This window comes from Nonomuraea turcica (genome assembly GCF_030718205.1).
In the GTDB taxonomy this organism is placed as follows: domain Bacteria; phylum Actinomycetota; class Actinomycetes; order Streptosporangiales; family Streptosporangiaceae; genus Nonomuraea.
Genome location: NZ_JAUZQF010000013.1, coordinates 171423 through 229093, shown reverse-complemented (window position 1 = coordinate 229093; position 57671 = coordinate 171423). Strand labels below are relative to the sequence as shown.

Sequence of the window (57671 nt, the reverse complement as noted above, 5' to 3'; positions counted from 1 at the left end):
CCCCAACATCTTCATAGCGGCGGGAAAACTGAGGAAAATCACGAATCCGGCGCAGAGCAGGAGCTGGGCCACGAGCATCGACTGCGAGCGCTCGCCTGCCCGGCCCTCGATCTCCGCCAGCTCGCGGCGGCGCAGGGTGGCGGCCCTGGCCGTGAGCGAGGCGCGTACTTTGGCGCCGTCATCGGCCACCAGGCCGAGCGCGGCGGACAGGTCGCGCAGCTCGTCGACGTTGATCTCCTCGCCGAGCTGGCCGAGCGCCTGCCATGGGGTGATGCCGACGATCCTCGCGCCGCTCAGCGCGTCGCGGATGCGGCCCATCGCCCAGTTGGGGCGCTCGCCGCTGACCGAGACGGCCATCATGAGCGCCTCGGGCACGCCGCGGCCGCCGGCCAGGTTCATGGAGACCAGGTCGAGGAACGCGCCCACGGCGTGGCGGAAGTCGCGTCTCTTGGCCGCCGCCTCCTTCCTGATCTGCAGATCGGGCAGGAAGAAGAACACGATCGCCACGAGCACGGACGACCAGAACGGGATGGCGAGCGAGGTCCCCCACCCCATGAGCACCAGCCAGCCGAGCAGCAGCGGGAACGCCAGCAGGCCGCTGGCGGCCAGCAGCGCCTTGGTCGCGAGGAACGCCTCGAACGACCGCCCCAGCAGCGCCAGGTCCGATTTGACCGATCTCGCCTCCCAGCCGCGGGCCCCGTAGAGGCGGGCCAGCCGCACGCCGAGGCCGCGGCGGAACGCGCTGACCTCCTCGTCCGGCAGCACGAGCTGGATGCGGGGGGCGTCCGCGTCCTCGCGTACGGCATCGAGCGCGAGCAGCCGCGCCACCAGGCCGGGGCGGGCCGGGAAAAGGGCCCGCAAGAACACGAACAGGCCGAGTCCCAGTACGGCGCCCGCCAGCGCGCCCTCAACCATGGCCGCCCCCTCCCATCAGCAGCCGCGTCGGCTTGTCGAACCTGGCCAGCCGCCTCATCCAGGCGAACCCGGCCCCGAACAGCCCGGCCACGATCACGAGCACGGCCTGCCCGAGCAAGCCCTGGTATTCGGCGACGTAGGAGGGGTTGAACACCACCAGGATCCCGGCGAAGCCCAGCGCGGTGATCACGACGATCTGGACACTGCGCCTGGTGGCGCGGCGTTCGGCCTCGACGCGGCGGCGCATGTCGAGCTCCTCGCGGGCCGAGACGGCCAGCGCCCCGAGCACGTCGCGCAGGCCGGGGCCGCGGAGCTTGGAGTTGAGGATGAGCGCGGCCACCACCAGGTCGGCCGAGGGGTCGTCGAGCTCGTCGGCGAAGAGGGCGAGCGCCTCCGGCAGCGCCATCCTGGTGTGCAGCCGGTCGACCATGGCCCGCAGGTGGGGCCTGAGCGTGGGCGCGGCGGCCCTGATGGACGACGGGATGGCCTGTTCGAGCCCGGCCGCGCCGGCGATCGTGTCACGCAGCGACTCGGTCCAGGCGGCCAACCCTTCGAGGCGGCGCATCGCGGTGCGTTCCTCGGCCGCGCCGCCCGACAGCCCGCGCCAGGCGAACACGAGCAGCACCGTGCCCGCCGCCATGACCGGCCAGCGGGTGATCACCAGGACGATGGTGGCGGCCACGGCGGCGATCGCGGCGCGCGTGGTCAGCATCTTGACCAGGTGCCGCTTGGGCTGCGACGGGCGGGGGCGCAGGCCGTACAGGGAGAGGACGAACAGGAACAGGCCGCCGCCGGCCACGGCGCCGGCCAGCAGAGCGAGCGGGTCGAACGTGAGCGCCATCCGTCACCACCCCCCCGGCGTGTAGCCGTGCGCCATGAGCTCGTCCAGGCAGGAGACCGGCGCGTGCGGGACGGCGGCGCCGTCGGGTCCCGGGATGAACACCTCGCTCGACAGGACGCGGCCGTCGCAGCCGTTGACCTCGCGGATGCTGGAGACGTAGCGGCGCAGCGTGCCGCCGCGGTGGTAGTCGTTGCGCTTCTCGATGAAGATCACGAAGTCGATGGCGCCCGCGATGAGCATGTGGGTGGCGTCGATGGGCAGGCGCTCGCTGGCCTGCAGGGCGTAGGTGGCGATGCGGTTGAAGACCTCCATGCTGGAGTTGGCGTGGATGGTCGACAGGGAGCCGTCGTTGCCCTGGGTCATGGCGTTGAGCATGGTGACGATCTCGTCGCCGAGGACCTCGCCGACGATGACGCGGCTGGGGTTCATCCGGAGCGAGCGCCTGACCAGCTCGGCCATGGAGATCTCGCCCTGACCCTCGGAGTTGGGCAGGCGCTGCTCGAAGGCGACGACGTTGGGATGGAGCTCGGGGAACTGGTCGAGGCCTAGCTCGAGGGCGCGTTCGACGGTGATGAGGCGCTCGCTGGGCGGGATCTCGTTGGCCAGGGCCCGCAGCAGGGTGGTCTTGCCGGCGTTGGTCGAGCCGGCGATCATGAGGTTCTTGCGGGCGGCGACGGCTGCGCTCAAGAACCTCCCCACGTCCTGACTTATCGTGCCGTTGCCGACTAGATCAGACATGAAGACCTTGCCCAGGCGGGCGCGGCGGATCGAGACCGCGGGCCGTACCGTGACGTCCATGACCGCGCTCAGCCTGGAGCCGTCGGGAAGGCGCAGGTCGAGCTGCGGGTTCGCGGTGTCGAACGGCCTGCTCGACAGGCCCGAGTACGCCGCCAGGATCTGGATCAGCTCGATCAGCTCGTCGTCGGATTCGGCGACCGGGTCCTGCGTGAGCTCCTGGCCGTCGGCATAGCTGACGAAGACTCTGTCGCAGCCGTTGATGTCGATGTTCTCGACCTCGGGGTCGTCGAGCAGCGGCTGCAGGCGGCCCACGCCGAACAGCGCGGCATGGATGCCGGCCGCGAGCGCCTCCTCTTCTTCCACCGTGGGAGGCGTGCGGCCGAGGCCGATCTCACTGCGCGCGTGCTCCTCGAGGACCTGGGAGATCAGCGCCCTGGCGAACTGGCGCTCGTCCTCCCCGGTCATCGCGGGCAGGCCGTTGGCCTGGTCGAGCCTGCGCTGGTGGGCCAGGCGGTCGCCGACCTCCTGGCGGAACCGCTTGACCAGCGAGTGATCGATCATCGGTGGTTCACCAGCCTCGTCGCCAGGTCGCGGGCCGTTCGGATGAGGAGCGAGCGGTCCAGGCGGCCGCCCCACTGGCCGCGCAGAAGCTCGGCGCCCTTGGGGTCGTAGGCGAGGCCGTAGACGAACTGCACGCTGGGGCCGACGATCCTGCGGACGTCCTCGATCGAGGCGCGGTAGGCACGCGGGTCGGCGATCACCACCACGCCGTGGGCCTTGCTGACCTGGAGGCGTTCGCGCAGGTGGGCGACATGATCGAGGCTCGCCCTGGTGAGCAGCACGACCTGCTCGGCCTCGGCCAGCAGATCGCCGAGCTGCGGGTGCGCGCCGAGGCGGCCGCAGTCGGCGATCACGTCGGCGTTCGGGATCGCGGCGAGCGACCTGCCCAGCGGGCCCCACAGCCAGGTGAGGCCGGCGGCCTGCTCGCCGTGGGTGAGCCCGGCCAGCACGTCAAGACCACCGATGATCTTCTGCGTGTGCTGATGGATCTGGGCGGGCTCCAGGCCGCGCCTTGCGGTCGCGCCCAGCGTGAGCAGGCCCTTGCCCGGGTTGAGCACGCCGCCGTCGGCGGCGGGCAGCCGGTAGGCGAGATCGCCGCCCGCCGGGTCACACTCGGCCAGCAGCACCGGCCGCGGCCACACCGCGGCCAGAGCCGTCGCGGCCGTCGTCACCCCCGGCGCGCCCTTGTCGGCGGCCAGCACGATCAGTCCCACGTCAGCGTGCCCCCGGCAGCTCGGCCACCGCGATCTCACCGCTGGAGGCGAACGCCGCTATTTCCGGCGCGCCCGCCGAATCCACGACCACCGTGATCTGGCCGGAATTTCCAGATCTGGACTTGTCACCGGCGGCGAAGACGAGCGCACTGGAGGCCAGGACGCGCGTTTGTCCCTGGCTCGAGCGGCTCGGGACGTATATCACCTGTACGCGGTCGCCCTGTTGGATACCGGCGGGCATTTGTCCTGGCTTGAGCGCCAATCCGACCGTGGCCTTTCCCTCGCCGAGCTCGGTGCTGGCCCGGACGCCCATCTGGTTCGTCAGCAGGGTTCCGGGCAGGATCGTGACGGCCGCGAAGCTGTTGACCACCTGCTGGCGCTGCGACCAGCTGACGAAGTCGACGCCCGTGTCGGCGATCTTCACTTCTTCGAGCGCCTCAGGCGGGAACTTCTGACCTGCGCCGATCTGCTGGGTGACCCTGATGGCGGAGACGCGGTTACCGCTGTTGAGCACGAGCAGGGTCGTGGCCAGCGCGCCGCCGAGGATGAGCAGGACGGCGAGCGCGGCCAGGGCCGGCTTGCGTTCGCGGGGTGGCACGGGGAGCTTGCGCGAGGCCGGGCCGGACAACCCCGCCGCCGCGTTGACGGCAGGCTTTTCACTGGTCCTCATGGGTGGGGGGCTCCCAAGGTGATTTGCGGAATCCACGCCATTATGTGGGGCTTGTTCGGATGGCGGGGGCCGAATGCGAGGACCAATGCTTGTTTCGCAGGTAGCGGGATGTCAATGGGAAATAATCAATGCTTATTGTTTCTATCGCGTTGACGGATGGGGATTTTTCCGGCTAGTCCCGCGCGTTTGCCACTTGAGTCACATGGGGCACACGATTACCGGTTCTACGGATTTATACCTACCAATGGGCCCTGCACCGCCCGCGCCCAGCCATGCCATTGATGTCAACCGACCGGCCTCAGCCCCGCTTCGGGCGCTACCTTGGCGGCCGAAGTCGAGCGAGGAGACGGCACCATGCGGATCATGCTCACCGTGCTCGGCGGGCAGGGCGACCGTGACGTCGTGATCGACGGCGACGACAGCACCACAGTGGCCAGGGTGAGTGAAGCGCTCAGCGACGCCGGGCCACTGGCGACGGTCGTCCGGCTGCCCAGAGCCCGAGCGCCCTACGGCATGTCCGCCGGTCGTGGGCTTCCACCCGACGACGGGCTCCACGTGCCTCGCCCGCGCGGGCCCGAACGGGCCGGCACGCCAGGCATGCCGGGCGGGCAGGAGCCGGTCATGTGGCGTGACGGCCGCCCCCTCGACCCCCGAGCCCGCGCCACCTCCGTGCTGCGGGACGGCGACAAGGTCACGCTGGATTCCCGCCTGGCCCGGGCCACGGTCATCGAGGAGCCGGGTGGGGTGGCCGAGGTGCGGGTCGTGGGCGGGCCGGCGGCTGGGGCGGTGCACCGGCTGGGGCTGGGCACCTACATCATCGGCTCCGATCCGATGTGCGCGATCGCCGCCGCCGATCCGGCACTCGCGCCGGAGGCGGTGACCGTACGGGTGACGCCGGACGCGATCACCGCCGAGCGCACGTGGCAGCAGCCGGGCCAGGCGCCCAAACTCAAGCTCAAGGGCCGCTGGGCCGGCGAGGTCGCGGAGCTGACGGCGCGGGTCGCCGAGCGGGAGGCCGCCGAGTTCGCGGCCGGCTACGAAGAGGTGCCCCAGATCGACGGCCGGCCGCTCACCGAACCCGTCCAATGGGTCGATCAGGCGGTGCTGACCTGCGGATCCTCGGTCTTCGTGCTGACGTCGATCGAGCCCAAGGACGCGCACCTGGCGCCCAGGAGCGAGGGCGGCGTGTCCTACAACCGCCCGCCCAGGCTCCGGCGTCCTGAGCCCGAGCGCACGTTCGTCCGGCCGAAGGAGCCGAGCAGGAACGAGGGCCTGCGCCTGCAACTGCTGGCCGCGTTCCTGCCTGCCGCGCTGGGGGTGACGCTGGCGTTCGCGCTCAAGCAGCCTTACTACCTGCTCATCGCGCTGATGACGCCGATCATGATGGTCGGCCAGTGGTGGAGCGACCGCCGTCACGGCAAGAAGCAGCACAAGAAGGCGATCAAGGAGTGGAAAGAGCGGCTCCAGGCGTACGACGAGGCGGTCGAGCAGGCCAGGGTGGCCGACGAGGCCGCCCGCAGGGCGGACGCTCCGGATCCGGCCCAGGTGCTGCTCACGGCCACGGGGCCGCGCAGGCGGCTGTGGGAGCGCAGGATCCACGACTCCGACGCGCTCAGGCTGCGGATCGGGCTCGCCGACCTGCCCGCCAATCTGGAGCTGTCGGAGGAGCAGGGCGGGCCCATCGATCCGCCGATCTGCCGTTCCGTGCCCGTGGCGCTGCCGATGCGGCGGCTGGGCGTGGCCGGCGTCACCGGCCCGCGCGCCGTCGCGGCCAGCCTGGCGAGCTGGCTGATCGCCCAGGCCGCGACCCTCCACAGCCCGCGCGATCTGGCCATCGTGGTGGTGTCGGCGCATCCCGACGCGGAGCGCCGCTGGGGCTGGATGCGCTGGCTGCCGCACTGCGCGCCACGTGCAGGCGAGGAGTGTGTTGCGCTGTTCGGCACCGACCCCGAGTCGGCGGCGCGCCGCGTCTCCGAGCTCGCCGCCCTCATCGACGAGCGCCAGAACACCGCGATCCCCGAGCTCGGCAAGATCCCCAGCGGGTGGGACGACCTCGGCGGCCCAGAGAAGCCCACGTTCTCCTCCTATGACGTACGCCCCTACGACGTGCTGGTGATCCTCGACGGAGCACAGGTGCTGCGCGGCCTGCCCAACATGCCGCAGGTGCTGCGCCAGGGACCCCGTTCCGGGGTTTACACGCTCGCCATCGACGATGACCAGCGCCTGCTGCCCGAGGAGTGCCAGACGGTGGCCGCGTGCGGCGGCGACGGCCTCGTACACCTGCGGGGCGGCGGGCTCGACGTCATCGGCCCGGTGCTGGGCGACTTCGTGTCGGCCGCCTGGTCCGACCGCCTGTCCAGGTCCCTGGCTCCGATCCGCGACGTCAGCAGGGACGACCCCGCGGGCAACCTGCCCGGAGCGGTCCGGCTGCTCGATCTGATGGGCATGCCCGACCCATCCGGCAAAGAGCTGGCCGCCCGATGGCGCGACCGTGGCACCACCAGCGCGCTGATCGGCGTCGGGCCCGAGGGACCGTTCTCGGTGGATCTCAAGCTCGACGGCCCGCACGGCCTGATCGCCGGCACCACGGGCGCGGGCAAGTCCGAGCTGTTGCAGACGCTGATCTGCGCGCTGGCGGTGGCCAACCGGCCCGACCAGCTGACGTTCGTGCTGATCGACTACAAGGGCGGGGCCGCGTTCAAGGAGTGTGTACGCCTGCCGCACACGGTCGGCATGGTCAGCGACCTCGACGGCCATCTGACGCAACGGGCGCTCGACTCGCTGGCGGCGGAGATCCGCCGCAGGGAGCGCCTGCTGCTGAAGGCCGGGGCCAAGGACATCGACGACTACGCGGGCGCGGTCCCGCTGCCGCGCCTGGTGCTGATCATCGACGAGTTCGCCGCTCTGGTCGCCGAGTTGCCCGACTTCGTCACCGGTCTCGTGGACATCGCCCGCAGAGGTCGCTCGCTGGGCATCCACCTGATCCTGGCCACGCAGCGACCCGCGGGCGTGGTGACGGCCGACATCCAGGCCAACACGTCTCTGCGGATCGCGCTTCGCGTGACCGAGCCTGCCGAGTCGGCCGACGTCATCGACCTGCCCGACGCGGCCCACATCTCCAAATCCACACCGGGCCGCTGCTACGTGCGTTCGGGTGTGGGCGCGGCGACCGCCGTGCAGACGGCCAGGGTCGGGGGCCGCAGCCCGGCGAGACCTCCGGGATCACCGCAGGACGTCGTCGGATCATCGCCGGGCGCCCACACCGCGGCGACCGGCAACATCCGGGTGCTCGAGGTGAGCTGGCGCTCCCTGGGCAAACCGCTCCCGCCTCCGCCTGAGCCGGAGGAGGAATCGACGGTCACGGACCTCACGTTGGTGGCCGACGCCCTCATCGAGGCCGCCCAGCTGACCGGCGTCCCGGCCCAGCCCAGCCCGTGGCTGGACCCCCTCCCCACCCATTTCGTCCTGGACCTCCCCACCCCCCTCCACGCCTCCTCGGACGGGTCAGGGTCCGCCACGCCCCTCAACGCTTCGGGTATGCCCTTCCGCGGCAACCCGATCCAGGCGCGGGTGAAAGGCTTCAGCCAGCCGGCGCTGGGACCGGACGGAGCTTCGGCATCGAGCCCAGCGGCCGCGCCCCTGCCGCAGCCGGAATCCGACCCGTTGGTGGAGGTCACGCCGCTGCCCTTCGGTCTGACGGATCGTCCGTGGGCGCAGGACCGGCTGCCTCTCGCGCTGGACCTGGCCCACGGTGGGCACCTGCTCATCGCGGGCTCCGCACGCAGCGGGAGGTCGACGGCGTTGCGGACGATCGCGGGATCGATAGCGGCCCATGCCTCCCCCGGCGACGTGCACCTTCATGCGGTCGACTGCGGCTCGGGTGCGCTGCTGCCCCTGGTGGCGATGCCGCACTGCGGGGCGGTGGTGACCCGTGACCAGCTCGACCGGGTGGAACGCCTGCTCACCCGGCTCAGGGTCGAAATAGGCCGCCGTCAGCAGCTGCTGGCCGAGGCCGGGCACGCGTCGCTGGCCGAATACCGCCAGGCGGGCCATCGGCTTCCCTGGCTGGTGTTCATGCTCGACCGGTGGGAAGGCTTCGTGGCCGCGTTCGAGAGCTACGACTACGGCCGCCTCATCGAGTCGTTGCTCCAGCTGCTGCGCGAAGGGGCGGCTGTGGGGTTCAGGGCGGTGATCACCAGTGACCGGTCGGGGCTGCTCGGCCAGGTGTCCACGGTGTTCGACGACCGCTTGATCCTGCGCCTGTCCGACTCCTCCGACTTCGGCCTGGCCGGGTTCCCGCTCAAGGGCCTGCCTGCCTCCATGCCCCCGGGCCGCGCCCTGTCCATGGGCGATCACGGCATCGTCGAGCATCACATCGCCCTGCTCTCCTCCGATCCCGCCGGCCCCGCGCAGGTGGCGGCCCTTCAGACCGTGGCCCGCGCCGCCGCCGGGCCGGCTCAAGCGCAGCCGCCGGCGGCCGGTCCACATGGCTGGCGTTGGCACGGGGAGCCGCCCTTGCGGGTGGACGCCCTGCCGATGCGCATCACCGCCGGCCAGTCGCTCGCACTGGACCCGGCCTTCAGTCCTCCGTCGCCGCTCTGGGCGCTGGTGGGTGCGGGCGGCGACGCGCTCGCGCCGCTCGGGCTCGACCTGCTGGCTCACGGGCCCGGCGCCGTGATCGCCGGCCCCGCGCGTTCCGGCCGTTCGTCGACGCTGCTGTCGGCGGCCCATTCGCTGCTCGCCCAGGGCACGCCCGTCATCGTCGTCGCGCCGAGACGCAGCCCCTTGAGAGAGCTGGCCGGAGCGCACGCCGTGCTGGACGCCAACGCCACGAACCTGGCCGAGCTCGTCGCGGACCTGCACCACTATGTCGTGCTGGTCGACGACGCCGAGCTGATCAACGCGGACGGTCCGCTGGGAACGGCGCTGGAGGAGGTGCTCAAGACGGGGAGAGACGGCGATCACGCGCTGCTGATCGCCGGCACGACGGGGGATCTGGCCGTCGCCTACCGCGGGTTCGTGGCGGAGACCCGCAAGGCCCGTACGGGTGTGCTCCTGGCGGTCCAAGGGCAGACCGACGGCGACCTCTTCACGATTCGGCTGCCCCGTGGGGCAACCGGAGGCCCGCCGGGGCGAGGGATCCTCGTGACGACCGGCGTCATCACCCCCATCCAAGCGGCTCTCCCCGACCACGAATGACGGCCACGGCCGCCCGCACGGTCCGGAGGAGGTGACGTCCATGCGGCGGGCCTTTGGTGGGGCGTGGGGTGAACGTACTGTTTATGAATAGTTCGCGAAGATCTAGACGCGTTGATGATCCAAATGGCACCCTTCCCTCCATGCGGATCAAGACCCTTTTAGCCGGCCTATGCGGCGTTGCCGCGCTTTCCCTTGGTGGCGTGAACGCGGCGAGCGCCTCGGCGGTATCGGCCGGACCCATGTTCCAGCTCCCGTTCCCCTGTGGAGAGACCTGGGTCGGCAGTAGCAAGAGCCCAGCGCACACCGCTGGTTACGAGGTCGACTTCAATGGGAGCGCCGGCGACGGCAACGGCGACCTGGGCAGGACTGTCGTGGCGGCGGCCGCGGGCACGGTGGTGATGTCGGAGTTCCGGACCGCGGACGGCTTCGGCAAAGTCATCAAGATCCGGCATTCCGACGGCTCCGTCACGCTGTACGCCCACCTGAACGACTTGCTGGTCAGCAAGGGCGCGACGGTCCGGCAGGGCCAGAAGATCGGCACCGTGGGCAAGACGTCGAAGAAGTACAAGATGCTCGCCCACCTCCACTACGAGCAGCGCACGTCCTCGGGGACGATCGTCCCCGCCACGTTCAACGGCGTCAGGTTCCGCTACCCGAACCAGACGCTGACCTCGAAGAACTGCGGGAGCGGCCAGGCCACCACGCCGCCGCCCGCCACGGGCGGCACGAAGAACCCGTACTCGGCCACGCAGGTCTGCGGCTCGGGCTTCAAGCAGATCGACTCGGCCGCTCTCGGCACTCAGGGGCGGGTGGTGCTGCTCTACTCGGCCTCCAGCGGCCAGAACTGCGTCGTCACCCTGCGGAACAACGTCTCCGGCAAGGTCGCCATGCGGGCGTATCTGGAGCTCAAAGACCAGCCGAGGAAGACGGGCGCGGGCAGCTTCCAGTACTACGCGGGTCCGATCCGGGCCAAGGCCGCCCGTATCTGCATCAAGTGGGGCGGCGCCATCGGCTCCGTCAGGTACGACAGTCCCTTGGAGCACTGCGGCTAACGGTTGTCGCGGCGAGGCGCCTCTGGCCCCGCGATCCGGCGATCGCGGGGCCAGAGGTGGATATGGTGCTTTAGGGACGTTTGGGAAAGCTGGGCGTTTATGCTGATGCGCGGGCTGTGACGCGCGGGAGGGGCTGTGCAGACCAAGAAGGACCTCTATCAGGCCCACCGCTTGATGCAGCAGCGGCTCGGGATGGCGCTCCTGCAGGCCGAGCCGGACGTGCCCGAGTCTCCTATGCGGCGGCAGAACGTGGCCACGTTCGGCGGGATCCTGGTCGGAGTCCTGGTGATGGCGGTGTTCGGAATCTGGGGCCTGGTGAAGCCGGGCAACGCCACCAAGCTGACCGACCCGGGGCAACTGCTCGTCGAGGAGGAGAGCGGGGCCAAGTTCGTCTACAGCCAGCAGCGGCAGCGGCTGTTGCCGGTGGCCAACTACGTGTCCGCGCGGCTGGTCCTGGACGGCGGGGAGATCATGACGCGGAGCGTGACCGCCGCGTCCCTGGCGGGATTCACCCGTGGGCCGCTCATCGGGATCTCCGGCGCGCCCGACTCGCTGCCCGTCAAGGAGAAGCTGGTCAAGGCCCCTTGGTCGGTGTGCGTGGCGGACGGGCCCGACAACGCGGGCGGGCGCAGGCCGTACACGACGCTGGTCGGGGGGACTGACGTCGGCGGGAAGCCGGTGGGCACGAGCGCGATGGTGGTCTCCGACGGGCAGCAGAACTGGGTCATCTGGGGAGATCGGCGCATGCGCGTGGGCGAGCCGGGCGTGCGCGCGCTCAACGCCCAGCCCAGGAAGGTGCCCACCGCCTGGCTGACCGCGCTGCCGGCCGGCCACGACTTCAAGGGCCCCGACGTGGCGAACCGGGGCAAGAAGGTACGCACCGGCGGCCAGGCCACCGCGGCGATAGTCGGGCAGGTCTTCACGGTGCCGGCCCTGCCGGGCACCGCCGCGCGCTGGTACGTCCTGCTCGACGACGGCCTCGCCCCCATCACCGCCGTCCAGGCCAGGCTGCTGCTTGAGGATCCGGCCAGCAAGAAGGCGTACGGCAACCGCCCGGTGCAGCCCATCCAGATCGACGCCGCGTCGGCCAACGCGGCACCGTCACGCCAGAACGTCATGGACACCACCCTGCCGACGGCCATGCCGAACGTGATCACCGTGCCGGGCTCGGTGCCGCTCTGCTCGGTGTACGCGAACACGATGGCGGGCTCGGTCGCGGCGAAGGTGACGGTCGGCAGCAGGATCGCCATACCGTCGCCGGCAAACGCGGGCGTCCAGAACCGCTTCGACCAGGTCCTGCTCCCTCCGGGGAGCGCCGTGGTGGCCGGAGTGCTGCCCGGCGAGGGCCAGCTCGGCGCGGTGGCCGGCACGCTGTCGCTGATCAGCGACCAGGGTGTGCGCTATCCGGTGCCGTCGGCGGACGTGCTCACCAAGCTCGGGTATGACGCCGCCGACATCGCTCCGGTGCCGGCGAGCATCATGCACTCCATCCCGCAGGGGCCGGCGCTCGACCCGGCGGCCGCCATGGTGCCGCTGACGGTAGCCGGCAGGTGAGGCCCTGATCAGGCGCCGTCGGCCACGATGAGATCGAAGCTCCCGGGCAGGGGGATGATCTCGGCGAACCGGAAGTCGGCCGCCCGCAGCACGGTGGTGTACTCCTTGCGCGTGCGCTCCATCCCGCCGTCGAACAGGGCGAGCATCCTGATGTCCATGTCTTTGCCAGGATGCGGGGCATCGTCGTCCGGCAGCACCATTTCCAGCACGAACAGCGTCCCGCCTGGGCTCATCGCGGACCGGACGTTGCGGAGGATCCGTACGGCGTCCTCGTCCGACCAGTTGTGCAGGACGTTGGCCAGCAGGTAAGCATCGGCGCCCGGCGGGACACCGTCGAAGAAGTCTCCCGCCACGAGCCGGCATCGGTCCGCCACGCCGCGCTCGCCCAGGGCGTGGGCGGCGCCCGGTACGACATGGTCGAGGTCGAAGAGCACACCCTTGAGCCGCGGGTGCCCGGCCAACACCGCGGCCAGCAGATGCCCTCTCCCGCCTCCGACATCAACAAGGGTGTGGAATCTGGAGAAGTCATAACTCTGGGCTATCGTCCCGATGCACGGCCGCGTACGCACGATCATGTACTCGTCGAAGAGCGTTCTGAGCGCTGGATCGCGGTCGAGGTAGTCATAGAAGCTCCCGTACCGCTCGGCGAACGCGCTCCTGCCGGTCCGCACCGTCCGGGTCAGAGCGCCTATCGCGTACCAGAGCCCCTCCTGAGCGATCAACCGCACGACGGGACGCAGCGACCCGGGTGCTCCGGAGTGGAGAGTCATTCCGTGCTCGGTGAGCTCGTAGCCGTCGGGAGTGGAGTGCACGATTCCCATGCTCGCCACCTCACGCAAGGCGCGGCGCAACGAGGGCGCGTCCGCCCCGCACAGGTCAGCCAGTTCGTCTGCGCTGCGAGGGCCGTCCACGAGATGATCGGCGCAGCCGAGCTCGGCCACGGCCGCCAGCGCCGCGAAGCGCGAGAGAGCGTAGATCGCCTCCCACACTGGTTCCCCTGATGCGGACATCGGATCCCCTGCCCATCACCGTCCGATGCACCTTCTCTACCCAGCGTGAGCGCGGGGAAGCGGGAGCGCCGGCGAACCAGGTGACGGCTACCAGCCCATCTCCGGCATGAGCGATGGCTGCTCCAGGTCGAACTCGCTCTTCGGGTTGTCCACGATGTCCACCGAGGAGGGATCGTAGATGGCGCTCGCCTCCATCAGGTTTGGCTTGCTCGCCGACACCGCCTGCAGGCCCGGCAGGTCCTGGGCGAACTGGTTGTAGGCGATGCCCGCGACCCCCAGGATGCCTGTGGCCTTCAGCACGAGCTTCCAGTGGCTCTTGAACACCGTGGACACCGCATTGTGCAGCCCCAGCACCGCGCGCATCGCCGACGCCTCGCCCGGCGCCGCGCCCGCCACGGACATCCGGCACACGTTGACGAACACCGCCAGCTCCACCAGGAAGGCCCCGACGATGATGCAGACGGACATCAGCACGTGATACCCCTGTGCCGTGCATCTGAGGGTGTTCCCGCAACCGATCCTGTTCTCGTCGAGCGTGGCGAGGTGCCCGTCGAGGACGTCGACCTTGTCCTTGAACGACTGGTAAGCCCGGCCCTCCCAATTCTCGCCCTGACCGATCTCCCTGGTCAGCCGCTGCAGCTCGCTGCGGAGGAAGGCGATGTCGCTGCCGGCGGGCGCCGCCATCGGCGGGCGCCACTCCTGCTGCTCGCCGCCCGTGATGAGCGGCGACGCCGAGGCGGATGAGATGTTCACGGAGTGGGGGTTGAGCCACTGGTCGGCCCCCTGGTCCTGCGCGAACGGGTCGGCGACCATCAACGTCATGAGCCCAACGAGGGGCCAGGCGTACGGCATGACCATGGCTGCCGCGGTCGCGAACCCCACAGCGGTGACGAAGCCGTCGAAATCATTCTCGTAATTCGCCATCTGGCTGCCCTATGCCTCTTCCTTGCCGAGCACCGCCGGCGCGTAGTCCTCGTCCGTTCCCCAGACGCCCTCGTCCTCGGCGAGGTGCGGGCCGCGCTCGCGGTCCTTGTCCCCGTTGTTCGCCCCCATCCCGCCCATGCCGGGAGGGGGGTACATCGGCGGTATCCCCGTGTTGAGCGCGCGGGCGATGCTCCCCGGCGCCGCGCTACCTGGCGGCATCGCCCCTCCCGCCACCGGGCCGCCCTCCGGATAGCCCGTGCGGGGCATGGAGGCACGCGGGTCGAACGCCGGGGAGTCCGGCGTGCGGATCGACGGGGGGGTGGTGGAGGTGGGCAGGTTGGGGTTCGCCGAGGCCAGGTCGGTGTTCGGCTTGCTGACGCCGCTCAGGTCGGGGGTCTTCGCGCCCGGAGTGTTGAGGTCAGGGGTGTTGACGCCGGGGGTGTTGAGGCCCGGAGTGTTGACGCCCGGGGTGTTGAGATCGGGCCGCTGGATATCGCCGGGGTCCGGAGTGGTCAGGTCCGGCTGCTTGGTGTCTCCCGGATCGGGGGTGGTCAGGTCCGGCTGCTTGATGTCGCCCGGGTCCGGCTGAGGGATAGTCGGCGGGCGGCCGGTCCCCAGGTCACTCGGATCGACGCCGGGCCCGCCCAGGGGGGTCTTCGGCATCTTGCCCGTCGGGAGGCCACCCGGTCCTCCGGGGCCAGTGCCCGGCCCTTTGCCCGCCTCCTCGGCCGCCTCGGTGTTGTCGGCGGCCGTGTTGAGCGCTTTCTTCCAGGAGTCGAGCACGTCCTTGGCCTGCTTCAGCGCATCGGCCGCGCCGTCCCGCACCGAGCGGTGCGCCACGTTCAGGCCGCCGCCGATCGCGCCGAAAGCCATGACATGGATGTCGATGGCCCTGGTCTTGTCGCTCATCTCCGTCAGGTCCTGGCCGTAACCGCCCACGTTCGTGCCCAGCGTCCTGACGCTGGAGCGGCGCATCTTGAACTTCGGGTCGATGGACCGCGGATCGAGACCGGCGCCGAGATTACCGGCTCCGAGGTTGCCGTAGGCGCCGGCGAAGGGATCGCCGCTGGACGAGGATGAGTTGGACATGCGCCCCCCTTGTCACGTACGCCACATACGCTACGCCAGCTCACATTACGGACGCACCCGAATCAGAGCCCCTGTTCTGGCGATACACCCACGATCTGCCCCAAGGATATGGAAAATTAACTGGATCACGTGCGACGCTAGCGACAGATGTTCACTAATGTGACCAATCAGGACGACACTTCGCTGTCGGCCTGAGTCAGCCGACCAGCAAGGGGAGGGAGACCCTGTGGGGACCCAACCGCAGGCGCAAGTAAGCGAATCCGATCTCAAGTCCGCGATCATGCTCATCGAGGACGCCGCCGAGAGACTACGTGGCATCCAGAGGAACCTCGACACCGCGGGTGTGACGCTCAAGGCCCACTGGGTGGGCCAGTCGGAGGCCGCGTTCGACGCCGTGCACAAGAAGTGGCACGAGCGGATGGACGTCGTGCTGGGCAGCCTGGCGCGCCTGGCGCAGAACATCGGGACGAGCAACACCAACTACGCCGCGTTCAACCAGGAGCGGACCGAGGCGATCAACCAGATCGCCGCGATGATCAACGCCGCGCCGCAGTCCCGGATCTAACGAGCAGCACAGGAGGCCGCGATGCCCGCGGAAGACATCTTCGATATCACCAAGGTCAACTTCGCCGGTCTCGGCGAGGGTGAGGACGCCTTCGCCAGGGCGTTCAACGACATGGTCACCACTCTGGACACCCTGGAGCGGGACCTGCTGGCCAAGAGCGCGATCTGGCAGGGCGAGGCCAAGACCGTCTTCGACGAGGTCCGCGCGCTCTGGAAGAGCGAGGCCAACGACATGTCGCAGTTCATCGACCTGATGAAGCAGAACATCAACATCACGAACATGAACATGCAGCAGGTCGAGAGGATCAACGCGCAGATCTTCGACGGCAGGTAGGACAGACGAGGCGAGACCGCCGGAGCCCTGACAGCGAAGGGGGAGCATGGGCACCGATCGTGGGGTGGACCTCAGCAGGCGAGCCATCCAGACCGCCAGGAACGACCTGGCGGAGGCGCTCGCGCTCCTGAGCCCTGACAGGGAGAACGGCGGCACCGCCACCCCCGTGCTCAGACCGGAGGGCGTGGCGACCGAGCTGTCCAACGACTTCTCGGCCATCGGCTTCACGTGGCCGGCCGCCATGGACTTCCACAGGAGCGCGGGCAACGGCATCAGGGCCGTGACCACGTCGTACAACAGCATCGTCCTGCAGGTGCAGACCCTCCTCGAGCTGTTCGACCAGGCGTTGCGCAACTACGACGGCGTCGAAGTGGGCAGCGAGGACCGATCCGGTCAGGTGCGGGTCTGATGGCTCAGGAATCACATGAGATCAGGGTGCCGATCAACACCGAGGAGGTCGAGGACGCGAACCTCGAGATCCTGCGGGAAGATCTGGCCAACAACAAGCCCGAGCTGTTGCGCAACGCGGCCTCTGAGCTCCTCACGGCCAAACGCCGCCTCGACAACCTGGTGGGAGTGATCGACCGGCATCTGAGGGAGCTGGACCAGCACTGGACCGTGGGCGAGGACGCCAGGACGGTCAAGGCCGGGCTCCGCAGGTTGCGGGAGTCCGCCGCGGACGTGTCCACCACGATCAGCGAGCAGCCCCTCGATCCGGACGCCAACCAGCCCCAGGCCAACCCGACCGGCGTCGCTCCCGCCCTCCTCCTGCAGGCCCACACGTTGTCGGCGTTCAGCGGCAAGAACGTGCCGGAGTCCGCGGACTCGGACGTCAACTTCCTCGAAGGCGCCTTCCAGGGCGGCGTGGCCGGCACCATCGGAGGCGGACTCATCGGGGGCCCGCCGGGAATGGTGATCGGCGCCGTCGTCGGCACGCTGGCCGGAGGCGTCACCGCCCTGTTCACCGACGGCCCCTTCGCCAACATCATCGGCGATTCCAAAGAGGAGCAGGACAGGAAGGCAGCCAAGGAGCACATCCGGCTGCTCACCGAGGCGACCGAGCAGAACAACCGGGCGTTCCCGGCCAGTCTCCAGACCGACATCCCGCAGTTCGATCCCCTCGCCCCGAAGATCCCGGAGATCCCGTTCAACGGCGGCAACGGGTTCGACGGCACGGTGCCGACCGGCCTCAACCAGTCCATCGCCTCCCCGAACGCCGACCTGGACGGCCTGGGCCAGCCGAACCAGGACGGCCTGCGGGATCCGAACCTGCACCAGATCCCCGGCCTCGGCACCACCGACCCGGGCAGCAGGTTTCCCGACGGCCCCGGCATGGGCACGATCCCGGACCCGAGCACGGACCTGAGCGGCACAGGCATGCCCGAAGGCCCGAACCTCGACACATCCTCGGCGAACACGCCCGACGCCCCCAACACCGACGTGAACGCCCCGCGGACCTCGCTGGCGGGCCTGCCCGACCCGTCGACGTCCCTGCCCAACCCTGCCGCCCCGTCCGCCGCCAACCTGCCGAACCCGCAGAACACCAGCGGCATCGGCAGCCCGTACGGCGGTGGCGGCACCGGCCTGGGCAACGGAATGGCGAGCGCCGCGAACGCGGCCGCCGCCATGCGCGGCATGGGCAACAGGTCCCCGATGATTCCGATGATCCCGCCGGCAGGCCGAGGCGGCCAGCAGGAGAGTCAGGAGTCGACCCGGACCACCTGGCTTCTCGAGGACGAGGACTATTTCATGAGCGACGAGGCGACCACGAATCCCTACCTCCGTGGCGATGCGAAGGGCAAGGCATGAGCCGCCCCGCGGATGGCGGCACCCCGCCGCCAGAGCTGGAGCTGCCCACCGACTTCCCCGGACTCGGCGAGGACGACGGCAGCGGTCCCTTCATCGACCACCATGAGGTCAGGAACGTCATCAAGGCCCTGCGCACGAGCCTCGGAGCGCTGCGCGGCGAAACGGTGCCGAACATGAGCGCCACCTGGACCGGGCCCGGCACCGTCAACCAGGTGTCCTACGAGGGCAACGTGGGGCCGGAGGAGGCCGGGCAGTGGGAGGCCGCCTCGGCCTTCGGCAACAACATCCACTTCGCCTACAACGCGTTCGACCCCAGCTACGCGCTGCTCATCGAGCACGTCGAGAAGTGGGCCAACGCGGTGGAGCAGGCTATCGCCAACTACGAGAGATTCCATCAGGACAGCAGTGCGTAAGAACGGGCAGGGATGAGCGATGGCCGATCACTGGGAACCGATCAGGGTCTATGAGGTCGAAGTCACCGCACCCAACTGCGACACCACCAGGCAGCAGATCGTCACCTGGCTGGAGAGCACCAATCCGGACCGGATCGAGTCCGCCGGCCAGGGCTACGTGGAGGCCGCCAAGCTGATCCGGGACGAGGGCGGCGTCCAGGACGCCATCATGGACGCGGCCAGCGGGCTGGCGCGCGTGTGGCGGGGCGAGAGCGCCACCAAGGCGCTGAAGGCGCTGCGGCTGCTGTACGCCAGCGCGGGCGCGCTCGCCGACGCCATGCACGACACCGGCCAGCCGATGACCGACTACGCCAGAGAGGTCAGGACCACCCGCGAGAAGGTGGCCTCGGCCCCGGCGAACAACGGCTCCCTGCTCTACAACGACACCGGCCGGCTCTACACGAACGGCGGCAACTACGGCGCGTACGGCGGCTCGGGCCTGGGAACGGGTCAGACCGGCTACACCCCGCCGCTGATCACCGGCAACGGCGACCTGTCGAACACTCCGTTGCTTCCGCCGGTGCTCCAGGCGGACGCGCAGGCGAGGAGGGACCTGGAAGCCCTCAACATCAAGATCGACAGCCTGAACCGCCAGCTGGCCGAGGGTCTCGCCTTCCAGATGCCCGATATCGCCCCTCTGGAGGTGGAGCTCGAGAAGCAGGGCAAGCTGGACCCCGGCAGCGGGACCAGGACGCCCACGGGTACGACCACGTACTGGAACGGCGGCGGCTCGGACGGCGGAGGTCCGGGATCAGGCGGCACCACCGGAGGCGACACCGGAAACGGCTCGGACAGCCGGGGAGACACCCCGCAGGACCCCGGCCGGACGGATCCCGAGCAGGGCCGGGACGACCCGTCCACGGACAACCCGTCCACGGACCCGCAAGATCCGTCCACGCCGGAGCAGCCCGGCCGCGGCGAAGACCCACAGCCGGCCGGCCAGAACCCGGGCCAGGACGGCGCCGACCGGCAGCAGGACGTGCCCCCGGTCATCGGCGCCGACAACAGGGACCAGACCCAGCTCGCGGACGCCGGCAACCCGACCACCACCACGCCGCCCGGCACGACCACGAACCCGTACCAGACGACGCCGAACGCAACGGTCATCCCCACGACCACCCAGCCACCGGCGACCACCCCCAACCCGTATGCGGCCGGCCAGCCGGGCGCGGGCACCTGGTACGGCACGAGCGGCACGGCTCCGGCGGCCACCCCGGCCGTGCTCAGGGGCGGGGCCGCCACTCCGGGCTCGGGTTTCATGGCCTACCCGCCGGGAGCGGGCGTGGGGGCGGTCGGCAGCGAGGGCGACGAGCGCACCCGCGAGATCTACGACCCGGAGCCCGGCATCTGGTCGGTCTCCCATGAGACGAGCCCAGAGAAGATCGGCTGACCCGGGCGAAGCCGGCCCCGTGCGGATCGGGGCCGGCCGCTCAGCCTTCCATGCGCTGCCGGATCCGGTCGAGCTGCCCCATGAGGTCCTCGAAGGTGCGGTTGTAGGCGGCCTGCGCCTGGCGTACCTGCTCCATGGCGGCGTCGGCGTCGGTGCCGAAGCGCATCGGGTTGTCCTCGCCGAAGGCCTCCTCCATCACCTCGCCCATCTGCCGCCGCAGATCCGCGGCGGCCTCGGCGACGGTGATCTTGATGCGCTCGGCGAGCTCGCCCGAGGTCAGGCGCATGGCCTTCGGGTGGAGGACGAGCTCCTTGATCCCGCCGCCGGAGAACTCGACGGCGACGAGCCCGTCCTCGTCCTCGGCCCGGCCGACCAGCTCGGTCATGGAGGTCCGCAGCTCGGCGACGCGTGACATCTGCTCGTCGGCGTTCTTGAGAATCCTGTCGAAATCCAGTCCGCCGAACTCTCGCTCGATCATCCGCCTACCCCACATGCCACAAAAGACGCTTTACTCACAACCCTATCCTCAGGGTTGGCGGGCCGTCGTTCCCGGCCGATGCCCCGTCTGACGGCTCTGTTAACAGCAGGCGAACGTTACAGATCCATAGAACCGCGGTAAAAAAGCGACGTAAGATGCCAGTTGGTGTTGAACGTACGAAAGGTGCATCTGTGGCGGATGCGTTCGAGGCGGAGATCAGGGAGCTCGCGGGCGAGATCAACCAGCAGATCGCCCGCGTTCGCGAGGCGTACGGAGAACTCTCCGCTCTGGAGCACACGGCACGTTCCGCGGACGGGATGGTAAGCGTGACCGTCGGCCGGCACGGTCAGGTACGCGCCATCGAGCTGAACCCTCGGGTGTATCGCACCCTGTCCCCCTCGCAGCTGGCCGAGGCGATCATGCAACAGGCCGACAAGGCCACCGCCGCGGTCTCCGAGCAGAGCAAGGAGCTCTTGAAGCCCCTCATGCCGGAGGGCGTGCCGCATGAGGAGGTCTTCGGCGAGCACGCCACGCTCGACGCGTTCTTCCCCAGCCCTGTGGAGCCGGCCCCGTGACCGGCTACTACGTGGAACGCGAGGCGCTGCGCCGTGAGGCCAGGGTCTACGACGAGCTCGAGCGCAACGCGAAAGAGGCGCGTGACGAACTCCGCGCCGCCTTCGACCGGGACAGGAACACGCTCGGCAACGACGAGTACGGCGCCGAGCTGGCCAAGAACATGCCCGGAATCGAACGCGGCATCTTCGACGCCCTGAAGGCGCACATCGACGAGCTCGAGCGCCTCGCCTCGGGCCTGAACGTCAGCGCCCGCAACTACGAGGCTGCGGAGCAGCCCCCCGTCGAGCGTCGCTGATCGCCCATGGGCTTCGACGGGTTCCTCGTGCCCGAATTCGCCAAGCCGTACATCGGCTGGGTGGTCGGCATGGACTGGCCGGAAGGGGACGAGTCCGGCTGCTTCCGGCTGGCCGACGCCTGCGTGACCGCCGCGCACCGGCTCGTCGAGGGCACAGCCGCCGACCAGCCGGGGAGCGCGTCCAAAATCGGCTCCGCCTGGGACGGGGAGGCACACCTCGCCTTCGCCGCCCATGTCGAGGCGGTGGTCGGCGGTCAGCTCGCCGCTGTGGTCAAGCGGCTCATGGACACCGCCGTCGCGCTCAACGGCGTGGGCGTGCAGATCCAGTACGCCAAGTACATGATCGAGGCCACCGTCTGGCTCCTGATCGCACAGCTGGCGTATCTGCTGGCCATGGCCCTGGCCAGCGGCGGGGCTAGTCTGGCGCTCATCCCACCACGTCTGCAGCTGGCACGGATGACGGTCGCGCAGATCGCCAAGACGTGCCTGCGCAACATAGCGCTGTTCGCCGGGATCGTGGCCGGCATGGACCTGGGCATCCAGATCCTGCAGATGGCGAAGGGCCGCAGAGACGAGATCGACGTCCAGCAGGTCGCGATCTCAGCGGCGGCCGGAGGCGCCATGGGAGGGCTCATGGGACTGCTCTCCGGCGGGCTGAGCCGCCTGGCCACGCCGGCCCTGCGGGCCGGTCTGACCAGGGCGGAGATGTCCACGGCCGAGAAGCTGCTGGCCGCGGCCAGCTCGTCGTTGTACGGGCAGGCCGCGCAGTTCGCCGTGACCGGCGGCATCACGACCGCGGGAACCTTGTTGGCCCAAGGGCACTTCAGCTGGGACATGCTGGCCAAGGGCATCACGTCCAGTGCGCTCGGGGCGGACGGGCAGTATCTGGCCACGCCCCTGCCCCATGGGGCCGACGGCCCGCCCCCGCCGCGCCCGGCCTCTCCCTCCGGAGATCCTCCGCCGTCCGGAAATCCGCCGTCCTCCGGACATCCTCGGTCCGGCCCGGACTCTGGCCCCGCGCGCGTACCCGAGACCAGCGGTGAAACGACTCTGTCGGCGGCGGCGAACCACAACCAGCGGACCACCGTCAACTCGCTGCCCGGGGCTGACGGGCCGGCTGTCTGGAAGAGCCCCGACGTGCCGTCCCAGCAGGCCGAGGTCGCCGTGTCCCGTCCGGCTTCCAGCACGGAGACGCCGCAGTCGCTGGCGAACGCCTCTCCGTCGTCCCGGCCCGATGGTCCGCCGTCCCGGCCCGATGGTCCGCCGTCCCGGCCCGATGGTCCGCCGTCCCGACCGGACGGCCCGGTGGCTTGGAAGGACAAGCCCGACATCCTTCCACCGCCCGAAAGGCATCCACCTCGCACCGTCGAGATCGGCGCCCTGGGCGAAACGGCCGTACACGACGTCAAGGTGCCGGAAAAGGCGACGGCGGCGGCTCGGGCTCTGAGCGACGGCATCACGGATGTCACCCCGCGGGAACGACGCGCGATCCGCGAGTGGCTTGCGGAGGCGCTCTCCGACGGCAACCGCGACACATGGACCAACCATCTCCAAAGGGGCGTGGCACTCAGCGTCGGAGACCAGGTGATCTACCTCAAGCTGACGCCGAGCGAGTTCACCCACGTGGAGCACCCGAGCCTGGCGCCGGAGAAGCCGGTCGCGTTCGGCGGGGACGGTGTGGAAGGCAAGTCCTCGCAGGCCTCCTCCCTGGAGCGGACCGCGGGGATGATTCGCGCGCTGAACCACTCGTCGGACGAGGCCGAGGCCAGCGCCCTGCCCCGTGCGGGCATCAGCAACACGTTGCGCACGACCCACACGAACGGCATCGAGGTCATCAGCGGCCACAAGGCCGTTTCCCCGGCGCACGACTATTTCGTCGCCGACATCTCGCTGGAGGTTTACCGCAACGGCGAGAAGGTCACCGAAACCGCCGCAGTCCCCGAGCTGTCCGTGACTCTCCCCTTCCCCAAGCAGTTCACCCGTGAAGGGCCGCTGCTGGCCGCCGACCACCCACCGGCGCTGCCGCGCCACGAGGTCCCGCCCGGAGCCGAGCACAAGTTCCGTGATCACGGGATCGCCATCACCGGGATGGACGTCACGCCTCTGGTGCTGGAGGTGCAGCGCCGGGCGTTGTCGGCGGGCGTACCCGCGGGTGAGGTGGTCAAGATCGTTGAGCACCTCACCTCCACCGTGCTCAGCGAGCAGGGGATGAAGAACCGCAGCCAGTCGTTGCTGTCGAGCGGGGCCGGCTCCGAGGCGGTCCGGTACAAGAGCTCCGCGCTGCGATCAGCGGAGGACTCCATCGAGGTCACCAGCCGGATCACCCGGATCGAGCCCATTGACGGAAGCGGGCGGCCACCGATCGAGACGATGTTCCGGGACGACATGGGACGGCGCGAGAGCGAGGGGACGACACATCGGCAGGGCGCGAGCCTCAACGTTCACGCGGGCGGCAAGATCGGCCTGACCTTGGGCGACAGGGCGGAGGTCATCGGCCGCGCCATCGGCGGGTTCGGCTTCGGCTCGGACCATGTGACGACCACCAACAGGGCACACGGCAACCACACCGTCCTGACCAGGCTCGATGACGTCACCATGTACGACGCCCACATGCGGCTGCAGGTCGAGACCGAGAAGCTGGGCACCTTCGAGGTGGAGGTGAAGGCCGAGCTGACCGTGCCGGCCCGCGACGCGCCCCGGATGGAGCAGGACATCTTCGGCCACGATCTCCGGCCGCGAGGCGAATTCAACGAGATCCGGCAGAAACTCGCCGACCTCCACCGGGAAATCGACAACGTACGTGAGGAGTTCGTGCGCAGCGAACCGGTCGGTGAATACCCGGCCAGGGGCGAGCACCCGAACCGCGGCTACGACCCTCACGCGCTGGAGCCGGAGACACTCGCCGCCGGGCGGGGGCCAGGACTGGGCAGCGGCATCCGCGTCCACTCGGAGACGCTCCTCAGCACGGAGATCCGCCAGGCCGTCGATCAGGCGCTGCCCGACCTCCCGCCGGGGATCAGGCGCCAGGTCGCACGGGACATCGAGAGCCGCTTCGGGGGCGTGGCCCTGGAAGCCGACCTGACCCATGCCCTGCACGGCATCAGGTACGACAAGACGATCGGCGGCTACACCTTCGAGATCCTGGCCGAGGGCACTCTCGGCCGACGGCACGAGGTCGGCTCGACCGACATGACGGTGAACGAGCGCAGGATCACCTCGCGGATCGACACCAGCCAGCGGGAGACCTCCGTCGGAGGCCGTGCGGAGGTACGCGCCGTCGCGCGCCTCGAGGTGAACGAAGGGCTCAAGATCGACCCCGCGAACCTGGCTGTCACCAAGAGCGGCACGAAGGCGGAGAGTGTCGGCTTCGCCGCCGGTCACACGAGGTACGACCGCACGGAGACCAGCGGCGGCTTCACCATCACGCGGGATCTCTCCTTCGATGTCAGGATGAGGGTCTCGCGCAACGGCACAGAGGTGACGAACACGTCATGGGAGGTGCACGGCAGCAAGGCGGAGATCCTCCTGCCGAATACCCACCTGCCGGAGACGCCGGTGCTCGCGCAGGACGTCGCGCATGTGGGTCGTATCGAGCCGTCGACCAGGCCGCCCGGTGACGTATGGGCTCACGACGACCGGCTGCACGCCACCGTCCGCCTGGGCGCCATGCCTGACCTGGCTCAGACGGTGGCCAGGGCGCACGCCGACTGGGCGGGACTGCCGGTGCCCGCGGAGCGGCTGGACGTGCCGACGGTGTACGAGACCGCCACCGACGTGATCAAGCTCGAAACCATGATCACATCTCACCCCGACGGCCTGCACTACACCGTGTCCGACCAAGGGGGCTGGCGACACGACGTGCATGTGAAGGCCGACGTGGCCGGTTTGAAGCACGTCAAGTCGGAGACCGGGGTAGAGCACGAAATCTACTCCAACAGCAACTCGAAGATGACGGACAGCGAGCGCAGCAGACAGGCGCTGGGCGGGCACGCCCGGACCGGCCTGCGCGTCACCTTCGGCCGCGACGGCGAGCACGGCGGTGAGACGGCGGGTCACCCGAGAGGGGACGAGGAAACCACAGGAAACGAGCGAAAGGTCGTGGCGCGAGCGGGGTTGCACGCCGCCGCGAAGCGGATGACCCAGGAAAGCTCCTACCTGGGCGGCAGCGACGTCGCCCGGGTCACCTACTCGGACGGGAGCCCCTCGCACTGGTATCGCGGAGACCTCGTCCTGGAGGTGACGCCGACCAGAACCAACGGGGAAACGGTCGAACGAGGCCCGACCACCTACGTCCGGGTGGGCGAGATCATGGACCTCGTCCTTCCTGACGAGGTGGCGCGCCGTCACGGTCTGGACGGCCCGGAGGGCGTGGAGCCCGCCAAGCAGGCAGGGGACACGACCCGCGCCTATTCCGCGCCCGAGGCGGCGATGAGCACCGCCTCCGTTCAGCATCTCGACGCGCAGACCGTACTCCCGAAGATCCTCGAGAAGCTTCGCGACGAGAAACTGTTCTTCCCGGACCAGGAGTTCACGAACCACCCGGTGGCCGAGCACCTGCGCGGTCACTACGGCCAGGACGCGCTCGCCACGAAATTGGGGGAACTTCGCGGAAACGGTGTGTCCTCCTGGTTGTTCGTCACAGACGAACACGGCCGGGTCACCGAACGCGTGGGGATCCGGGTCACGGCCGAGATCGGCGACGGAGTGCACGTCGGTGAGCGTTCTGACACCGGCCTCATGCTCCGCAGCGAGCGCCTCAGCGGCGACCTGAGCGTGCGTGAGCGGGGATCGGACCACGGCGGGGAGCTGCTCGCGCGCTACTCCGAGTCTTCGGACGGCCACCTCAGGGGAGCCGAAGCGGGGTATGCGAACTTCCGCGACTCCCACACCGTGGACGCGCGCGGAACGAATGGGAAAGACATCAACCGTTACCAGACGCGCGAGGCCCCGCAGGAGTTCAAGCACCCGGTCACGTACGAGATCACGCTCGAGCGCGCCCAGGTCCGCCCTGTCCTGGAACCCATGCAGAGCGCGGCCCGCAGCATGCTGCTCAAGGTGGGCGAGGTGACCGGACGCGACGGGGCCGTGCGGCTCTTCGACCGGCATGTCGGGGTCACCTCGACGTCCAGAGCGGCCACGGACGGCGAACTCGGCGTCTTGGTCCCGGGACACCTCACCATGGAGGTCCCGCAAGGCACCCCGGTCACGGCACGTACGCCGGTCGCCGCCGCGGACCCGCGATGGGCGGAGCCGGCCGGGCCCAGCACCATGACCACCACGCTCGGGAGGGGCGTCCCCAAGGGGGACGTCAGCCAGGTCGCGTTCCCGGCCGCCACGATGGTGGAGCAATGGGCGCCGGTGGCCGCGGTGCCGCCGAAGCTCCGGGAGGAGGTGCCCTCGCTGGACAACCGGCCGGGCGGATTCGAGCTGTCTCGCCCGGCCGGCATGTCCCTTGCCGAGGCCGCCAAGGAAAGGACCATGCGCGCGCATATCGAGCAGTTGCTCGCGCATGATTACGAGATCCCAGGGGTCGGCAAGGTGGGGATCGACGTCAACGGGGCCCGCGAGATCACCAGCGCGCTGGTCAAGCAGCGCGTCTACGCACAGACCATGAGCACAACCGGGCACGGCCAGGAGCAAGGCCGGGGCCGGGCCGCCCGAGCAGGCGGGTCCAACGGATCGACCGGCGAAGGGAACCTGGGCTTCGGCGGCATCGGCGGCAGCACGAAGACGGCGGACGAGGCCGCGTCGCGGAGCGCCGACATCGTCGAACGTAACTTCCTGGAGAAGCAGCACGAGAACACGTACCTCGAAGTGGACATCTCCGTCGTGCTCTATGGCGAGGGCAGGCCCCTGGTGATAGACGTCGACAAGGGCCTCTACCTGAGGCTCACCCCTGAAGGGCTCGCCGAGTTCGACGCCGCGCATCCCGGGGTAATCAGGCGCTGACCCCGGGGGACTAGCCGGACAGGCCCCTGATCCAGGTGTAGACGTCGAGCACGCCGAGCGCCAGCGGGAAGAGCGCGATGAGCAGGATGACGTCCACCACCTCACCCGCACGCCCCCAGAACGGCGACAGCCGCCCGGACGGCAACCACAGCCCGAGCCCGACGACCAGCATGGCCAGCCAGAGCAGCCCCATCACCACGGCCGCGGCGGCCACCGTCCCTGCGCCCGCGGCCAGCGCGATCGCCACCCCCACCAGTCCAGCCAGCCCCGTGCTCAGCAGCCAGAGCCGCTGGCCGAGCCCGTGGAAGACGCGGGCGCGCAGCAGCAGCACCAGGGAGAGCACGATGGCCATGGAGACCGCCATCCAGGTGGCGGTCGTCATCAGGTAGGCCAGCGCCCCGATGGCGGTCAGCGTGATGCCGACGATCATGCCGGTGGCGTACCGGCCGGCCTGGGCCGTCCGGCCGAGCACGGCGTCGCTGTCCAGCCGCTGGTTGTCCGCACGCAGTTCCTCGGCGTTGGTGGGCAGGGCGGGCAGCGGCACCCGGGCGATCCTGAACGACAAGGACGGGATCAGCGGGCTGAGCGAGATCAGGATCGTGACCGTCATGGCGGCGACACCCGCGGCGGGCACGCCGAACACCATGACCACGGCCGCGGCCAGCGCGCCCGCCACCGTCGCGATGGCCGTGCCCAGGAAGCCCGCCACGCCGTCGGCGACCAGGGTGCCACCGATCGTGGCGACCAGCGCGGTGCAGGTGAGCGCCGCCAGCAGGTGCGGGGCACCGATCCCGGCCAGGGTCGAGCCGCTGACCAGGCCGTACAGGCCGGCCAGGAAGGCGTACGGCAGGGCGGCGTAGCCGATGAGGGCCCCGGCCGAGGAGTCGCCGACCGCCCTGGACAGGGCCGCGCTGACGCCGAGCAGCAGCAGCGCGAGCATGCCCGCGACGACGGCCACGCCCAGCGGCGCGCTGCCGGACAGGACCAGCGCGGGCGCGCCGAGCGCGAGCAGGATGGCCGCCGCGCCCGTGCCCATGGCCTTGGTGTGGCGGGATTCCCACTTGCCGGTGCTCTGCTTCACGCCGGTGGCCACGACGTCGGCCACGTCGTCGTACAGCGCGGGCGGCAGCGTGAATTCGCGGGGCCGCAGGTAGAGGAGCTCCCCATCCAGCACCCCGAGGGAGGCGAGCGTCTGTCCCAGGTCGAACGGCTGGCCGCCGAGCCGCTGGAGCACCCAGCCGGGCGCGCTCGCCGCGTCGCCGCCCGCCTCGCCGACCGCGCGCAGCAGCCCTGGAAGCACATGAGGCAGCGGGATGTCGGCAGGCAGCGCCAGATCCACCCGGCGGCGCGGGGCGACGATCGTGACGTGGCACAGCGGCGCCTGCGGCGCCCGCCCCGGCGCACCATGCGGCACCGGCGGCCCCGGCGGCATGGGTTGCATGGGCTGCATGGGCGGATGGGCGAGCGAGGTCACGACCACTCCAGATCCGGCTGACTTAAAAGCGACATGGCGAACATATAGGGACGGCCACATATAAGGATGGCGCGTCTGGTAAGAAAGTGTTTCAGGTGACAGGAGGGTTGTCCCGTCAGTGAGCATTGTTGTCGTCCGGCGTCCTGAGCGCCGTCCGAGCCCCCAACCTCCACGCGGGGAGATCCTGCTGGAGTCCCCGCCGGAGATCCCCGAGGTCCAGCCCGCGGGGCTCGGTGGCGTCCTCATGTACGTCCCGATGCTGGCCGGCGGGGCGGCGATGGGATTGATGTTCACCGCGGGCGGCCACGCCAGCCCGATCATGTACGTGGCCAGCGGCCTGTTCGCCATCTCGATGCTCGGCATGACCGCGGGCCAGTTCGGCCGCAACGCCGGCGAGCGCAAGAACCGGCTCAACGGCCTGCGCCGGGACTACTTCCGCTACCTCGCCCAGATCCGCAAGCGGGTCCGCAAGGCCGCCGTCCAGCAACGCGAGGCCCTCGAGTGGAGCGGCCCGGCCCCCGACACCCTGTGGTGGGTGGCCATGGGGCCGCGGCTGTGGGAGCGCCGGCCCCGCGACGACGACTTCGGCACCGTACGCCTGGGCACGGGCGTGCAGAAGCTCGCCGTGCAGCTCATCCCGCCCGACTCCAAGCCGGTCGAGGACCTCGACGCGTTGACGGCGGGCGCGCTGCGCAGGTTCGTCAGGGCTCACTCCACGGTGTCGGGGTTGCCGGTCGCGGTCGCGCTCAACTCCTTCGCGCGGATCCACCTCAGCGGGGACCCCCGGGCCGTCCGCGGCCTGGTCAGGGCGATGATCGCCCAGCTGGCCACCTTCCACTCCCCCGACGACATGCGCATCCTCGTGTGCGCGAGCAGGGAGTGGATGCCGCACTGGGACTGGGTGAAGTGGCTGCCGCACGCCCTGCATCCCGAGGAGGTGGACGCGGCCGGGCAGGTCCGGCTGATGGGCGAGAACCTGGCGCAGCTCGACCAGCTGGTGGGCGACGAGCTGAAGGAACGGGCCAGGTTCCGGCCGGGCACGGACGCGCTGCCGTACCACATCGTGATCGTGGACGGCGGGCACGTGCCGCACGATTCCCAGCTCGGCACGGACGCCATCCAGGGCGTCACGGTGATCGACCTGTCGGACGCGACCGGGCCGGTCGAGGAGTCCGCCACGCTCAGGCTGGAGATCCGGCCCGACGGGTTCCACATGGTCAAGATCGACCACGCGGGCAAGCGCTCCACGAACCGGCTGGGCGACCCCGACACGCTCGACTACGCCCGGGCCGAGGGTCTGGCCAGGCAGCTCGCGCCCCTTCGGGCCTCGGCGGGCTCAGGCGGCGAGTCGCAGGACCTGCTGAGCACCAACACCACGCTGACCGACCTGCTCGGCGTCGGCGACCCCGGCAGGCTCCAGCCCGCCGTCACCTGGCAGCCCAGGGCCGGCCGCAACAGGTTCCGGGTGCCGATCGGCCTGGGCGGCGACGGCCGGGTGGTCGAGCTGGACATCAAGGAGTCGGCACAGGGCGGCATGGGCCCGCACGGGCTGGTCATCGGCGCGACCGGCTCCGGCAAGTCCGAGCTGCTGCGCACGCTCGTCCTCGGGCTCGCGATCACCCACTCGTCCGAGATCCTCAACTTCGTCCTGGTCGACTTCAAGGGTGGCGCGACATTCCTCGGCCTGGACACGCTGTCGCACGTCTCCGCCGTGATCACCAACCTGGAGGACGAGCTCCCCCTGGTCGACCGCATGCACGACGCGCTGCACGGCGAGATGGTACGCAGGCAGGAGCTGCTGCGCGCGGCCGGCAACTACGCCTCGCTGCGTGACTACGAGCGGGCCCGCGAGCAGGGCGCGGACCTGCAGCCGATGCCGACGTTGTTCATCGTGCTCGACGAGTTCAGCGAGCTGCTGGCGGCCAAGCCGGAGTTCATCGATCTGTTCGTCATGATCGGCCGGCTGGGCCGCTCGCTGGGCGTGCACCTGCTGCTGGCCTCGCAGCGGCTGGAGGAGGGGCGGCTGCGCGGTCTGGACACGCATCTGTCGTACCGGATCGGCCTGCGCACGTTCTCCGCCATGGAGAGCCGGGTCGTGCTCGGCGTGGCAGACGCCTACGAGCTGCCGTCCTCGCCGGGCAACGGCTATCTGAAGTACGACACGACCGGCATGACCAGGTTCAAGGCCGCCTACGTCTCCGGCGCCCACCACGAGGACCCGGCCCAGGCCGTCGCCGCGGACGGCCAGACGGCGTTGCGCGAGGTCGTCGAGTACGGGCCCACGTACATGCCGCTGCCCGAGATCACCGGCCCTGTCCCTACCACGCCGCAGCCGGAGGGCGAGTCCGCGAGCGGCAACCAGCGCAGCCTGCTCGACGTCGTGGTCGGCCGGCTGGCCGGGCACGGGCCGCCGGCCCACCGCATCTGGCTGCCGCCGCTGTCCGAGTCGGCCACCCTGGCCCATCTCATGCCGCCGCTGTCGGTCACGCAAGAGCACGGCCTGACCACGGCGGGCTGGGCCGGCCGGGGCAAACTGCACGCGGTCGTCGGCATCGTCGACAAGCCCTTCGAGCAGCGGCGCGACCCCTTCTGGCTGGACGTGTCCGGCAGCGCGGGCCATGTGGGCGTAGCCGGCGGGACGCAGAGCGGCAAGAGCACCGTGATGCGGACGCTGGTCGCGAGCATGGCGCTCACGCACACGCCACGCGAGGTCCAGTTCTACTGCCTGGACTTCGGTGGCGGCGCGCTGGCCTCGCTGGAGGGGCTGCCGCACGTGGGCGGCGTGGCCAGCCGGCTCGACGCCGAGCGGGTGCGCCGCACGGTGGCCGAGGTCGGCGCGATCCTGGAGCAGCGCGAGCGGGACTTCGGCGAGCACGGCATCGAGTCGATCACGACGTACCGGCGGCTGCGCCAGGAGGGCGCCATCGAGGGCGACGGCTGGGGCGACGTGTTCCTGGTCGTGGACGGGTGGCTGACGCTCAGGCAGGAGTTCGACTCTCTGGAGCCGACCATCACCGACATCGCGGCACGCGGGCTCGGCTACGGCATCCACCTCGTCGCCGCGACCAACAAGTGGTCGGAGTTCCGGCCGAGCATCCGCGACCTGCTCGGCACCAAGATCGAGCTCAAGCTCGGCGACGCGTACGAGTCGGAGGTCAGCAGGAAGAAGGCGCTTGCCGTGCCCGAGGCCGCGCCGGGGCGCGGGTTGACGAAGGACGGCTTCCACTTCCTGTCCGCGCTGCCCAGGATCGACGGCGTGCAGAACGCGGCGGACCTAGCGGCCGGCGCCCGCGGCCTGGTGCAGGCCGTCCGCGACTCCTGGCAGGGACCGGCGGCGCCGCCGGTCCGGCTGCTGCCCCCGGTGCTGGCCGTCTCCGCGCTGCCGGACGACCCCGATCGCATCCCGATCGGCATCGACGAGGCCTCGCTGTCGCCCGTGGCGCTGGACTTCGACGCCGACCCGCACTTCGTGGTGTTCGGCGAGAACGAGAGCGGCAAGTCGAACCTGCTGCGCCTCATCGCCGAGGGGCTGGTAGGCAGGAAGCAGCCCAGCGAGGCCATGATGATCGTGATCGACTACCGCAGGTCGCTGCTGGACTCGGCGGCGACCGAGCACCGCATCGGCTACGCGGCCTCCAGCGCGGCCGCCACCGAGCTGATCAACGATGCCAGGGGCGCGCTGCTGAGCCGCCTGCCGCCGGCGAACCTGACATCCGAGCAGCTCCGCGACCGCAGCTGGTGGCAGGGCTCGGACCTGTACATCATCGTCGACGACTACGACCTGGTAGCGACCTCGTCCAACCCGCTGCTGCCGCTCGTCGAGCTGCTGCCGCAGGCCCGCGACATCGGTCTGCACCTGGTGCTGGCCCGCCAGATGGGCGGCGCGGGACGCGCCATGTTCGACCCGGTGATCCAGCGGATGAAGGACATGGCCACGCCGGCGCTGCTCATGTCCGGCAGCAAGGAGGAAGGCTTCCTCTTCGGCAACGTGCGCCCCCAGACCCTGCCGCAGGGGCGCGGTTACCTCGTGGACAGGCGATCCGGCGCGCGCCTGATGCAGACCGCGTACCTGGACGCCGAACCGACGGGAGGCGAACGTGGCGGATCTTGACATTCACCTCTCTGCGCTGGACCGATGCCGTGAAGCCATCAACAAGGCAGCCGGCCAGTACGAGGACACCCTGCGCGAGCGCAACCCGGGCCGGCAGACCTACGACGAGCACGGCAACCTGCGCAACAACCGCACCCCGGTCAACGAGGAGATCTTCGGCGACCTGCCCGACTCCGGCCTGCTGGCCACGGCCGCCGACAACGTCTGGACCGCGGTGGCCAGGGAGATGGACCAGGCCTACCGCAAGCTCGACGGGACCGAACGCGGCCTGAGCAGCGTCGAGGAGAACATCCGCGCCGCGCACCGGGGCACCTCGTGAGCATCTCCAGCCTGCCCGAATACACCCGGCTCACCGAGATGCTCAGGAAGGTGACCGGCGACCCGGACAAGATCACCTCACTGGCCCGCCAGTGGCGCAGCGTGTCCGGCGACCTCAACGAGTTCGCCGGGGCACTGGGGGCGGCGGTCGAGGTGGTGGACGACGCCTGGAAGGGGCGCTCGGCCGACCAGTTCGACACCTACATGCGCAAGTACGGCAGGGCCGCCGAAGAGCTTCAGCTGGCCCTGTCCAACTGCGCGTCCTCGATGGACGACGTCGCGACCGCGCTGCGCGAGGCGCAGACCGAGATCGGCGCCATCCGCAGGGACCTGGACACCAACGCCCGCAACTACGAGACCCACTACTTCGCCCACAACTCCGACGCGACCGAGGAGGACGTGAAGCCGGAGCTGCGCAGGATGGCGAACGAGGCGCTCGGCGAGGCCCGGCCGTGGCTGAACAAGGCGAAGAGCGCCGTGCACAAGGCCCAGGGCGACATCAACCGGTTCCTGAACGAACGCGCGCTGCTCTTCCGCCAGATCCCTGACGTGGTGCTCGAGGAGTTCACGCCGGCGCCCGGCCGAAAGATCGAATGGCAGCGTGACCCCGGCTACCAGACCCGCGACAGCACGTCCGTCCAGAGCCACGGCGGCTCCTCAGGCGGCTCGACCGGCGGCTCCGCCGGGTACGGACCGAGCGGTCCTCCCCCACCCGGCGGCGGGCCCGCGCCGACGGGCCGGGTCAAGGAGTGGATCGAGGAGGCCATCGCGATCCTCGCCAGGCAGGGCGTGCCGGTCTCGAAGATGAACGCCAACGACATCTGGATGATCATCCAGCATGAGTCCGGCGGGAACCCCCACGCGATCAACAACTGGGACTCGAACGCGGACCGCGGCACGCCGTCCAAGGGCCTCATGCAGACCATCGACCCCACGTTCAACGCCCACAAGCTGCCTGGGCACGGCGACATCTACGATCCCGTCGACAACATCATCGCGGGTGTGCGGTACGCGATCTCACGCTACGGCTCGGTGTCGAACGTGCCCGGCGTGGTCAACAGCAAGAACGGCCTGGACTACGTCGGCTACTGACGGCGCCAGGGCCCGGCGTCCGGGCCCTGGCGGGCGGCTCAGCCGCAGTTGGCCCAGCCGACGCTGGTGCTCTGCGAGCCGACGCTGCCGGAGAACTTCACGCACTTGCCCTTCGCGGGCAGCTTGACCGGTCCCGCGTAGTACTCGTAGTTGCCCTGGTCGGTGTCCGAGCCGCCGCCCTGGACGTCCAGCGTGGCGCTGACCGGGGTCTTCTTACCCACGTCCGCAGACTTCATGGTGACCACGCAGTTCTGGCCGGTGCTGTTGTTCCACAACTGGAACGTGGTGCCGCCGGTGAACGCCTTGGAACGCTGGATGGAGAAGCCGGACCCGCACACCTGCTGAGGCGTGTAGGGGTTCTTGGCCGGTGGTGGCTGCGTGGTCTTGGTCGGAGTGGGCTTCGCCGTCGTTTTGGTGGGCGTCGGCTTGGCGGTCGTCTTGGTCGGCGTGGGCTTGGCCGTCGTCTTCGTCGGGGTCGGCTTGGCCGTCGTCTTGGTCGGCGTCGGCTCCGGCTCCTCGGTCGGCGTGGGCTCCTTGGTGGGGGTCTTGCTCGGCTCCACTGTCTTGGTGACGGTGGCCGTGGGCGAGTTCTTGCGCTTCTTCGTGGGCGTCGCCCGCGCCGGGGCCGAACTCGTCGCGGTGGGCTGCGTGGTCGGGATCGGCTGCGTGGGGACCGGGGCCGGCGTCGTGGGCATGGTCGTCAGCTCAGGCACCGGGGGCGAGGCCGAGTCGGTCGGCAGGATCATCGGGCCGATGCCTGAATCGTCAGGAGTGCCCGTGGTGCCCCAGGGAACCGGGACGTCGGACTGCGCCTGCTGCGGGTCGCCGCCGACGGGGTAGGAGCCCTGCGGCACCGGAGCCACCGACGTGCCGGCGGGCACTGGGACCTGGTCCGCGTTGGCCTGGGCCGCGGAGGCCGGGTTGACCGGCTGCAGCTCCACGTACCTGTTGGCGCCCCACAGGCCCAGGACGGACAGGAGCACCACCACTCCGACGCCGGCGACCAGCGCCACGGGGAAACCCCGGCGCGGCGTCTGGGTACCGGACCTGGCGGGCATCGCCTCCAGCCTGATCTGGTGCGGCGGCTGCGGGTCCGGCTCCGGCGGACCCCACATGGGCGCCTGCGGCTGCTGCGGCACCGGGGGCGGCACGGCCATGCCCTGCACGGGCACCGGGCCTTGAAGCGGCGGCCCTTCAACGGGCGGGCCTTGCACGGGCGGCTGCCCTGGCGTGAGCGGCCCCTGCACGGGCACACCCTGCACTGGCACACCCTGCACCGGCGGGCCCTGCGGCGGCAGGCCCTCCGGCGGCGGGCCATGGAGCGGCACTTGCAGCGGCGGGCCCTGCACCGGCGGGCCTTGCAGCGGCGGGCCTTGGAGCGGCACCTGCGGCGGCGGGCCCTGGACCGGGCCCTGCTGCGCCAGCGGGATGTGGATCGGCGGAGCACCCTCGCTGAACGTGGGCGAACCCTGGACGGGAACGCCTTCGATCACCGCCTCCGGCCCGACCGGCGGCCGCGCCGCGCTCGTGTCGCCGAGCACCTGCATGAGCGCGGCGTACGTGGTCGGCCGCCGCCCGACCTCCTTGGCCAGCGCCGACAGCAGCACCCTGCGCATCGGCTCGGCCTCGATGCCCACCTCGGGCTCGGCGTTCAGCACCGCCTCCCGCCCGTCGAACGGTGGCGTGCCCGAGCCCGCGAACACGATCGTCGCGGCCCACGCGAACACGTCCGCGTACGGGCCGTACTGCAGGCCGGCGACCTGCTCGGGAGCCCGGAAGGCGACCTCGCCCACGGGCTCGCCGAGCGCGGCGTCGGTCACTCTCGGGCCGTCGGCGCCGAGGATCACGTTGTGCGGCGTGAGCGATCTGTGCGACAGCCCCGCGAGGTGCACGGCCGACAGCGCGGTCAGCACCCCGACCGCGACCCGCTCGAGCGCGTCCGCGCTCAGCGGCCCGTCGTCGGCCACCACCTGGGCCAGGCTCTTGCCCTCGACGTATTCGCGGACGACGTACGGACGTTCCTCCAGCATCCCGGCGTCCAGCACTCTGGCCACGTAGGAACTCGAGATCCGCTTGGCGCCCAGGTAGGTGCCCAGCGTGTCCGGGCCGTTCTGGGGCTCGGCCGGGAGCAGCTTGATGGCGACGATGGGCGCGTCCTCGGATTCCCGTCCGAGGAACACCTCGCCCCGCGGCCCCTCTCCCAGGAGACCGACGATGGCGTACTCGCCGATCCGCTCTGGATCACCAGGGCGCAAAGGGTTCATGACCAGACCTTTCACAGCAAAGCATGATCTCGTCACATTGAACCAGATCTGTCACATAAGCATCAGAGGTTTACTGATCTATCCGACAATTCACAGTCCCGTTTCCTTGCAGACGCTGTGAGGCCGGTCACTCCGCCTGCCCGGGCCGCCATCCCCTGCGGCGCCCCATGGGGATCATGACGCGGGCGACCGCCACGAGCAGCGCCAGCCCCAGCGCCGACCCGGCGATGATCAGGGCGAGGTCGATCGCGTCCCGGTCCACGGGCGGCGCCTTGGCCACGGTGCCCGGCGGGAGCGGGCTGGCCGGTGGCGGGGCGACCACGGGAGCGCCGGCGGGCTCGAAGGGAAGGACCGCGCTGACCGCCTGCATGGGGTTGACCATCCCGGCCCCCTTTCCCACGCCGGTGGCGCCGTCGGCCGTCGCGATGATGCGCTGCCGGACCTGGGCCTGGTCCAGGGTGGGGAAGCGGGCACGGACGAGCGCCGCGACCCCGGACACGTACGGGGCCGCGTAGCTGGTCCCCTTGAGGTCCTTGTAATAGGAGCCCCCCGGCCAGGTCGAGGTGACACCCTGGCCTGGGCCGAGCACGGCGACAGACGACTTGGGGTTGGAGAATTCGGACAGGAGGCCGTTCGGCCCGGCCGCGCCCACGGCCAGGACGCCCTCGTAGGACGCCGGGTAGTCGGGCAAGGGGGTGCCGTCCTCGTCCTTGACGTTGCCCGCGGCGGCCACGATGACCACGTCCTTGGCGAGCGCGTACTCCACGGCCGCCTTGAGCGCGGGCTGGTCGCTCGTCGCGATCGACACGTTGATGACCTTGGACCCCTGGTCGGCGGCGGACTTGATGGCCCTGACCAGCAGGTCGAGACCGTCGGACCGCTCGGCGTTCGTCTGCTTGTACGACAGCAGCCGCGCGCCCGGCGCCATGCCGTAGAAGAGGACGCCCTGCATGTACTGGGCGCCGATGATGCCCGCCACCGCGGTCCCGTGCCCCAGGCAGTCGCGGTAGCCGGTGCCGGTGAGATCGGCCCTGCCCGCCAGGCGGATCTGCGGATGCTGCAGGTCGACGCCGCTGTCGATGATCGCCACGCGCACGCCCGCGCCCGTGGACAGCGACCAGACCCGTCTGGGGTCGAGCCGTTTCTGCGCCCAGGACTCACCGCTCTGCATGACACCCCGGGGTGGATCGCAGGCCTCACGGGCGGCCGCGGGCGCCAGCGGGACCTGCAGGGCGAGGAGGCTCGCCAGGAAGGCGCGACCAATCATGGCGAAAAAGCGTAGCTTGCCCGATTCGGTCGCTGGCCCGGTTCAACGGAAAGAAGCCCCAGCGGCGCGACGCCAGGGCCCCGTCCCGTTGCTCATTTCGTGGCAGACTCGATGTTCTGCCGGTAGGTGCCGATGACGCGAGAGGCCTCCTGTAGCTCCTCGGTCATCCGCTGGAAGGCCGTGCGGTAGTTCTGCCAGGCCTGCTGGAAACGCTGGGCTCCGGGGCCCGTCCACGCCGTGCCGACCTTGGCGGCCTCACGGTCGAGCGCGGTCATCGTGGTGCGGACCGCCTCCGACTGCTGCGTGAACTGGGTCGCCATCTGCTGCATTTCTGCGGGATCGCCGCCGAGCATACTCTGGCTCATGCATACCTCCTGACCGTGTGAAAGCGCCATCACACTAAAGGGGGTGCACCGGGCGTCGTCGTGGTTATACCGAGCGGCTATGGTCTTCCAGAGGAAGATTCTGATTTGACGGGAGCAGTCCGGACATGCGCGAGGTTGTGGTGACCGGCGGCGGCACCGGGATCGGATACGCGATCGCCGCGGCGTTCGCCTCGCTGGGCGACCACGTCACGATCACCGGCCGCCGCGAGCATGTGCTGAAGGAGGCCGCCGAACGCCTGGGGGCGGCCTACGCGGCCTTCGACGCCGCGAGCCCCGTCGCCGTCAAGGACGCGCTCGACAGCCTGCCGCCGCAGGTGGACGTGCTGGTCAACAACGCCGGCGGCAACACCAACCTGGACCGCAGGCAGTCGGATGACCTGATGGACGTGGCCGAGGCGTGGTGGGCCAACCTCAACGCCAACCTGATGTCCGCCGTGCTCGTCACGGCCGCGCTGGCGCCGCGGATGAACGACGGCGGCAGGATCGTCTCGCTCGGCTCGATCGCCGCCAGGGGCACCGGCTCCGGCTCGTACGGCGCCGCCAAAGCCGCCATCGAGTCCTGGACCGCCGACGTGGCCGCCGAGCTGGGCCCCAGGGGCATCACCGCGAACGTCGTCTCCCCCGGCCTGGTGCTGGACACCGAGTTCTTCCGCGGCCGCCTCACGCAGCAGGGCATCAGAGCTCGTGTGGAGAACACGCGCAACGGCCGCCCTGGCACCCCGTCCGACGTCGCGGATACCGTTCTGTACCTCGCCTCCGCGGGAGCAGGGCACGTCACCGGGCAGGTGCTCCATGTCAATGGCGGCGCGTACCTGGGCCGCTGACTCTCACAGGAAGGACGGACATCGGTGCGGAAGGTTCTGATCGCCAACCGTGGCGAGATCGCCGTACGGGTGGCCCGCGCGTGCAAGGACGCCGGTATCGCGAGCGTGGCCGTCTACGCCGACCAGGACCTCGACGCACTGCACGTCAGGGTGGCCGACGAGGCGTACGCACTGGCCGGGCAGTCCCCTGCGGAGACCTACCTCGACATCGCCAAACTGCTGGACGTGGCCGCCCGCTCCGGTGCCGACGCCGTGCATCCCGGATACGGATTCCTGGCCGAGAACGCCGCCTTCGCTCAGGCCGTCATGGACGCGGGCCTGATCTGGATCGGACCGCCGCCGGCCGCGATCGCCGCTCTCGGCGACAAGGTGCAGGCCAGGCACATCGCGCAGAAGGTCGGCGCGCCGCTGGTCGCGGGCACCAAGGACCCGGTGTCCGGGGTCGACGAGGTGGTGGCCTTCGCCGAGGAGCACGGGCTGCCGATCGCGATCAAGGCCGCGTACGGCGGCGGCGGGCGCGGGCTGAAGGTCGCCAGGACGCTGGAGGAGATCCCCGACCTGTACGACAGCGCGGTGCGCGAGGCGGTGTCGGCCTTCGGCCGGGGCGAGTGCTTCGTGGAGCGCTACCTGGACCGGCCCCGGCACGTGGAGACCCAGTGCCTGGCCGACGCGCACGGCGCCGTGGTCGTGGTCTCCACCCGCGACTGCTCGCTGCAGCGCCGCCATCAGAAGCTGGTCGAGGAGGCACCCGCGCCGTTCCTGTCGGCCGAGCAGGAGCGGCTGCTGCGCGACAGCTCCAAGGCCATCCTGCGCGAAGCCGGATATGTCGGGGCAGGGACCTGCGAGTTCCTCGTCGGCCAGGACGGCACGGTCTCCTTCCTGGAGGTCAACACCCGCCTGCAGGTCGAGCACCCGGTGACCGAGGAGGTCTCCGGCATCGACCTCGTACGGGAGATGTTCCGCATCGCCGACGGCGAGCCGCTGGGCTACGACGACCCGGCCCTGCGCGGCCATTCCCTCGAGTTCCGGATCAACGCCGAGGACGCGGGACGGGGCTTCCTGCCCGCCCCCGGCACCATCACCGACTGGCGTGCCCCCTCCGGTCCAGGCGTGCGCCTGGACACCGGCTACGAGCAGGGTGAGACGGTGCCGGGCGCCTTCGACTCGCTGGTGGCCAAGCTGATCGTGACCGGGCGCACCCGGCAGGAGGCGCTGGAGCGGTCGCGGCGGGCGCTGGCCGAGTTCGAGATCTCCGGAATGCCGACGGTGCTGCCGTTCCACCGGGCCGTCGTCACCGACCCGGCCTTCACCTCGGCGCCGTTCTCCATCCACACGCGCTGGATCGAGACCGAGTGGGACAACACGATCCCGCCGTACGCGGAGGACGTGGCCGCGGCCGAGGCCCCATCGCGCGAGACGGTGACGGTGGAGGTCGGCGGCAAACGCCTGGAGGTGGTCCTGCCCGCGGGCCTCGGCACCTCCACCGCTACGCCTGCGGCGAACAAGGCGCCGCACCGGCGCGGCGGCGGCACGGCGAAGAAGCCGGCGGCGGGCGGCGACTCGCTGGTGAGCCCGATGCAGGGCACGATCGTCAAGGTCGTGGCCGCCGACGGGGACACGGTGACCGAAGGCGACACGGTCGTGGTGCTGGAAGCCATGAAGATGGAGCAGCCGCTGGCCGCGCACAAGTCCGGCACGATCACCGGTCTCACGGCTGCCGTGGGCCAGACCGTGACGTCAGGCGCGGTGATCTGCGAGATCAAGGACTCGTAGCGGATCGCGCATGACGTTTACTCGATGTCAATGGGGCGAGTAAGAGAATTCGCGGCCCCAGGATCTTCGTCGAGGGTGTGCGCCTCCGCGCTTTCCGGCGGGTAACGTGCGCAGTGAGGAACTTTGCCGACCGCCCATTCGTCCTCAAGGGCGAAGGAGGCTTGCTGCCAATGACCCATTCGCTGCGCCGAGCAGGGGCCGCGATCGCGGCTCTGATCACCGGTCTAATCGTCGTTCTTGCGCTGTCCCCTGCCGCCAACGCGGCGGCGGCTCCCCCTGACGCTCAGTCGGTGGTGTCCAACTGGAAGAACAACCCGCTATACGTGGTGTCCGGCTCGCCCTTGACGTCGGACCAGCAGAGTGAGATCAGTGACGCGCTGAAGGGGGCGGACAGCAAAATCTATGCTGTGGCACTCCCCGACGGCACAGTGGACAACTCCACCATTGCACCGTTCATGACCTCGCTCAACACCGCGCTGGCCGGTGCGGGCCGGCCCCGCGCCACCATCGCGGTGCTCGACGGCCAGACGTTGTTCGCCGCCTCGAGCGCCATCCGCCAGAGCGGCCTCGCGGGTGAGCTGGCGCAGCGCGCCGTCACCGCCAACTCCGACGTCGTCGATGGCATGAAGGACTTCACCAACCGGGTCGACGCCGCCGTCGCGGGCAAGACGCGCACGGCGCTCGACAGCGGCAGCCAGGCCAACCCGGGCGCCGGCGGCACCGCCGCGCTGATCGGCCTGGGCGTGCTGGTCCTGGTCGGCGGTGGCGGTTACTTCCTCTACTCCAGCAACAAGAAGAAGAAGCGCGCCATCCAGGAGGCCAAGGACCTGGCCGCGGTCAAGCAGACCGTGGACGAGGACGTCACCAAGCTCGGCGAGGAGATCACCGCCGTCGACGCCGACGTCGCCCTCTCCGGCGAGGGCGGCAAGCACATCGACGAGTGGCAGACGGCACTCGACTCCTACGAGAAGGCCAAGACCCAGCTGGCCACCATCCAGCGTGTCGACCAGGTCCGCGAGGTCACCCAGACCCTCGAGGACGGCCGCTACGCGCTCGCCGTGGTCAAGGCCAAGGTCAACGACGAGCCGGTCCCCGAGCGGCGCGCCCCCTGCTTCTTCAACCCGCAGCACGGCCCGTCGGCCCGTGACGTGCGCTGGGCCCCGCCCGGCGGCGCGGTCCGCGACGTGCCCGCCTGCCGCGCGGACGCCGAGGCCGTGGAGCGCGGCTTCGACCCGCAGATGCGCGAGGTCATGGTCGACGGCCAGCGCCGGCCCTACTACGACGCGGGCCCGGCCTACCAGCCGTACGCGTACGGCTACTACGGCGGCTTCGGCGACATCATGACCGGCATGTTCATCGGCACCATGATGGGCAGCATGCTGAGCGGCGGCTGGGGCATGGGCGGCTACGGCGCCGGTTATGCCGAGGGTGCCGCTGACGCCGGAGCCGGAGACTTCGGCGGTGGCGACGGCGGCGGCTGGGGCGACTTCGGCGGCGGCGGAGACTTCGGAGGCGGAGACTTCGGCGGCGACTGGTAAGCAAGCATTTCCAGAAGCGCTCTCCCCGGGACGACAGGTCCCGCGGGGAGCGCTTCTTGCTGCTCAGCCTTCCTGCTCCTGTAGCCGCCCGATGGCGGCGATGAGCTTCTTGGTGTGGGGGCACAACCACACGGCCTTGTCCTGGACGACCGCGGCGCTCAGCGGGTGCGTGTCAGGATGCATCGGACAGTGCGGCCACACCGCCGGCAAACCCTCCTGCCACAGGGCTTCGACCGCCCACTCCTGGACCTGATCAGCGAAGTCCGCTGTTTGGGAGGCGGCGTCGCCATCGCCGTGGAGGCGGATCCCCTGCCCGCTTCCGTCCGGGGCGTGCAACCAAAGGAACCGCTCCTCCCAACTCCGCACGTCGGCGAACCGGACGGTGGGGCGTACCCGGCAGGTCGCGTAGAGGTCCCTGAGCACGGGCTGCAGCGTCGCGGGGAGCACCTCATCCATGAAGCGAGTATCGCAATCACGGCGAAATCCGACCATCACCCGCGCAATTCGCCAGGCGTAAGATCACGTGAATGACCTACCTGGCCCACGGCAGCCACGTCGGCATCCGCCGCGTCTCCCGGCGGGACCGCTCCGAGTTCCTGGCCCTGAACAGGGAGAGCGCGGAGTTCCTCGCACCGTGGATGCCCGGCCCGCCCATCACCACACCTGAGGCCTTCGACGCGTACATCGAGCGCTTCATCGGCCCCGCGCACGACGGGTTCCTGATCTGCCGTCTCGACACCGGCGCGATCGCCGGGCGGGCCAACATCAACAACATCGTCCGGGGCACCCATCAAGCCGGCACCCTCGGTTACAACGCCTACGCGGCCACGGCCGGCCGCGGCTACATGACCGAGGGCCTGCGGCTGCTCGTCCAATACGCCTTCGGCGAGCTCGCGCTGCACCGCCTAGAGGCGAATATCCAGCCGTCCAACACCGCCTCGCTCAACCTGATCAAGCGGGTCGGGTTCCACCGCGAGGGCTACTCCCCCAATTTCCAGTTCATCGACGGCGCGTGGCGCGACCACGAGCGCTGGGCCATCACCGCGGAAATGGCCTGATCAGGTGGAGCGGGTGAATACCACGATGCCGGCCTCCGGCCTGGTCAGGCGCTGCCAGCCCAGCTTTTCGTAGAGTCTGATCGCATCGACCGCCGCCGGGGCGGTGAGCAGCCAGCAGGCGCCGGCGCCATCGCACAGCAGGTCGAGGATGCGTCCCGCCAGTCCGTGGCCGCGTGCGTGCGGGCTCACCGCCAACTCGTCGACCTCCAGTGTTCCGACCAGGCGCGTTTCGACCTCGTCGCCGAGTTCCGCGCGCACCCGATCGTAGGCGCGACCCGTAGGAAAGGGGCTCTGGGTCGGCCATGCCGTGCCGAGTCCCGCGGGCTCACCGTCGTGGCCTGCCAGAACCGCCGCGAAGCCGGGGCGGCGTACGTCCGCGGTCAGGCGCTCGGCGAAGGCGGCTGCGCCGTACCCGTCCTCATACCAAGGGGGGCCGCTGAACGCGGCGCGGTAGATGTCGACCAGTTGTGCGGTGTGGGCGAGTGCCTCCGGCCCGGCGAGTCGTTCGAGGTTCACGCGGGCACCCGTATCTTGCCGATGCCCAGAGTGCTCGTCGCCGGCAGCATGCCCGACTCGAAGACCGCGCCCAGCAGTGGCCGGTTGAGCTCGGCCAGGCGTTCGGCCGCCGCCTCGCCGAGGGCTCGCCACGGCTCGGCGGCCAGGTCGTCGGTGAGCCGCTCGACCTGGTCGCGCAGGGCCTGCCCGGCCGCGGTGGCCGATCCTTCGGCATCGATGAGGCCGCGACCGGCGAGCCGTTCCCGTGCGGCCTCCCATTCCTCGGGGCTCCAGCCCCGTCCGGCGAAGTTGGCGACCGGCGCGGCCCCGACGGAGGCGAAGGAGACCAGCGCCTCGCAGGCGTCCAGGCCGGCGGCCTGCAGCGCGGTCAGGTGTCCGTCGCCGCGATGTTCGCGCAGCACCGTGTACGCCTGCCACAGGGCCAGATGCGGCTCGTCCGGCCAGGGCAGGTCGAGATTGGCCGCGGCCAGCGGCCGATGGGCCACTTGGATGCTCTCCGCGGCCCTGACGGCCAGCTCAGTCGCCTCTTTCAGGTCGGTCAGCTCGCCGGGCAACGCGTGGATCGTCCGGTCCATCGCGCGCAGGCGGGCGTCGAGCACCTGCCGGGGCGTCGCGGTGGCCCAGATGCCGGGCACATGGTCGGCGATCATCGCAGGGCTGAAACTGTAGTAGGTGGCGGCGGCCAGCCTCGAGCCGGCGGCGCCGAGCGGCGCCGTGCGCCAGGCGAAGTAGCTCGGCCAGCGCGAGGTGATGTCGTAGCCGAGTCCCGCCGCCTCCTCGAAGGCCTCAGGGCTGAAGTAGAGCGTCGCGTGCACCGGCTCGATCTGATGCCACATCTGCCGGGCGAGCGGTCCGAAACTCATCACACACCTCACTGTCTATATAAACTATGCCAGTGACGATAGATCCATGGCGCATCACTGGTCAACCGGAAATAGACAGTTATGTCGGAGGGCGGGCCGAGCTGGCGGTCCTCCTGGTGAACTGTCTGGCCGTCACCACGGCACATGGCAGGCCCGTCACGCCGCCGCAGTCCGGGGAGCAACGGCGCGCTGCGATCATCGCCGAGCTGGCCGCGGCCGGTCGCCCGCCCAGCGCGCTCACGGCCGCCGACGCCGACCGGTTGGCGGAAGTCGCCGGGCAGCTACGCCCGATCTTCGGCGCGGGCGATCGCATCCTCGCCGTTGTGGAGCAGCTCAACGATCTCCTGATCCGCCACAAGGCCGTCGCCAACCTGCACGGCCATCCTGACCGGCGCCCGGTGCTGGCCTTCCACCGGGCGGATGCGGGTCTGGTGGACGCCTGGGCCGCGGACATGGGCACGGCGTTGGCCATGGTCATCGGCGTCGGCCAGTCCGTCCGCCTCGGCGCCTGCCAGGCCGACAAGTGTGCTCTGGTCTTCTTCGACACCACGCGCAACGCTTCCCGCCGCTTCTGCGACCTGTCCTGCCAGAACCGCGCCAAAGCCAGCGCCTACCGTGCCAGACGGAGAGCATGAGACACCCGCCGCCCGGGCAGGATCGGTGGAGTGACCTTCGCACCTCCGCCGAAGACCGCCGCCTGGCGGCACGCCGACGTACAAACGGGCTTCGAGGTGGTCTACTTCCGCCCGCTGGGCGACTGGCATCGCATCGAGGGTTGTACGACGGGCGTCGAAGCGGGCCGGACCTGGATCGTCAGCTACGCCATCGACGTCGACTCGCGGTGGATCACGAGACGCGCCGAGGTCACGGGACGGTGGGTCACCGGGTCCCGGCGCACCACGCTGGAGGGTGACGGGGACGGCCATTGGCTGGTCGACGGCGTCCCCGCCCCGCACCTGGACGGCTGTCTCGACGTCGACCTGGAGTCGTCGGCGATGACCAACGCGTTCCCCGTGCACCGCATGCGCCTGGCCGTCGGCGGGGGTTCCGAAGCCCCCGCCGCCTACGTCCGTTCCCTGGACCTGGCCGTCGAGCGGCTGGAACAGCAGTACGTCCGGGTCGACGGCGACAGCTACGACTACGTCTCGCCGGCCGACGGCTTCTCCTGCCGCCTCGTCTACGACGAGGCCGGTTTCGTCCTGGACTATCCCGGCATCGCCGTACGGGCTCTGTAGGGCCGTCAGGTGCTGCTGCGGATGGCCAGCAGCGGGGCGAGGAGGGTGGACTCAGGCACCGTACGGCCCTCCAGCTTGTCCATGACCAGGCGGACCGCCTCCCTGCCGACCTCTTCGGCCGGGATCAGCACCGAGGTCAGGGGCGGGCTGGCCCGCTCGGCCACGTCGTCGGGGCAGATCGCCACCACGGCCACGTCGTGCGGCACCCGCCGCTCCAGCTGGCGCAGCGCCGCCAGCACGTGCCCGACCGCGGCCTCGTTGTGCACGACCAGGCCGGACAGGCTCGGACGGTCGAGGAGCAGGTCGCGTACGGTCTCGTAGACCTCGTCGAACGTCTCCTCGCAGGGCAGCGCCACCCCCTTGAGCCCATGGTCGGCCATGGCGGCCTCGAAGCCCTCGCGGGTGCGGGTGGCGAAGCCCGTGCCCCGGTCGTACACCACGGAAGGCGCTCCGAGCAGGGCGATCTCCTCGTGCCCGCGCTCGGCCAGATGCTCCACGCAGCGGATCCCGGCGGCCGCGAAGTCGAGGTCGACGCAGGTCAGCCCGGCCGGCTGGGCGGGGAAGCCGATGAGCACGCTCGGCTCGGCCAGCTCGCGCAGCAGTGGCACCCGGCGGTCGTCCAGCTCCACGTCCATGAGGACCAGGGCGTCCACCAGCGCGCTCGCGGCCACCCGGCGGATGCCTGCGGTGCCCTCGTCGGCGGTCAGCAGCAGCACGTCGTGGTCGAAGCGGCGGGCGGCCGTGACGACGGCGCTGGCGAAGCGCATCAGCACGGGCACGTGCATGCCCGCCCGCAGCGGCAGCACCAACGCGATCACGTTGGAGCGCTTGCTGGCCAGGGCCCGGGCGCCGGCATTGGGGTGGTAGCCGAGCGCGCTGATGCTGTCGAGCACCCGCCGCCTGGTGTCGGCCGAGATCGTCCGCTTGCCGCTGAGCACATACGAGACCGTGCTGACGGCCACGCCCGCGTGCTTGGCGACCTCGGAGATCGTGACCGTGCGCCGGCTCAAGCCCCGGCTCCGAAGTCGAGCTGGACCAGCGTCACACTGTCGTTCTCGAACACCACATAAAGATCGTGCACCCCGTCGGCGGCGGCAAGGGGTGCCGTGATGGCGTGATAGTCGTACCGGTCCGTCCTGGGCACCGGGAAGGTCGCCACGGCCTGGCCGTAGAGGGGGTCGCCGCGGCGGATGGTGATCATGCCTCCTTCGGCGCTGCCGGCCGTGGCCACGCAGGCCGTGGCGCCGGTCAGGTCCACCTGCCTGAACAGGATCCAGGCGCCTTCCGCGTCCGAGCGCACCGCGTCGCCGTCCGCTTTGGTCTCGTCCACGAACGTGATCGCGTCGTACTCGTCGTGGCCGGCCGCGCGCAACACCCCGGACTGGGGCGGGATGATCTCCCCTTCGACCTCGAAGCGGGCGCTCAGGCGCAGGTCGGTGGCGCTGCGGCCGACCATGAGCTGGTGCGGCGCGCTCTCCACCACGAACCTGTCCCTGGTCACGTCCCAGAAGGCCAGCTCCGGCACCGGCAGGGTGAGGGTGACGGTGCGGCTCTCGCCGGGCGCGAGGCGGGCCTTCTCGAAGCCGCGCAGGCGGCGCAGCGGCTGCTTGACGCGGGAGCGCTGCTGGTGGGTGTAGAACTGGACGACCTCGACACCCGGCCGGTCCCCCGTGTTCGTCACCGTGACCTTGGCGGTGAGCACGCCGTCCGCGATCCGCACGCGCAGGTCTGCGTACTCGAAGGTGGTGTAGCTGAGGCCGTGGCCGAAGGGGTGCAGCGGGGTGCCGCGGAAGTACAGGTATGTGGCGTCCGAGGCGATGATGTCGTAGTCGAGCAGGTCGGGGAGCTCCTGCTCGGAGCGGTACCACGTCTGGGTGAGCCGGCCCTCCGGGTCGGCGTCGCCGAACAGCACCTCGGCCAGGGCGTGACCGTACTCCTGACCGCCGTGGGCCGACCAGAGCACGGCGGGGACCTCGTCGTCGGTCCACGTGAGCGGGTAGCCGCTGGTGATGACCAGGACGGTACGGGGATTGGCCTTGCGCACGGCGGCGATCACGGCGTCCTGGGCGGAGGCGAGGGCCAGCGTCATGCGGTCCTCGGTCTCACGGCCGTTCACCAGCGGGTGGTCGCCGACCACCACGACCGCCACGTCGGCGTCCGCGGCGAGCCGGGCGGCCTGCTCGGTGCCGCTCCTGACCACCTCCATGGCCAGCCACACGGCCTGGTCGGCATCGTCGACCAGGCGCAGCACCCCGTCCTCGCCCGCGCCGACGTAGCAGCCGGTCGAGATATGGCGCAGCGCGAGCGTGCCGCGGGGCCGCTCCTCCGTCCGGAAGGTCTCGCGCACCTCCCACCCGTTCGGTCCCGGCTGGTCGTTCACCAGCGTGCCGGCCTCCACGGACACGAACCGGCCGGTCGTCACGGAGCGCAGCGCGTACGCGCCGCCGCCCCAGTCGAACAGGTCGAACAAGCCGGCCTCGGCAGCCTTGATCTGCAGCGGCCCGCCGGCGGGGTCGGCGACGACCGGGCCGGCGTCGGCGGTCAGCGTCACCCGGTCCACGGCCTCGCAGAAGATCGTCTCGCACCGCTCGGCCAGCCCGGCGCGGGCGGTCACGGCGTAGGGCAGAGTGCCGCTGTACCAGTCCTCCATGAGCGTGTCGCCGAGCTGCCCGATCACCGCGATCCTGGTCACGTCCGCCAGCGGCAGCAGGCCGTCGTTCTTCAGCAACACGAACGAGCGCCGCGCCGCCTCCCTGGCCAGAGCCTGGTGCTCGGGGCAGTTGACCACGCTGTCGGTGATGTCGTCGTACGGCGTCGCCGGGTCAAACTCGCCGAGCCTGAGCCGGATCGACAACGCGTGCCGCACGGCCGCGTCGACGTCCTCCTCGGCCAGCAGGCCCTGCTCCAACGCCTCCCGGAGATGCCCGAGCGTGGCCTGGCTGCGGTCGTCGTCCTGGGTGAAGCTGTCCAGCCCGGCCTTGACCGCGTGCGCGTACGCCTCCGGCAGCGTGTCGTGGTAGGCCTGCAGCGAGGTGAGGTTGCCCGGCGCGTACGCGTCGCTGACGACCAGCAGCTCATCCGGCGCCCACTCCCGCAGCACACTGTTGATCAGCGGGCTGAGGTGCGCCGGGCGGCCGTTGACCAGGTTGTAGGAGGGCATGACGGCCACGGCCGCGCCCTGCTCGATGGCCGGCCGGAACGCGGGCAGCTCATACTCGTGCAGCACCCGCGGCGGCATGCTGCTCGAGGTCGTGCAGCGGTCGGTCTCGTTGTTGTAGGCGAGGAAGTGTTTGAGCGTGGGGGCAGTCTTGAGCATTCCGGGAGCGCTCCCACGCAGTCCGAGCGCATAGGCGGTCGCCATGACGCCGGTCAGCCACGGATCTTCGGAGTAACCCTCCTCGTTGCGCCCCCAGCGCGGGTCACGCAGCGGGTTGACCACGGGCGCCCACACGTTGAGCCCCGCCCCGGCCGGATCCTTGTGGTGGAAGGCCAGCACCTCGTCACTCGTGGCCTCGCCGACTCGTCTCACGAGATCGAGGTCCCAGGTCGAGGCCAGCCCGACGGCCTGGGGGAACACGGTGGCCGGGCCCAGCCAGGCCAGGCCGTGCAGCGCCTCGGTGCCGGTGCGGAACGCGCCGAGGCCCAGCCGCTCGACCGGCGCCTGGTACTGGTGCAGCAGCCCGACCTTCTCCTCGAGCGTGAGCCTGCGCACCAGGTCGTCGATCCGATCGGCCAGGGGGACCGACGGGTCGCGGAAGGGGGGTTCGTGCATGGTCATCCCTCTGAGAGTGTCGAAGCGCTTCGACGACCGGCCTGGGGAAGTTACGCGGACATTTCGGTGGGTTGACTGAAGGGTGCACTTCCCGGTGACCGAGGTCAAGGGATTCGCGACAATCCCCCGGGCAATCTTCCCGAATCTATGGAATCCAGGACCCTTGCCGCGCCACCGAGCGCGGCCGCGTCGTGGTCCAGCGTCGAGGCCACGACCTGGCATCCCCCGGCTTCGGCGGCGATGACGCGGTCGCTCAGCTCCTCGTGAACGGCCGGCAACAACCAGGGCGCGAGCGGCACGTAGTAACCACCGAGGATCACCACCTCAGGGTTGAGCAGGTTGGCCAGAATGGACACACCTCGGCCCAGGCTCCGGCCGACCGAATCCAGCGCGGCCAGGGTGCCGGGATCACCGGTGCGGGCCAGGCGTACCGACTCCTCGATCTCGATCTGGATCTCGGCCGGTGAGGGAATCTTACGCAGCACGGCGCCGATCCCCGCCATGGCCTCCAGGCAGCCGCGCCGCCCGCAATGGCACTCGGGACCCTCAGGGTCGAGCTGCACGTGGCCGATCTCGCCGCTGTAGCCGAGGCCACCGCGGCGCAGCCGCCCGTCGAGGATGATGCCCGCGCCCACACCGATCTCGCCGGTCAGGTAGACCAGGTCGGAGGCGCCGGCGTGGGCGCCCCAACGCTGCTCGGCCAGGGCCGCGAGGTTGGCGTCGTTGTCCACCTGGATGGGGAAGCCGGGATCGCGCAGCGCCTTGGCCAGGTCGCCGCCGATGTCGGCGTCCCTCCAGCCGAGGTTGGGCGCCAGGCGTACGGTGCCCTGCACGTCGACCAGCCCCGGCACGGCCACGGCCAGGCCGAGCACTTGGCGCTCCTCCTTGGCCATGCGGTTGACCACCCGCCGGATGATCGCCCCGACGCTGGCCACGCCCTGGTTGACCGAGTCGCCGGCCGAGAACGAGCGCCGCCAGGTCAGCAGCCGCTCCCCGGCGAGGTCGGTGGCCACTGCCGACACGTGGTCGACGTTGATCTCGACCCCGATAGCGGCGTACGGCGAGCCGTCCAGGACGAGCATCGTGGCCGGCCTGCCCACGCGGTTTTCCGTCAGGCCGGTCTCACGGACCAGCCGACGGTCGATGAGGTCGGCGACCAAGCTCGACACGGTGGCCTTGTTGAGGCCGGTGGAGGCCGCTATGTCGGCACGCGAGCAGGGGGCGTGCTCGCGGACGAACCGCAGCACGACCGCTAGGTTGGTGGCCCGTACGTCGGCGAAGTCGGCCGGCTGCGGGCCGGTCGTAGAAGTGATCAATATCAGCCCCGTTCCCGCCAAGAGACGACCCCAGCATGCCGCATTCCCGGGCCTCCTTCACCAACCTGTGACCGTAGCGATCCCTTGTGGTCAGGACAACACTCTACTAATTTGTTTGGTCGCAATACCAACTAATTTTTAGTAGGCCATCCCCCACTCGGAGAAGGGAGAGATCCATGGCGACCAACACGACTCGCCGCGGGTTCCTCGGCCTGGTAGGCGCAAGCGTTCTGGTGGCGGGCTGCGCCGAGAAGAAATCGGTCTCCAAGGGCACCGCCGTGGCGGCCGACAAGCTCAAGAGCCTGGTGCCGACGCGGATCCCATTCGAGATCCCCGGGCTCAAGCCGGACCTGCCCGGCAGCGAGTTCGTCGCCCCCGGCTTCCTGACCCGCCCGGCCAACATGGTGCAGGCCGTCACCACCAAGCCGCTGACCAGCGGCAAGGAAGTGACCGCGATGACGCCGCTGTGGGGGACCGTGCCGCCCGGGCTGGGCGACAACTCCTACTACGAGTACATGAACGAGCGCCTGGGCGGCACCGTCCGCTTCAACATCTCGGACGGCAACACCTACCACGAGAAGCTCAGCACCACCCTGGCCAGCGGCGACGTGCCCGAGATGGTCATGGTGCCGGGCTGGGAGCTCATAAAGATCGCCCGTTTCACCGAGGCGGCCAACAAGCTCTTCGCCGATCTGGGGCCCTACCTGGCCGGGGACAAGGCCAAGGAGTTCCCCTTGCTGGCCAACTACGACACCGCCGCCTGGCAGTACGGCGTCTTCGGCGGCATCCTGCAGGGCATCCCCTGGCAGAACGAGCCGTTCCCGTTCGCCACCTTCGTCCGCCAGGACATCATGGAGGAGCTCAGCCTGCAGCACCCCACCAGCGGCGACGACCTGCTGGTGCTCGGCAAGGCCATCACGGACGCGAAGAAGAAGCGCTGGGCCTTCGGCGGCGGCATGGAGCAGGAGATGCAGCGGGCCTTCGGCGCGCCGCGCGAGTGGCGCAAGAAGAGCGACGGCACGCTCGAGTACAAGTACGAGACCGCCGAATTTGCCGCCTCGATCGAGTTCATGGTCAAGCTCTTCGAGGCCGGCTACATGCATCCCGACCTCGTGGCCAACAAGGACGCCGACATGAAGGGCCCCTTCGGCAGCGGCCAGATGATCATCTACCGGGACGGTCTCGGCGCCTGGCACGAGAACCTCGGCCGCTTCCAGGCTGACAATCCCAAGTTCGACATGCAGGCCGTCGTCCCCTACCCGGCCAAGCCCGGCGGTAAGACGATCATGTGGCGAAACGAGCCCGCCGGCATGTTCGTCTTCATCAAGAAGGGTCTGGGCGACGCCCGCACCCGCGAGCTGCTCGCGCTGTCCAACTGGACCTCAGCACCTTACGGCACGCAGGAGTACGAGCTGGTCAACAACGGCGTCGAGGGCAAGCACTACAACGTCAAGGACGGCAAGGTCGAGCAGACCGCGCTGGGCCGCAAGGAGGTCGCGCCCACGTACATGTTCCTGTCCGGCCGGCCGCCGGCGAACGAGAAGGGCCAGTACAAAGGCCTCGTCCAGGCCCTGTACGACTGGCAGACGCAGGCCGCGAAGCTCCTGGAGAACGACCCGTTCGTCGGGATCCGCGTGGAGGTGCCCTCCAAGATGGCCGGCCTGGCGCAGCCCACAGAGGACAAGATGCAGGAGATCTTCCGCGGCAAGCGGCCCGTCTCCGAGTGGGCGAAGATCGTCAAGGAGTGGCAGGACGGCGGCGGCAACGAGGCACGCGAGTTCTACATGAAGGTCGCGCGGGAGAACGGCAGGCTGTGAGGAGCACGACATGGGGGTGGTGACGGCCAAGCGGCCGGTCAGGAGCGGCCCGGCCACCACCGAACCGATGAAGATCAGCTGGCGCGCCAAACTCCGCAGGGACTGGCCGCTGCTGGTGATGAACCTGCCGATGCTCCTCGTGGTCCTCGCCTTCTGGTGGATCCCGGCGCTCGGCAACGTCATCGCCTTCCAGGACTACAACCCCTACACCGGCGGCATCACCGGCAGCCCGATCATCGGCTTCACCAACTTCGCGCTGCTCTTCCAGGACCCCCAGTTCCTGCGCGCGATGCTGAACACGCTGTCGATCACGGCCTTCCAGCTCGTCTTCTACTTCCCCGTGCCGATCATGCTGGCGCTCCTGCTCAACAGCATCGTCTCGGCCAAGCTGAGGGCGTTCGTGCAGGGCGTGGTCTACATGCCGTTCTTCTTCTCCTGGGTGCTGGTCGTGGCCATCTTCCAGCAGATGTTCGGCGGGGCGGGCCTGCTCGCGCAGCTGCTGCGCGAGCGCGGTTACGAGGGCGTCGACTGGATGACGAACTCCGACACGTTCATCCTGCTCATCACCAGCCAGACCATCTGGAAGGATGCCGGCTGGGGCGCGATCATCTTCCTGGCCGCGCTGAGCACCATCGACCCCAACCTGTACGAGGCCGCCGCCGTGGACGGTGCCCGCAGGTGGCGGCGCATGTGGCACATCACGCTACCCGGGCTGCGTCCGGTGATCGTGCTGCTGCTGATCCTGCGCCTGGGCGATGCGCTGAACGTCGGGTTCGAGCAGTTCATGTTGCAACGCAGCGCCGTCGGCAGCGAGGTGTCCGAGGTGTTCGACACGTTCGTCTACTGGTCCGGCCTGCGTACCGGTGACCTCGGATACGGGGCGGCGGCCGGTTTGTTCAAAGGCCTGGTCGGGCTGCTGCTGATCGTGGCGGCCAACCGGGTCGCGCACGCGATGGGCGAGCGAGGGGTGTATTCGCGATCATGACAGCTCTGACGTCCAGGAAACCGTCGAAGCTGGCCCCCTGGGAGGAGCGGCGTTCGCCGGTCGGCCAGGCGGGCAAGGGCACGCTGGTGACCGTGATCGTCCTGGCCGTGCTCGGCCCCCTCTACACGATCGTCCTGACCAGCCTCAGCTCGGCCGCCACCGTCAACCGCGCCGGCGGGCTGGTGCTGGTGCCGGAGGGGATCACGTTCGAGGCGTACCGGCAGATCTTCTCCGACACCGTGGTCAGCAGGGCCGTGCTGGTCAGCACTGGAGTGACCCTTGTGGGGACGCTGATCAGTACCGCGGTGAGCATCCTGGGGGCGTACTCGCTGTCGCGCCCCGGCTCGTTCCTGCACCGCCCGCTGCTGTTCAGCATCCTGCTGATGTTCGTCTTCTTCCCCGGCATCATCCCCGTCTACCTGATGGTCAGCGGCCTCGGCCTGAAGGACAGCTACTGGTCGCTGATCCTCCCGACCGCCGTCTCCGCCTTCAACGTGGTCGTGCTGCGCTCGTTCTTCATGAACATCCCCGGGGAGGTGTCGGACAGCGCCCGCATCGACGGGGCCGGGGAGTTCCGCATCCTGTGGCGCATCGTGTTGCCCATGTCGAAGGCGGTCACGGCCGTCGTGGCGATGTTCTACGCGGTGGGCTACTGGAACGCCTGGTTCAATGCGATGCTGTACATCGACGACACCCGTAAATGGCCCCTGGCGTTGATCCTGCGCCAGTACGTGGTGGACTCGAACCCGCTGCCGGCGGCCACGGCGGGGGTGACGGGCGACGCACCCCCGACCCTGGCGATCAAGATGGCGATCGTCGTGATCGCCGTCATACCCGCCTTGATCATCTACCCCTTCGTCCAACGCCACTTCACCAAGGGCGTGATCGTGGGGGCCATCAAGGGGTGACTGCAAGGCCTTCCACGGGGGGCGCTTCGCGCACGGGATTCCAGACAGCGCCTCCCAGGGGGCTCCGCCCCCTTCGACCCCCGGAAAGCACCCACCCCTTGCCCTATTACCAAGTGGGCTGGCGGGAGCCCACCCTGAACGCGTGGCTTAGGTATACATATTTTTGTATAGTGGTGCCGTGAGCGAGCCATGGTCCATCGAGATGGAACCGGAGGTGCGCCAATGGTTGGAGCTGTTGTCGGATGCTCACTATGACAAGGTCGAGCGCGCCGCTGACATGCTCGCAGAGCAGCCGACCACGCTGGGCGAACCTTACTCCAGGCACCTGGGCGGCAAGGTACGGGAGTTGCGGTTCAACTTGGAGGGCACTGCGGTACGACTGACGTACTGGCTCGCGCCTGGGCGACGAATCGTGTTCTTGACGGTTTTCCGTAAGACACGCATGAGAGAGGATGCTGAAATCGAGCGGGCCAGGCAGGTCCAGAAAGTGTGCGAAGCCGATCATCCAGTGGCGGGCCACATCTATGTCCGGGAGGTGACAGAAAGTTGAACCATTCACAGTGGAAGACGCGGCGTACCCGTGCATTGCTCGGCGAGAAGGTCGAGGTGTCCGAGGCGTACGTGGAAGCGGGGTATGCGTTCGCGCTCGGACAGGCTGTCTACGACCGGCGGACCGCATTGGGCCTCTCCCAGGTGGAGCTTGCGCGGCGTGCGGGCATGACTCAGCCGCAGATCTCCAACATTGAGAGCGGTGGGACGGTGCCCACTCTCGCCCTGCTCGCACGGCTCACCAGGGCGCTTGATGCGTCGCTGAACATCGCCTTGGACGACGATCGCTCAAGCTTCTCGTTCAGCCCGCACGCTGCCGCCTAGTCCGGCCAGACACTTCAGACCCTACGAGCGCTGGCCGCCCGAGTGGCCAAGGGGTGTGGTCGCAGAACCGTCGGCTCAGCCTACGGGACCTTGCACCTGCCGCACCGGCTACAAGAGGCTCGTCACCGGCGGAAACGCGGTGATGAGCCTCTTGTGTTGCGTCCGGCTGGCTGCGGCTGTCACCACGAAGTAGCGCTGCATCTTATGACCGCCCTCGTGGCCGACACACCAGCGGAAGACGATCCTCAGGCTCTGGAGCTCAGGCGGCAGATCGGTGAACTGGAGCGAAGTGCCGGCATCCTGGACCGGGCCAGGCGGACCCTCACCGCATTGCTGTCCGATCTTGATCGGATCTACGGCACCGAACACGCTGCCCGTGCGGCAACTCCTCGCATCAACCTGATTACCACGTTTGTTTCGTCACCGTTGAGGAGCCGGAACCACTCGTTTAGGGGGACTTTCGCGCGTGTTCCATCTCGTACTGGCCGACCGGCGTTCCGTTAGTATCAGGAGATCGAAGATGTTCCGTGCGAGGTAGCCCTTGGTATTTCGCTCCATCTGCTTGGGATGGAGAATGCCGGCTCCCGCGAGTTCCTCCAGTGCCTGGCGCGCTGCTGGATGAGTGACGGAAAGCAGGCACTGCACGGTTCGGGCCGTCACGAGCGGCGCGGCCGGCAGAAGGCTGAGGAGGCGCGCCACTGCCGAATCCGATCGGGGCACCGGTCGTAGTCCCTGCGCCTCCCGGTAGTCGCGATGCCGTCGCAGCCATTCATCGTGCAACTCGTGGAGCTCGTCGGCGAACTTCTCAGCCTGCTCAGCAGCCGTTGCGCTCGCCGCGAGAAAGACACGCAGCCACTCGTTGACACCCTCCTGCGCCTGCGGCGATCCCCCTTCTCCGATGTGCCGGTACGCCGTGAGGCCGGCGACGTACTCATCGGAGCGCGTCAGCAGCACCAAGCTGATGGGGAGTATCGCGTTGGGCGTCAGCCCGCGCCGCCCCAGCACCGTGTGGATCAACGCTCGGCCGACCCTGCCGTTGCCATCCGTGAAAGGGTGAATGGTTTCGAACTGCGCATGCACCAGAGCAGCCTGGATGATCGGTGCATGTACAGCGCTGTTCGCGTACGACACGAGATCGTCCATCAGCGGGCGGACATGCTCGGGCGGGGGCGGGACGAACTCTGCGTCCAGCGGATGCCAGTCGCCGCCTCCCACCCAGTTCTGCACCTCACGCAGCCCGAGGTGCTTCTCGTCGGGAAGCAGCACCGTGTGCAGCGCGACGACGTCCTCCGTGGAGAGCACCGCAGCTGAGACGAGTTCGGTGACGGCCCGCCGAAGCGCCGTCACATTGTTGGCGACCAGCGCGGCCGTCGCCGTGAACCCCCTCGTCACCCCGATCTCGTGGGCGGCGAGCTCGGCAAGGGCGACTTGCTGAGGCGAAGCCTGCAGGCCCTCGATGCGCGACGAGGCTATGGCCTCGGACCTGAGCAGGAAACGAGCCAGCCCGTCGACACCGTCACCAGCCGGGTGCGCCGTAAGCCGCCTGACGAGGCCTTCCACCCGGGACGCCTCCATGGCTACGTCAGGGGCGATGAAGTGACTGCCACCGACGAGAGGATCTGGCAGGTAGGCGTGGTATCTGCCGCCGCGCCTATCCCTCTTGCTGGGAGCATCCCACGCCGCGGGCCACGTCGCCTCAACGTATCCGGCCACCGGATTATCTTTCACTCAGGCCCTCTCAATGAAAGGATAATCCGTATCCTTTCATTGCCGGAGCTTTCGTGAAAGGAAACGGCCCGCCACGGCGGCCCGACCGGCCCACCAGCTGCTTGTCATCACGGCTGCCGTAGGCGTACGACCACGAGCCGAAGATGGCGCCGCCCATCCCCCGACCGTCGTCGTGCCGCACGACAACGTCACTGAGGAGACGCCCAGGGTGAAGGTGCAGCTCAGCCAGCATGACGCCGATCCTGCCCGGACAACGTGCCTGCGCCACAAAGGGCCGGTGATGACGTTGACTTGGAGCGCGCTCTAACCCCTAGCGTCTGGGCAAATGGTTCCGAGCCCAGGAGGCAGCAGCATGACCGACGTCCCCACCCGGCACCTAGGCGAACTGGCGGTCTCCGCGCAGGGCCTGGGGTGCATGGGCATGAGCCACGCCTACGGCG

48 protein-coding genes (2 of these 48 cut by a window edge) are annotated in these 57671 nt (G+C 69.7%); 27 read left to right on the top strand and 21 right to left on the bottom strand.

Features of this window, described 5'->3' with window-relative positions; all coding sequences use genetic code 11:
* The 5 genes in view from Q9G87_RS32060 to Q9G87_RS32040 are tightly spaced (at most 3 nt apart) and all read right to left on the bottom strand, a layout consistent with a single transcriptional unit that may run on beyond the window.
* A protein-coding gene (locus tag Q9G87_RS32060; RefSeq protein WP_305920261.1) for a type II secretion system F family protein crosses the window boundary here: on the bottom strand, positions 1-915 show its 5' portion. It extends 9 nt beyond the left edge of the window; 915 of the gene's 924 nt are visible here — the first part of the coding sequence; the start codon lies at positions 913-915; the stop codon falls past the left edge of the window.
* Complete coding sequence (locus tag Q9G87_RS32055) at positions 908-1756, bottom strand: type II secretion system F family protein (protein ID WP_305920260.1); 849 nt, start codon at positions 1754-1756, stop codon at positions 908-910. The genes Q9G87_RS32060 and Q9G87_RS32055 overlap by 8 nt, the downstream gene beginning before the upstream one ends.
* 3 nt (positions 1757-1759) lie before the next feature.
* Positions 1760-3055 (bottom strand): CpaF family protein, encoded by a 1296-nt coding sequence (locus tag Q9G87_RS32050; protein WP_305920259.1) that lies wholly within the window; start codon positions 3053-3055, stop codon positions 1760-1762.
* Positions 3052-3768, bottom strand: a complete 717-nt coding sequence (locus Q9G87_RS32045) for a hypothetical protein (protein ID WP_305920258.1) — start codon at positions 3766-3768, stop codon at positions 3052-3054. Before Q9G87_RS32045 ends, Q9G87_RS32050 begins: the two co-directional genes overlap by 4 nt.
* 1 nt (position 3769) lies before the next feature.
* The gene (locus Q9G87_RS32040) at positions 3770-4438 is read right to left on the bottom strand and encodes a hypothetical protein (protein WP_305920257.1); all 669 of its coding nucleotides are present in this window, start codon (positions 4436-4438) and stop codon (positions 3770-3772) included.
* 354 nt (positions 4439-4792) lie between these two features.
* On the opposite strand from Q9G87_RS32040, the gene Q9G87_RS32035 reads away from it, so the two are divergent.
* The 3 genes from Q9G87_RS32035 to eccB all read left to right on the top strand — a co-directional run bounded on the left by Q9G87_RS32035 (position 4793) and on the right by eccB (position 12243).
* The gene (locus tag Q9G87_RS32035) at positions 4793-9637 is read left to right on the top strand and encodes an FtsK/SpoIIIE domain-containing protein (protein WP_305920256.1); all 4845 of its coding nucleotides are present in this window, start codon (positions 4793-4795) and stop codon (positions 9635-9637) included.
* A gap of 200 nt (positions 9638-9837) precedes the next feature.
* Positions 9838-10689, top strand: a complete 852-nt coding sequence (locus Q9G87_RS32030; protein ID WP_305920255.1) for a M23 family metallopeptidase — start codon at positions 9838-9840, stop codon at positions 10687-10689.
* Between the two features lie 135 nt (positions 10690-10824).
* Positions 10825-12243, top strand: a complete 1419-nt coding sequence (gene eccB / locus Q9G87_RS32025) for a type VII secretion protein EccB (RefSeq protein WP_305920254.1) — start codon at positions 10825-10827, stop codon at positions 12241-12243.
* 8 nt (positions 12244-12251) lie between these two features.
* Here eccB and Q9G87_RS32020 read toward each other — a convergent pair whose 3' ends face one another.
* From Q9G87_RS32020 to Q9G87_RS32010, 3 genes are all read right to left on the bottom strand, one after another.
* Positions 12252-13253, bottom strand: coding sequence for a methyltransferase (locus Q9G87_RS32020; protein WP_305920253.1), 1002 nt, complete (start codon positions 13251-13253; stop codon positions 12252-12254).
* 87 nt (positions 13254-13340) lie between these two features.
* Positions 13341-14177: a hypothetical protein gene (locus Q9G87_RS32015; protein ID WP_305920252.1), complete on the bottom strand. Its 837-nt coding sequence runs from the start codon at positions 14175-14177 to the stop codon at positions 13341-13343.
* Positions 14178-14186: 9 nt separating this feature from the next.
* Positions 14187-15266, bottom strand: coding sequence for a hypothetical protein (locus tag Q9G87_RS32010; RefSeq protein WP_305920251.1), 1080 nt, complete (start codon positions 15264-15266; stop codon positions 14187-14189).
* Between the two features lie 226 nt (positions 15267-15492).
* Between Q9G87_RS32010 and Q9G87_RS32005 the strand changes: the two genes are divergently transcribed.
* From Q9G87_RS32005 to Q9G87_RS31980, 6 genes are read left to right on the top strand one after another with little or no spacing between them, the layout of a single operon-like run.
* Positions 15493-15831 carry a WXG100 family type VII secretion target gene (locus Q9G87_RS32005; RefSeq protein WP_305920250.1) on the top strand — a complete coding sequence of 113 codons (339 nt, stop codon included), beginning with the start codon at positions 15493-15495 and terminating at the stop codon, positions 15829-15831.
* 21 nt (positions 15832-15852) lie between these two features.
* Positions 15853-16164, top strand: coding sequence for a WXG100 family type VII secretion target (locus Q9G87_RS32000; RefSeq protein ID WP_305920249.1), 312 nt, complete (start codon positions 15853-15855; stop codon positions 16162-16164).
* 46 nt (positions 16165-16210) lie between these two features.
* Positions 16211-16573, top strand: a complete 363-nt coding sequence (locus Q9G87_RS31995) for a hypothetical protein (protein ID WP_305920248.1) — start codon at positions 16211-16213, stop codon at positions 16571-16573.
* A complete protein-coding gene (locus tag Q9G87_RS31990) occupies positions 16573-17973 on the top strand; it encodes a mucin-associated surface protein (protein ID WP_305920247.1) in 1401 nt (466 codons plus the stop codon). Before Q9G87_RS31995 ends, Q9G87_RS31990 begins: the two co-directional genes overlap by 1 nt.
* Positions 17970-18386 (top strand): hypothetical protein, encoded by a 417-nt coding sequence (locus Q9G87_RS31985; protein ID WP_305920246.1) that lies wholly within the window; start codon positions 17970-17972, stop codon positions 18384-18386. The genes Q9G87_RS31990 and Q9G87_RS31985 overlap by 4 nt, the downstream gene beginning before the upstream one ends.
* A 19-nt stretch (positions 18387-18405) precedes the next feature.
* The gene (locus tag Q9G87_RS31980) at positions 18406-19815 is read left to right on the top strand and encodes a WXG100 family type VII secretion target (RefSeq protein ID WP_305920245.1); all 1410 of its coding nucleotides are present in this window, start codon (positions 18406-18408) and stop codon (positions 19813-19815) included.
* A 40-nt stretch (positions 19816-19855) separates the two neighbouring features.
* Here Q9G87_RS31980 and Q9G87_RS31975 read toward each other — a convergent pair whose 3' ends face one another.
* The gene (locus tag Q9G87_RS31975; protein WP_305920244.1) at positions 19856-20293 is read right to left on the bottom strand and encodes a YbaB/EbfC family nucleoid-associated protein; all 438 of its coding nucleotides are present in this window, start codon (positions 20291-20293) and stop codon (positions 19856-19858) included.
* Between the two features lie 191 nt (positions 20294-20484).
* Here Q9G87_RS31975 and Q9G87_RS31970 point away from each other — a divergent pair, with 191 nt between their 5' ends.
* The 3 genes from Q9G87_RS31970 to Q9G87_RS31960 are packed head-to-tail and all read left to right on the top strand — an operon-like array spanning position 20485 to position 27113.
* Entirely contained in the window at positions 20485-20868 is a 384-nt protein-coding gene (locus Q9G87_RS31970) for a YbaB/EbfC family nucleoid-associated protein (protein WP_305920243.1), read from the top strand.
* Positions 20865-21164: a hypothetical protein gene (locus tag Q9G87_RS31965; protein ID WP_305920242.1), complete on the top strand. Its 300-nt coding sequence runs from the start codon at positions 20865-20867 to the stop codon at positions 21162-21164. The genes Q9G87_RS31970 and Q9G87_RS31965 overlap by 4 nt, the downstream gene beginning before the upstream one ends.
* Positions 21165-21170: 6 nt before the next feature.
* A complete protein-coding gene (locus Q9G87_RS31960) occupies positions 21171-27113 on the top strand; it encodes a WXG100-like domain-containing protein (RefSeq protein WP_305920241.1) in 5943 nt (1980 codons plus the stop codon).
* A gap of 10 nt (positions 27114-27123) precedes the next feature.
* On the opposite strand, the gene eccD is transcribed toward Q9G87_RS31960, so the two are convergent.
* Positions 27124-28587, bottom strand: coding sequence for a type VII secretion integral membrane protein EccD (gene eccD / locus Q9G87_RS31955; protein ID WP_305920240.1), 1464 nt, complete (start codon positions 28585-28587; stop codon positions 27124-27126).
* A 118-nt stretch (positions 28588-28705) separates the two neighbouring features.
* Here eccD and eccCa point away from each other — a divergent pair, with 118 nt between their 5' ends.
* From eccCa to Q9G87_RS31940, 3 genes are read left to right on the top strand one after another with little or no spacing between them, the layout of a single operon-like run.
* Complete coding sequence (eccCa, locus tag Q9G87_RS31950) at positions 28706-32698, top strand: type VII secretion protein EccCa (RefSeq protein WP_305920239.1); 3993 nt, start codon at positions 28706-28708, stop codon at positions 32696-32698.
* Positions 32685-33017: a hypothetical protein gene (locus tag Q9G87_RS31945; protein WP_305920238.1), complete on the top strand. Its 333-nt coding sequence runs from the start codon at positions 32685-32687 to the stop codon at positions 33015-33017. The genes eccCa and Q9G87_RS31945 overlap by 14 nt, the downstream gene beginning before the upstream one ends.
* Entirely contained in the window at positions 33014-34108 is a 1095-nt protein-coding gene (locus tag Q9G87_RS31940) for a WXG100 family type VII secretion target (RefSeq protein ID WP_305920237.1), read from the top strand. The genes Q9G87_RS31945 and Q9G87_RS31940 overlap by 4 nt, the downstream gene beginning before the upstream one ends.
* 38 nt (positions 34109-34146) lie before the next feature.
* On the opposite strand, the gene Q9G87_RS31935 is transcribed toward Q9G87_RS31940, so the two are convergent.
* The 3 genes from Q9G87_RS31935 to Q9G87_RS31925 form a co-directional block, all read right to left on the bottom strand.
* Positions 34147-36372 (bottom strand): serine/threonine protein kinase, encoded by a 2226-nt coding sequence (locus tag Q9G87_RS31935; RefSeq protein WP_305920236.1) that lies wholly within the window; start codon positions 36370-36372, stop codon positions 34147-34149.
* A gap of 127 nt (positions 36373-36499) precedes the next feature.
* Positions 36500-37639 carry a S8 family serine peptidase gene (locus tag Q9G87_RS31930; RefSeq protein WP_305920235.1) on the bottom strand — a complete coding sequence of 380 codons (1140 nt, stop codon included), beginning with the start codon at positions 37637-37639 and terminating at the stop codon, positions 36500-36502.
* Positions 37640-37731: 92 nt separating this feature from the next.
* Positions 37732-38004 (bottom strand): WXG100 family type VII secretion target, encoded by a 273-nt coding sequence (locus Q9G87_RS31925; RefSeq protein WP_305920234.1) that lies wholly within the window; start codon positions 38002-38004, stop codon positions 37732-37734.
* A gap of 125 nt (positions 38005-38129) precedes the next feature.
* On the opposite strand from Q9G87_RS31925, the gene Q9G87_RS31920 reads away from it, so the two are divergent.
* From Q9G87_RS31920 to Q9G87_RS31910, 3 genes are all read left to right on the top strand, one after another.
* Positions 38130-38849: an SDR family NAD(P)-dependent oxidoreductase gene (locus Q9G87_RS31920; protein ID WP_305920233.1), complete on the top strand. Its 720-nt coding sequence runs from the start codon at positions 38130-38132 to the stop codon at positions 38847-38849.
* A gap of 24 nt (positions 38850-38873) precedes the next feature.
* Positions 38874-40622 carry an acetyl/propionyl/methylcrotonyl-CoA carboxylase subunit alpha gene (locus Q9G87_RS31915; protein ID WP_305920232.1) on the top strand — a complete coding sequence of 583 codons (1749 nt, stop codon included), beginning with the start codon at positions 38874-38876 and terminating at the stop codon, positions 40620-40622.
* Between the two features lie 170 nt (positions 40623-40792).
* Positions 40793-42160, top strand: a complete 1368-nt coding sequence (locus Q9G87_RS31910; protein WP_305920231.1) for a hypothetical protein — start codon at positions 40793-40795, stop codon at positions 42158-42160.
* Between the two features lie 63 nt (positions 42161-42223).
* Here Q9G87_RS31910 and Q9G87_RS31905 read toward each other — a convergent pair whose 3' ends face one another.
* Positions 42224-42616 carry a hypothetical protein gene (locus tag Q9G87_RS31905; protein ID WP_305920230.1) on the bottom strand — a complete coding sequence of 131 codons (393 nt, stop codon included), beginning with the start codon at positions 42614-42616 and terminating at the stop codon, positions 42224-42226.
* 71 nt (positions 42617-42687) lie between these two features.
* Here Q9G87_RS31905 and Q9G87_RS31900 point away from each other — a divergent pair, with 71 nt between their 5' ends.
* Positions 42688-43218 (top strand): GNAT family N-acetyltransferase, encoded by a 531-nt coding sequence (locus Q9G87_RS31900; protein ID WP_305920229.1) that lies wholly within the window; start codon positions 42688-42690, stop codon positions 43216-43218.
* On the opposite strand, the gene Q9G87_RS31895 is transcribed toward Q9G87_RS31900, so the two are convergent.
* Positions 43219-43734 carry a GNAT family N-acetyltransferase gene (locus Q9G87_RS31895; RefSeq protein WP_305920228.1) on the bottom strand — a complete coding sequence of 172 codons (516 nt, stop codon included), beginning with the start codon at positions 43732-43734 and terminating at the stop codon, positions 43219-43221.
* Positions 43731-44597 (bottom strand): SCO6745 family protein, encoded by an 867-nt coding sequence (locus Q9G87_RS31890; protein WP_305920227.1) that lies wholly within the window; start codon positions 44595-44597, stop codon positions 43731-43733. The genes Q9G87_RS31895 and Q9G87_RS31890 overlap by 4 nt, the downstream gene beginning before the upstream one ends.
* A 32-nt stretch (positions 44598-44629) precedes the next feature.
* On the opposite strand from Q9G87_RS31890, the gene Q9G87_RS31885 reads away from it, so the two are divergent.
* A complete protein-coding gene (locus Q9G87_RS31885; protein ID WP_305920226.1) occupies positions 44630-45232 on the top strand; it encodes a CGNR zinc finger domain-containing protein in 603 nt (200 codons plus the stop codon).
* Positions 45233-45262: 30 nt separating this feature from the next.
* A complete protein-coding gene (locus Q9G87_RS31880) occupies positions 45263-45832 on the top strand; it encodes a putative glycolipid-binding domain-containing protein (RefSeq protein ID WP_305920225.1) in 570 nt (189 codons plus the stop codon).
* Between the two features lie 5 nt (positions 45833-45837).
* Here Q9G87_RS31880 and Q9G87_RS31875 read toward each other — a convergent pair whose 3' ends face one another.
* The 3 genes from Q9G87_RS31875 to Q9G87_RS31865 all read right to left on the bottom strand — a co-directional run bounded on the left by Q9G87_RS31875 (position 45838) and on the right by Q9G87_RS31865 (position 50920).
* On the bottom strand, positions 45838-46842 hold the full coding sequence (locus Q9G87_RS31875) for a LacI family DNA-binding transcriptional regulator (protein ID WP_305920224.1): 1005 nt from the start codon (positions 46840-46842) through the stop codon (positions 45838-45840).
* Entirely contained in the window at positions 46839-49610 is a 2772-nt protein-coding gene (locus Q9G87_RS31870) for a glycoside hydrolase family 3 protein (protein WP_305920223.1), read from the bottom strand. The genes Q9G87_RS31875 and Q9G87_RS31870 overlap by 4 nt, the downstream gene beginning before the upstream one ends.
* 98 nt (positions 49611-49708) lie before the next feature.
* Positions 49709-50920 carry an ROK family transcriptional regulator gene (locus tag Q9G87_RS31865; RefSeq protein ID WP_305920222.1) on the bottom strand — a complete coding sequence of 404 codons (1212 nt, stop codon included), beginning with the start codon at positions 50918-50920 and terminating at the stop codon, positions 49709-49711.
* Positions 50921-51096: 176 nt separating this feature from the next.
* On the opposite strand from Q9G87_RS31865, the gene Q9G87_RS31860 reads away from it, so the two are divergent.
* The 5 genes from Q9G87_RS31860 (at position 51097) to Q9G87_RS31840 (ending at position 55503) form a co-directional block, all read left to right on the top strand.
* The gene (locus tag Q9G87_RS31860) at positions 51097-52737 is read left to right on the top strand and encodes an extracellular solute-binding protein (RefSeq protein WP_305920221.1); all 1641 of its coding nucleotides are present in this window, start codon (positions 51097-51099) and stop codon (positions 52735-52737) included.
* Between the two features lie 10 nt (positions 52738-52747).
* Positions 52748-53722, top strand: coding sequence for an ABC transporter permease (locus Q9G87_RS31855; protein ID WP_305920220.1), 975 nt, complete (start codon positions 52748-52750; stop codon positions 53720-53722).
* Positions 53719-54630 (top strand): carbohydrate ABC transporter permease, encoded by a 912-nt coding sequence (locus Q9G87_RS31850; protein ID WP_305920219.1) that lies wholly within the window; start codon positions 53719-53721, stop codon positions 54628-54630. Before Q9G87_RS31855 ends, Q9G87_RS31850 begins: the two co-directional genes overlap by 4 nt.
* Before the next feature lie 178 nt (positions 54631-54808).
* Positions 54809-55180, top strand: a complete 372-nt coding sequence (locus tag Q9G87_RS31845; protein ID WP_305920218.1) for a type II toxin-antitoxin system RelE/ParE family toxin — start codon at positions 54809-54811, stop codon at positions 55178-55180.
* Positions 55177-55503 (top strand): helix-turn-helix domain-containing protein, encoded by a 327-nt coding sequence (locus Q9G87_RS31840; RefSeq protein ID WP_305920217.1) that lies wholly within the window; start codon positions 55177-55179, stop codon positions 55501-55503. Before Q9G87_RS31845 ends, Q9G87_RS31840 begins: the two co-directional genes overlap by 4 nt.
* Before the next feature lie 420 nt (positions 55504-55923).
* Here Q9G87_RS31840 and Q9G87_RS31835 read toward each other — a convergent pair whose 3' ends face one another.
* The gene (locus Q9G87_RS31835) at positions 55924-57063 is read right to left on the bottom strand and encodes a Fic family protein (RefSeq protein ID WP_305920216.1); all 1140 of its coding nucleotides are present in this window, start codon (positions 57061-57063) and stop codon (positions 55924-55926) included.
* A 178-nt stretch (positions 57064-57241) separates the two neighbouring features.
* Positions 57242-57463 carry a hypothetical protein gene (locus Q9G87_RS31830; RefSeq protein ID WP_305920215.1) on the bottom strand — a complete coding sequence of 74 codons (222 nt, stop codon included), beginning with the start codon at positions 57461-57463 and terminating at the stop codon, positions 57242-57244.
* Positions 57464-57583: 120 nt separating this feature from the next.
* On the opposite strand from Q9G87_RS31830, the gene Q9G87_RS31825 reads away from it, so the two are divergent.
* Positions 57584-57671, top strand: partial view of an aldo/keto reductase gene (locus Q9G87_RS31825; protein WP_305920214.1) — the start only. It continues 899 nt past the right edge of the window; only the first 88 of its 987 coding nucleotides appear in the window; its start codon is at positions 57584-57586; the stop codon falls past the right edge of the window.

Excerpts from the sequence above, each read along its gene's own strand:
- Q9G87_RS31975 (WP_305920244.1), bottom strand. The coding sequence starts at position 20,293 with ATGATCGAGCGAGAGTTCGGCGGACTGGATTTCGACAGGATTCTCAAG.
- Q9G87_RS32015 (WP_305920252.1), bottom strand. The coding sequence starts at position 14,177 with ATGGCGAATTACGAGAATGATTTCGACGGCTTCGTCACCGCTGTGGGG.
- Q9G87_RS32050 (WP_305920259.1), bottom strand. The coding sequence starts at position 3,055 with ATGATCGATCACTCGCTGGTCAAGCGGTTCCGCCAGGAGGTCGGCGAC.
- Q9G87_RS31990 (WP_305920247.1), top strand. The coding sequence starts at position 16,573 with ATGGCTCAGGAATCACATGAGATCAGGGTGCCGATCAACACCGAGGAG.
- Q9G87_RS32000 (WP_305920249.1), top strand. The coding sequence starts at position 15,853 with ATGCCCGCGGAAGACATCTTCGATATCACCAAGGTCAACTTCGCCGGT.
- Q9G87_RS31905 (WP_305920230.1), bottom strand. The coding sequence starts at position 42,616 with ATGGATGAGGTGCTCCCCGCGACGCTGCAGCCCGTGCTCAGGGACCTC.
- Q9G87_RS31900 (WP_305920229.1), top strand. The coding sequence starts at position 42,688 with ATGACCTACCTGGCCCACGGCAGCCACGTCGGCATCCGCCGCGTCTCC.
- Q9G87_RS31980 (WP_305920245.1), top strand. The coding sequence starts at position 18,406 with ATGGCCGATCACTGGGAACCGATCAGGGTCTATGAGGTCGAAGTCACC.
- Q9G87_RS31925 (WP_305920234.1), bottom strand. The coding sequence starts at position 38,004 with ATGAGCCAGAGTATGCTCGGCGGCGATCCCGCAGAAATGCAGCAGATG.
- Q9G87_RS31860 (WP_305920221.1), top strand. The coding sequence starts at position 51,097 with ATGGCGACCAACACGACTCGCCGCGGGTTCCTCGGCCTGGTAGGCGCA.
- Q9G87_RS32020 (WP_305920253.1), bottom strand. The coding sequence starts at position 13,253 with ATGTCCGCATCAGGGGAACCAGTGTGGGAGGCGATCTACGCTCTCTCG.
- Q9G87_RS31855 (WP_305920220.1), top strand. The coding sequence starts at position 52,748 with ATGGGGGTGGTGACGGCCAAGCGGCCGGTCAGGAGCGGCCCGGCCACC.
- Q9G87_RS31930 (WP_305920235.1), bottom strand. The coding sequence starts at position 37,639 with ATGATTGGTCGCGCCTTCCTGGCGAGCCTCCTCGCCCTGCAGGTCCCG.
- Q9G87_RS31920 (WP_305920233.1), top strand. The coding sequence starts at position 38,130 with ATGCGCGAGGTTGTGGTGACCGGCGGCGGCACCGGGATCGGATACGCG.
- Q9G87_RS31985 (WP_305920246.1), top strand. The coding sequence starts at position 17,970 with ATGAGCCGCCCCGCGGATGGCGGCACCCCGCCGCCAGAGCTGGAGCTG.
- Q9G87_RS31830 (WP_305920215.1), bottom strand. The coding sequence starts at position 57,463 with ATGCTGGCTGAGCTGCACCTTCACCCTGGGCGTCTCCTCAGTGACGTT.
- Q9G87_RS31910 (WP_305920231.1), top strand. The coding sequence starts at position 40,793 with ATGACCCATTCGCTGCGCCGAGCAGGGGCCGCGATCGCGGCTCTGATC.
- Q9G87_RS32040 (WP_305920257.1), bottom strand. The coding sequence starts at position 4,438 with ATGAGGACCAGTGAAAAGCCTGCCGTCAACGCGGCGGCGGGGTTGTCC.
- Q9G87_RS31995 (WP_305920248.1), top strand. The coding sequence starts at position 16,211 with ATGGGCACCGATCGTGGGGTGGACCTCAGCAGGCGAGCCATCCAGACC.
- Q9G87_RS31850 (WP_305920219.1), top strand. The coding sequence starts at position 53,719 with ATGACAGCTCTGACGTCCAGGAAACCGTCGAAGCTGGCCCCCTGGGAG.
- Q9G87_RS31870 (WP_305920223.1), bottom strand. The coding sequence starts at position 49,610 with ATGACCATGCACGAACCCCCCTTCCGCGACCCGTCGGTCCCCCTGGCC.
- Q9G87_RS31960 (WP_305920241.1), top strand. The coding sequence starts at position 21,171 with ATGGGCTTCGACGGGTTCCTCGTGCCCGAATTCGCCAAGCCGTACATC.
- Q9G87_RS31890 (WP_305920227.1), bottom strand. The coding sequence starts at position 44,597 with ATGAGTTTCGGACCGCTCGCCCGGCAGATGTGGCATCAGATCGAGCCG.
- Q9G87_RS32035 (WP_305920256.1), top strand. The coding sequence starts at position 4,793 with ATGCGGATCATGCTCACCGTGCTCGGCGGGCAGGGCGACCGTGACGTC.
- Q9G87_RS32055 (WP_305920260.1), bottom strand. The coding sequence starts at position 1,756 with ATGGCGCTCACGTTCGACCCGCTCGCTCTGCTGGCCGGCGCCGTGGCC.
- Q9G87_RS32010 (WP_305920251.1), bottom strand. The coding sequence starts at position 15,266 with ATGTCCAACTCATCCTCGTCCAGCGGCGATCCCTTCGCCGGCGCCTAC.
- Q9G87_RS31935 (WP_305920236.1), bottom strand. The coding sequence starts at position 36,372 with ATGAACCCTTTGCGCCCTGGTGATCCAGAGCGGATCGGCGAGTACGCC.